Origin of the sequence: Pseudonocardia sp. N23, assembly GCF_002583555.1 — a bacterium.
Taxonomy (GTDB): domain Bacteria; phylum Actinomycetota; class Actinomycetes; order Mycobacteriales; family Pseudonocardiaceae; genus Pseudonocardia.
This window is the reverse complement of the sequence record NZ_BEGX01000047.1, coordinates 1-54,160: the sequence shown is the minus strand read 5'-3', so window position 1 is coordinate 54,160 and position 54,160 is coordinate 1. Positions and strand designations below refer to the sequence as shown.

The following is a 54,160-nucleotide window of genomic DNA, read 5'->3' as shown; positions in this document are numbered from 1 at the left end:
GTTGCCGCCGCCGCCGTTGCCGCCGCCGTTGCCGCCGCCGCCGCCGCCACCGCCGCCGCCGCCGTTGCCGCCGCCGTTGCCGCCGCCGTTGCCGCCGCCACCGTTGCTGCTGCCGCCGCCGTTGCCGCCGCCACCGTTGCCGCTGCCGCCGCCGTTGTCGCCGCCGCCGCCGCCGCTGCCGTTACCCCCGCCACCGTTCGTGCGGCTGGTCGTGGTGGGGGGAGCGCTGGTCGTGGTCGTGGTCGTGGTCGTGGTCGTGGGTGGAGCCGTGGTGGTCGTCGTCGGCGGGCCGGTGGTGGTGGTCGTGGGCGGGCCCGTCGTGGTGGTCGGAGGAACGCTGGTGGTGGTGGTCGTCGGCGGGGTGGTGGTGCTCGTCGCCGGCGGCGTCGCGCACGACGGCCGGTTGATCACGTTGGTGTCCAGGCTGACCTGGCCGTTGCGGGCCAGGACACGCCCGGTGACCCTCGTACCGGTCTGCACCGAGATCGAGGTCAGGGCCATGACGGTGCCGACGAAGGTCGAGTTGGTGCCCAGCGTCGACGAGCTCCCGACCTGCCAGAACACGTTGCACGCGTTGGCCCCGCGGATGAGTCGGACCCGGCTGCTCGACGCGGTGATCAGCGTCGACCCGGCCTGGAACACCCACACCGAGTTCGGGTTGTTCTGGCCGTCGAGGGTGACGGTCCCGGTGAGGCCCAGCGCGCCTGCCGCGTTGTAGACACCCCCGACGAGCGTCTGCCCCCCGAGGTCGGCGGAGACGGCGGCGGGTGGGCCCTGGCCCGCGGCGTTGTTGTACGCCACGGTCAGGTCCGACTGTGCCTGCGCGGCAACGGCATCGGCCGAGTGCTGGACGCCGTTGACGATGCCTGGCGGGAAGCCGGTGATCGCCGTGCCCGGACTGACGCCGAGGTCGCCGGAGATGGTCGAGGGCCCGGTGTTGGTGACGGTCGTCCCGGCCAGTACGGCGAAGGCGTCGGCGGTGCCGAGGCCCACCACGGTGGCGGCGGCCTGCGCGGTGCCTGCCAGCGCCACCATCAGCGCTGCGGTCAGTACGGCGACGGCAGTGGTCAGGCCGATGCCGAGCGCGGTGCGCTTGCCATGTGGCTCGGTGGTGGAGCGTCTCATCGGGCTCGTCCCTGTCTGCGTCGTGGCCGGCCCAGACGTCGTGGCGTGTGGGTCGTGATTGCGTGACGCCGGATTCGGGTCGTCACACGGGTACGCGTCGGTCCGGTCCGGTGTTCGAACCGTCTGATCGCGTGCTCGGCCGACTGCTGATGCGTCGTGTCACGCATCGAGATGCGCCGCCGGGCGTGACCGAACGTCGGCGGTGTGCGCAGGCGACGCGGCCGGTTATGACCTGCGTCGTTCGGGGCGGCCGGCGCGGCCGTCGTGGCACTGCGTGACCGTCACGTCGACGGTTCAGTAATCGTGAGTCGGGGGTGTGGTGTTCCTGTCACACACTGTCGTCGACCGCACACGCTGTCAAGTCGAGCTGGTCAATTTGCAAACTATCGATAGACGTATCGGCATACGTGGACGTCAGGAGCGTGCGCAACCCGCCGGACGGTCCTGCCGCTGTCGTCGGCGGAGCCGCGATACTGGTCCCAACGTCAGGATGAGCCTGTCGAGGGCCGTGAGGAATCGGATCGTTGATCGACGAGAACGGGACCGAGGACGCGGGCCGTCCGCTGCACGAGCTCATCCGGTCGCGGATGGACCAGTACGGCTGGTCCTACACCGACCTGGCCCGGCGATCCGGCAACGACCTGTCGCGCGCACGCTGGCAACAGCTGGGATCGGGGCTGCGGCAACGCAAGTTCCCCGAGCCGGCGTCGCTGACGTCGATCGCCGTGGCCCTCGACGTCGACCTCACGACCGTGGTGCTGTCCGCCGCCCGGAGCGTGGGCCTCGCGGTACGACCGCAGGGCAGCACCTTGGCCGACCTGCTCCCGCCGGGGACCGAGCGGCTGTCCTCGCCGATGCGTGACGCCATCCTCTCGCTGGTCAGGGTGGCGGTGGGCGAGATCGGGGCCGACGTGGTGCGGACGACGGACGCCGAGGGAACGACACTGGAATGGCCCAAGGCCGACGCGCCCTCGCGCCATCGTCAGCGGGTCACCCCGACGGACGACGGCGGCTCCGGCACGGGCTGACGCGGCGAGGCCTCGCTACGCCGATCAGTTGCAGTTGCCCAGGGTAGTGAAACGTGTGCACAGCGTCGGACGATGTCCATGCAGCAGGCCGTCACGGCCTGGGCTCCGGCCGGGACTCCGGCGGAGCCGCTGCTCAGTGCTGACGAGCGCCAGGACCTCGCGAATGCCAGCGCCGCGCTGAGACACGAGAGGAGCTGCGGATGCAGCTCGGTGTGCGCCGCCGCAGACGGGACCGGACGACGCGACCGCAGGGCGAGCCCGACGCCGCCGCCGCGGTCGAGGACCTGATCACCGACCTGCGCGGGCTCATCGACGTGCGCCACCGGCCGTTGCGCTACGTCGTCGCCAGACTGGACGTCTCGGCCAGGGGCTGGGTCCTCGTGCTCGACTCGGAGAGCCCGGCCGAGGACCACTACTGGGCGTTGCGCGACGTGATCCGGGTGCTGGTACTCGGCGTCGGCGCCGCGGCGTCTGCTGTCCCGGCGGTCCCTTTGCGTGTCGTCCGTGACCGGCGCGACGACGAGCTGCCGCGGTCCGCGGGGCCGGTTCCCGCTCAGGCGTCGGAGTGGCTCGACGGATGACGATCACGGTGCCCGCCGCACCGTGCGAGCCCATCGACGACGTCGATGGTGCGGGGAACCTTGTACGGCCCTCCCATCCGATCCGCGACCAGAGGTCAGCGCGGGTCGCGGCCGATGAAGGCGAGCATCCGGGTCTGGACGTCGGCATCATCGGGAACCGGCACCTTCGGCCCGTACTGCCCACTGGAGCGCAGCGCCTCGTCGAGAGGGGTCATCCCCTCCAGCATCATCGCGCAGCGTTCGGGGTCGAGGGTCTCGTCCTGGCCGGTGGCGCGGGCGAGGTCCCAGGTGTGCATGAAGACGTCGGCGGTGAAGAAGCGTGACACCGCCTGCGGGAGCGGGACGTCGCCGATGTGCCGGTTCGACAGCATCGTGTCGGCGGCCGCGGGGTCGTCGAGCAGGGACTGGACGCCCTTGCTCATGGTGTGCCACGCCGCGGACGGGTCGTCGTCGACGCTCGGTCCCTGCGGCAGGGTGACTCCCGCGCCGCCGGCGAGGAAGCTCGGGAACCACTCGACGAGGTGTCGGACGACGTCGCGGGCCGTCCACTCCGGCACGGGGGACGGGCGGTCCCAGGCAGCGGCGGGCACGGCATCGACGAGCTCGCCGAACCGTCCGGCGATCTCGCGGTACTCGTCGGCGGGTGTCTGGTCGGGGATCACGGGGATCGCCTCCTCGGGGGTCGTTCACGTCGGTCGCTCCGTGCAACGACGCCGCGGCACCGAACTCATCGGCGCCCACGCCGCCACCCGGGGCGGAGGTCAGTCCTTGATCGCGTCGCGGCCGCGCTGCACGAGCAGCGGGTCGGGCGGGTACACGAGCGCCGGGTCCTTGCCGAGGTAGTCGAACTGGCTGAGGAAGAAGCGCATCGCGGCGAGCCGTCCGCGCTTCTTGTCGTTGCTCTTGATCGACGTCCAGGGAGCCTGATCGGTGTCGGTGTGCTCGATCATCGCCTCCTTGGCCGCGGTGTAGGCGTCCCAGCGGTCCAAGGACTCGATGTCCATGGGGGACAGTTTCCAGCGGCGGACGGGGTCGATCTGGCGGATCGCGAAGCGGGTCCGCTGCTCGGCGCGGGTGACTGAGAACCACAGCTTGGTGACGGAGAAGCCGCTCTCGATCAGCATCTGCTCGAACTGCGGGGCCTGGCGCAGGAAGACGTCGTACTCGTCGTCGGTGCAGAAGCCCATGACCCGTTCGACGCCGGCGCGGTTGTACCAGGACCGGTCGAACAGCACGATCTCGCCGGCCGTGGGGAGCTGCGTGACGTAGCGGTGGAAGTACCACTGACCGCGCTCGGTCTCGGTGGGCTTGGTGAGCGCGACGACGCGGGCGGCCCGGGGGTTGAGGTGCTCGACGAACCGTTTGATCGTGCCGCCCTTGCCGGCGGCGTCGCGGCCCTCGAAGAGGATGACGTGCTTGGCGCCGGTGTCCTGGGTCCAGTACTGGAACTTCAGCAGCTCCACCTGGAGCTGGTACTTCTCGGCCTCGTAGACGTCACGGTCGAGCCGCTCGGTGTAGGGGTAGTCCTCGAGCCAGGTCTCCACCGGGTCGCCGCCCGGGTCGATCAGGTCGGGGTCGGAGCCGTGGGCGTCGTGACGCACGCTGTAGCCGTTGCGGAGCAGGTGGTCCAGGTACTCGCGGAAGTTGCCGTGGATCATCGTTGCCGTCCCGAGCGGTGTCGTCCCGTGTGCGCGGTCGCGCCGACATTCGAGGGTCAGCCTGGTCCGACCGGGCGTGCGGTGGCAACAGTCGTCCGACTTCTTCGAGCGCAGACAGCGCGGTGACGTGCTGTCCGGCTGACCGGCGGGCGATGGTCCGGGACGCGCCCGTCCTGCTCCTCGGCAGGATGACCGGCTGCCGGGGCACGTTCAGCGAGCGACTCCGATCAGGGGTCCTGGTCGCCGCCCCGGGCGTCCTGGTCGACGTCGTGCTCGCTGCAGTGGTCAGGCCGCATTGCCGTGATCCGGGTCATGTTCTCCCGTCGTCGAGACCTCTGCTCAGACGTCGTCGAGCGCGCTGTCCAGAGTGATCGCCGCGTCGATGAGTGCGAGGTGGGTGAAGGCCTGTGGGAAGTTGCCGATCTGCTCGCCGGTCAGGGCGATCTCCTCGGAGAACAGCCCGACGTGGTTGGCGTAGGTCAGCATCTTCTCGAGCGCCAGCCGCGAGTCGTCCAGCCGTCCGGCGCGGGCCAGCGCGTCGACGTACATGAAGGAGCACAACGAGAACGTGCCCTCGGAGCCGCGCAGGCCGTCGGGGGAGGCGGCCGGGTCGTAGCGGTAGACGAGGCTGTCGGTGACGAGCCCGTCCTCCATCGCGGCGAGGGTGGAGTGCCACATCGGGTCGGTGGGAACGACGAATCCGACGGTCGCCATCCGCAGGAGCGACGAGTCGAGCACCGTGTCGTCGTAGTGCTGGACGAACGCCTGCCGGCCCTCGTCGAAGCCGCGCGTCATGATCTGGTCGTAGATCGCGTCACGGGCGGCGGTCCAACCGGCGACGTCGGCGGGGCGGCCGCGTTCACCGGCCATCCGGATGCCGCGGTCGAACGCCACCCAGCTCATGAGCCGGCCGTAGGTGAAGTCCTTGCGCCCGCCGCGGGTCTCCCAGATGCCCTCCTCGGGCTGGTCCCAGTTGCGGGCCAGCCAGTCGAGCATCCCGCCGATCTGCGTCCAGCCGCGGTGCCCGTAGGCGATGCCGTGCCGGTCTGCGAAGGAGATGCTGTCGAGCGCCTCGCCGTAGATGTCGAGCTGGAGCTGGTCGGCGGCGCCGTTGCCGATCCGGACCGGACGGGAGCCGCGATGGCCCGACCAGTGCGGCAGCTCCTCCTCGACGAGGTCGGACGTACCGTCGACGCGGTACATGATCTTGAGCGGTGAGCCCGCGTCGCCGGCCTCGGCGACGCGGTCGCGCAACCAGCCGACGAACTGCGCCGCCTCGCCGGTGAATCCCATCTTGAGCAGGGCGTACACGCTGAACGACGCGTCGCGCACCCATGTGTATCGGTAGTCCCAGTTGCGTTCGCCGCCGATCTGCTCGGGCAGTGCCGCGGTCGGGGCGGCGACGAGCGCACCCGTCGGCCGGTACGTCATCAGCTTGAGGGTGATCGCGGAGCGGCCCAGCATCTCCCGCCAGCGGCCCTTGTACGTGGATCGCCCGAGCCACATCCGCCAGAAGCCGACGGTGTCGTCGAACAGCTCCCCCAGGTCGGCGACGCGGAGGGTGCGCGGTGGCCCGTCCGCGCCGGCCTCGAGGACGAACCCGCGCAGGTCACCGGCCGTGAGGTCGACGCGCACACGCAGGTCGCCGTCGTCGACCGCGACGTGGGCGAGCGGCGGATCGCCCGGTTCGCGGACGCTGTGCAGGGTCAGGGTGAGGTCGTCGGTGGCGAAGGCGGCGCCGTGGTCGGTGAGGTGCAGTGCGTGCCGGGCCCGTCCGTAGTCGAACCGCGGTGCGATCCCGACGTCGAACGACATCGCGCCGCGTACGCAGCGGATCATCCGGACGATCCGGTGCCGGCCGGTCACCTCCGGCCCCGCGGGCGGCATGAAGTCGACGACCTCGCCGACGCCGGCCCCGGTGATGAACCGTGTGATCAGGACGGCCGTGTCGGGGTGGTACATCTGCTTGGCGTCGTAACCGTCGACGGCGGGCCGGATCCGGAAGTGCCCGCCCTTCTCGTCGTCGAGCAACGCGCCGAACACAGTGGGGGAGTCGAACCGCGGGCAGCAGAACCAGTCGACGGAGCCGTCGGTGCTGACCAGGGCGGCCGTGTGCAGGTCCCCGATCAGACCGTGTTCGGCGATCGCCGCCTCGACCATCTGGCTCCCCCTCGCTCGACGGGAGATCAGACTTTCAGCGACGGGTCGCGGGCGCCAGAGCCATTGTGGTCGGCGGCCACTGTGCTACATCGATCGCCGTTGCGGTCGCGGCTGTGCGGGCAGCGTGCTGCCGGCGTGTCGAGGTGGTTGCCGCCTGCCGCCTGACCGCCGCCGGCCTGCCACACGATCGAGTGAATGACGGTCGTCGTCGACCGCCCGAGTCTAGTCTGCTGCTTCCGGCGCCCCTCGACGTCGATGACCTGAGGTGACGGTGCGGCGGAAAGAGCCCGACATGACGACATCGGACGTCGGCGCACGATCCGGCGAGGCGCGCGTGGGTGTGCTGGCCCGGCACCCGCTGGTGTGGTTCTTCGTGATCGCCGCCGCGGGTGCGTGGGTGGTCGAGCTGCCGGTGATCCTTTCCCGCACGGGGACGGGGCTGTTGCCCTACACACTCCCACCGCTGGTGGTGCTCCTGCTGATCGCGGGGGCGACGTTCACGGGGCCGACCGTGGCGGCGTTCGTCATGGTCCGGGTGACCGAGGGTCCGGAGGGCCCGAAGCGGCTGCTGCGCCGGTACGTGCAGTGGCGCGTGCCGTTCCGGTGGTACCTGTTCGTCCTGCTGGTGATCCCGGTGAGCGAGGTCGTCGGGGCGATCGTCGTCCCCGGGGCCGTCGGGTCGGTCCAGCCGGTGACGTCGGCGCTGGTGGCCGGCTACCCGCTGGCGTTCCTCACGACCTTCCTCCTCGGCGGCCCGCTGGGTGAGGAGCCGGGCTGGCGCGGCTTCGCGCTGCCCCGCCTGCAGGCGCGGTTCGGGCCGCTGGCCGGGGCCACGGTCCTCGGTGTGCTGTGGGCGCTGTGGCACTTCCCGTTGTTCTGGTCCGGGGTGTGGACACCGCTGACCGCGGCCAACATGATCATGTTCCTCGTGATGATCACGCTGCTGACCATCGTCATGGCCTGGGTGTTCAACAACGTCGGCGGCAGCCTGCTGCTCACGATGCTGATGCACGCGTCGTTCAACACCTTCGCGGACAAGGTCGTTGCGCCGCTGTTCCCGGCGCCGCTGCTGAACGACTACGTGCTGCTCCCCGAACTGATCGGGTTCGGGCTGGTCGCGGTCATCGTGATCGTGGCGACGCGCGGCCGGTTGAGCTACGCGGCGCGCACTTAGGGCTTTCCCCGGGGACACGGGCCCCGGCGTCGTCGGGCTGAGCCGCGGTTCAGCTGAGCGTGGTCTGGGCGAGGTGCTCGCGGAAGGTGCTGCCCTCGTAGTCGTGCCGGTAGACCTTGGCCTTCTGCAGGATCGGGACGACGAGGTCGCTGAACTCCGCGTACCCGCCGGGCCGCACGGGGCAGGTGACGAGGAAGCCGTCGCCGTCGCTCTCCTCCCAGAGGGAGATGAGCTCGTCTGCGACCTGCTGCGGGGTGCCGACCAGCTGCGGCATCAGCACGCTCTGCCCGTACGCGCGGGCTCCCTCGCGGATCGTCATGGCGTCGAGGCCGTGGTCGGCGAGGCTGGTGACGGCGCCCCAGATCCCGCGGATGCCCGGCATGTCGGGGATCTCCTCGGCGGGCGCGTCGAGGTCGAGGGTGGAGAAGTCGAACGCGGTGTGCCCCGACAGCAGGGCGAGCGAGCCGTCCGGCGGGACGAGGCCGTTGAGGTAGTCCTGCTTCTCCCGGGCCTCGGCCTCGCTGAGCCCGATGATCGGCTGCACCCCGAAGAAGCTTTTCAGCTGGTCGGCGGTACGTCCGAACTTCTCCGCGCGGGCGTTCATGTCGTCGACGAAGGCCTTCATCTGGACGACGTTCATCTGGAACGACAGGGCGGCGTCGGACCAGCGGGCGCAGAAGTCACGGCCGTTCTCGGAGCCGCCGGCCTGGAAGATCACCGGCTTGCCCTGCGGTGACGGGCTCATCGGCCCGGTTCCCTTGGCGCGGTAGTACGTGCCCGAGTAGTCGATGTCGCGGACCTTGTCGGGGTCGGCCCACACCCCGTTCTCCCGGTCCTCGACGACGGCGTCGGCGTCCCAGCTGTCCCAGAACTCGTGGCAGATCTCCATGTACTCGGCGGCGCGCTCGTACCGCTCGGCGTGCGGGATGGGGTCCATCCCGTGTGCCTCGGCCTCGCGGGGCTGGAACGAGGTGACGACGTTCCAGCCGACGCGGCCCTTCGTCAGGTGGTCGAGCGTCGAGAACTGGCGGACGGCGGCGTACGGGTGGTTGTAGGTCGTCGACAGGGTCGAGACGAGCCCGAGGCGCTCGGTGGCCGCAGCCATCATCGGGAGCAGGAGCATCGCGTCGGGTGAGGGGAACTGGATGCCGTCACGCAGGGTGGGGGCGATGCTGTCCTGGTAGACGCCGTAGGGCGCCAGGCCGACGGCGAAGAAGAAGCCGTCCATCTTGCCGCGCTCGCAGTCCTGCGCGATGCGCTGCCACAGCTCGGGGCTCGCCCAGTCCATCCCGGGCCCGTGGCTCTCCGGGTGCCGCCACGAGCCCACCATGTGCGCCGACGGCGACCACAGCGAGAAACCCACGAGATGCATCAGCCTGTCGCTCAACGGGACTCCTGTCTTCGGCAACGTGACTCGGGGACCGACGCCATCATCTGTGCCGGAGGTCGTTCCTGCGCGGTGCGGCACCCTCGATCATGCTTGGTCCGTCGACGACGACGTCGCATCCCGGAGGTGGGGGAGATCGTGGAACAGGACGAGCCCAGGGCCGCGCCGCTGGCGGGCATCACGGTGGTGGCGCTGGAGCAGGCCATCGCCGCACCGCTGTGCACGCGGCATCTCGCCGATCTCGGGGCCAGGGTGATCAAGGTCGAGAACCCGGGTGTCGGCGACGCGAGCAGGCACTACGACGGCGTCGTGCACGGGATGGCGGCGCATTTCGTGTGGCTCAACCACGGCAAGGAGTCCGCCGAGCTGGACGTGCGCGACGACGCCGACCGCCAGGTGTTCGAGGGCCTGCTGGAGCGGGCCGACGTCCTGGTCAGCAACCTGGCGCCGGGCGCGCTGGGCCGTCTCGGGCTCGGACCCGACGACCTGGTGGAACGCTTTCCGCGGCTGATCGTCGTCGACATCTCCGGTTACGGCACCGGCGGCCCGCTCGACCACAAGAGGGCCTACGACCTGCTGATCCAGTCGGAGGGCGGCGCGTGCGCGATCACCGGGCTCCCCGGGCAGCCGGTGAAGCCCGGCGTGCCGGTCGCCGACATCGGCACCGCGCTCTACGCCTACTCGGCGGTGCTCGCCGCGCTCTACGACCGTGACCGGACCGGCCGGGGGACGGTCGTGCGCGTCGCGATGCTCGACGTCCTCGCCGAGATGATGGGCTTCGCGATCACCACGGTCCTGCACGGCGGCGAGATGGTGCCGGTCGGGCTGGGGTCGCCGACCGTCGCTCCCTACGGCGCCTACCCGACGCGCGACGGTGCCACCGTGGTGCTGGGCACGACGAACGACCGGGAGTGGCGACGGCTGACCGAGGACCTGCTGGGCCGTCCCGACCTGGCTGCCGATCCGCGGTTCGCGCACAACTCCGACCGGGTCGGCGTTCGCGGCGAGCTCGACGAGATCCTGCGCGACTGGTGCTCGGGCCACGACATCGAGGACATCCAGCGTCGCGCGGACGAGGCCGGGATCGGCAACGCCCGGCTCAACGACGTGCGCGACCTCGCCGCGCACCCGCAGCTGGCGGAGCGCGGACGGTGGCGCGAGGTCGGGTCGCCGGTCGGGCCGCTGCCCGCACTGGTCCCGCCCGCGATGGGGGAGGGCTGGCCGCGCCGCGACGGCCGCGTCCCGGCGCTGGGCGAGCACACCGCCGCGATCCGGGCCGAGGTCGAAGCCCTCAGACCGGGACCGGATGGTGGTGCTCGTCCGGCATGACCTCGTGGCTGTGGACCCAGCCGTGCCCGGTGCGGTCGGCTGCGCCGACGTGCCCCTCGGCGGTGTCGTCGTGGGTGTGCAGGACGGGCCGGGTGAGCCGCCGCGGCCACCAGACCACCGCGAGGACGACGGCGACGACCCCGAGCCCGAGCAGCACCGACCAGGTCACGACGAACCCGGCCGCGGTGCCGAGCCGGCCGGTCAACGGGTAGGTGACCAGCCAGCAGGCGTGTGACAGCGAGAAGTGCGCGGCGAAGACGGCCGGCCGGTCGTCGAGACGGCCCGCTCGGCGCAGCACCCGGCCGACCGGCATCAACGTCAGTCCGTTGCCGAGCCCGATGCCGGCCCACACCGCGCAGGCCAGCGGCCAGGACGCCCCGGCGGCGAGCACGACCGCGCCGCCGACGGCGACGAGCGCGACCACGGAGCCGACGAGCATGACGGTGCGTTCGTGCAGGACACGCAGCAGCCGTGGGGTGGCGACGGCGGCGGTCGCGGTGCCGGCACCCGACACGGCGAGGAGCAGCGCGACGTCGGCCTCGGTGCCGGCGAGCAGGTCGCGAACCACGTTGACGGTGCTCACGAGCGTGATCGCGCCGGTGGCGGCGATGACGAGATCGAACGCGACCACGGCGCGCAGCGCGGGGACGGCGCCGAACGCCCGCACGCCCGACGAGAGCCGGTCGCGGAAACGGTCGCGGCTGCTGCGGCGGGCGGCCGGGACCGCGGTGGTCACGACGAGCAGGGCCGACGCGGCGAAGCCGATCGCGGTGCCGACGAACAGGTCGTGGAAGGTGAGCACCGTGAGCGCCGCGGCGGCCAGCAGCGGGCTCAGAATCGTCTCCGCCGCCGACGCGAACTGCGACGCCGACAATGCGCGCGTGTAGTCGGACTCGTCGGGAAGAATGTCGGGGAGTACGGACTGGAATGTCGGTGTGAATGCCGCCGACGCCGACTGCAGGACCGCGATCAGCGCGTAGACCTGCCAGACCTGGCTGACGAACGGGAGCGCGAGGACGACGAGCGCGCGGACGACGTCTGCGCTCACCATGACGACCCGGCGCGGCACGCGGTCCGCCCACGCGCCCACGACCGGCGACACGGTGACGTAGGCGATCATCTTGACCGCCAACGCCGTTCCGAGTACGACGCCGGCGCTCTCCCCGGCAAGGTCGTACGCGAGCAGGCCCAGGGCCACCGTGGCCAGCCCGGTGCCGACGAGTGCCACGAGCTGCGCGCAGAACAGCGTCAGGTAGACCCGGTGGTGCAGTAGTGCGCGCATCTCGTCCTGTCGGCCGATCCATTGTCGTCGGGGCGCACGGTAATCGCGGAAATGGATTGCGTCGACGACGTAGGTGCCAGTGCAGTGCAGCAGTGAATGGTCTGCACACAGCGGGATCAGGCCCTTGCCCGTAGTGACGCTGCGGGTGAGCTCGCGGGCGAGGATCGACGCCGGCCGGGGGCGGGTTCCGCGTCGTGTCCGAATCCCGCCAGCGAACGTCCTCACCGGGGAGCACCGTGGGCGTCGGAGGAGATCACTCCGACCGAGAGAGGGCACCATGACGACCACCCCCACCGGGATCGTCTTCACGACCACCGGCAGCCCGCTGGGCGAGCTGCTGCTGGTCGGCGAGATCGGCACGGCCGGGTTCACGCTCACCTCGCTGTCGATGCCGGGGCAGCGGTCCGCACCCACCGTCCACCTCGACCAGGAGCGCGCGCCCGCGGCGTTCGCCGACGTCGTCGCGCAGCTCGACGCCTACTTCGCCGGCCGCCTCACCAGGTTCGACATCCCGTTCACCCCGGCCGGGACCGAGTTCCAGCGGCGCGTCTGGCAGGAGCTCGACACGATCGCCTACGGCACGTCGACGACCTACGGCGCCGTCGCCACCGCCCTCGACCTGCCGCGCGAGCGCGTCCAGGCCGTCGGGGTGGCGATCGGCGCGAACCCGCTGCTGGTCGTGCGTCCGTGCCACCGCGTCATCGGTGCCGACGGGTCGATGCGCGGGTACGCCGGGGGCGTCGAACGCAAGGTCGCGCTGCTCTCGCTCGAGGGCGTGCTGCAGCCGACGCTGCTGTGACCGCCGCACCCGAGCGGGTCGCGGCGCAGGACTGGGCGGCGCTGGCGGGCGAGCTCGACGAGCACGGCCACGCGCTGACCGGGCCGCTGCTGACGCCCGCGGCCTGCCGGGCGATCACCGCGCTCTACGACGACGCGGACCGGTTCCGCGCCACCGTGGACATGGCGCGGCACCGGTTCGGGTCGGGGGAGTACCGGTACTTCACCCACGATCTTCCCGACGTCGTCCGGGAGCTGCGCGCGGCGTTCTACCCGCGGCTGCTGCCGATCGCACGCGACTGGGCCGAGCGGCTCGGCAGGCCCGCGCCGTGGCCCGACGACCTCGACGAGTGGGTGGCCCGGTGCCACGCGGCGGGCCAGGCCCGGTCGGCGCAGATCCTGCTGCGCTACGGCCCCGGCGACTGGAACGCCCTGCACCGCGACGTCTTCGGCGACATGCTGTTCCCGCTGCAGGTCGTCGTGATGCTCGACGAGCCCGGCGTCGACTTCACCGGCGGTGAGTTCCTTCTGGTGGAGCAGCGGCCACGGGCGCAGTCGCGCGGATCGTCGACGACGCTGCCGCAGGGGCACGGGCTCGTCTTCACGACGCGGGACCGGCCCGTCGCGTCGAGCCGGGGCTGGTCGAACGGCCCGATGAAGCACGGCGTCAGCACCGTGCGGTCGGGCAGCCGGCACACCCTCGGGCTCGTCTTCCACGACGCGGCCTGACGTGACGGCCCATTGGACCCTGCTCGGCGCCGACGGCCGCCCCTTCGTGAGCGACCGGCCCGGGACCCTGGGCGGCGACCGGCGCCGGCGCATCTACGGGCGGCTCGACTGCCCGTCGGCGCGTCGCGCCCTGGCCCGTGGCCACTACGTCGGCCCGCGCGCGGAGCGTCGGTTCCAGCAGCACCGGCTCGCGGTCGATGCCGGTCAGGATGTCGTGCAGGGCCTCCGAGCCGCGGCGGCCCATCTCGTCCATCGGCGAGCTGATCGAGCTCATCGGGACCGGCAGCCAGCTCATCAGCGGGATGTCGTTGTAGCCGATGATCGCGATGTCGGCCCACGATCCGGCCGTGCTCCCGCGCGGCGCCGACGGCCCCGATCGCGGCGAAGTCGTCGATCGCGGTGATCGCGGTGATCGCGGTGATCTCGGGGTGGCGGGTCAGCAGCCCGTCGGCGGCCGCGTGCCCGCCTTCGGCGGCGGGTGCTCCCTGCTGGACGCAGCTGTCGGGCACGTGGATCCCGGCCGACATGAAGCGCTCGACGAACCCGTGCGTGCGCTCCACACACGTGCTCGCGTACTCGGGGCCCGCGATGACCCCGACCGCGCGGTGACCGAGCCCGAACAGGTGCTCACCGGCGAGCCGACCGCCGCGGACGTCGTCGGTCGTCACCGACGGATGCCCGCGCAGCCGCCGGTTGACGGACACGTACGAGATCTCTCGACGTTCGAGCGCCTGCACGAGGTCGTCCCCGTCCAGGCGGGCGTCGCCGATGAGGAAGCCCTCGACGCGGCGCGCCGGCATCGTCTCCAGCCGCTCCATCCGCAGCGTGGGGTCGTCGTTCGAGTTGGCGACGAGCGTGGTTGGCCGCGGGCGTGGGCCGCGCCGTCGGCGCTCTCGTAGATGCGCGCCAGCAGGTGAGTCGGTGATCCGCGGAACGATGATCCCCAGGGCCACCGAGGGGTGCAGGGTCCGGCCGACGTGGACGTTCCCGCCGGGGTCCGAGGCCGGCAGCGCCGTCGGCGCGATCGCGGCGGGACGATCCCCTTGCTGCGCAGCAGCCCGCCGGGTGCGCCCGGCACATCGTGTCCAGCCACAGCGCGTACTCGGCCCAGCTCGCGCCGTCGGCGCGGTCCACCCGGCTCGGAGCCCTACGGAACCAGGCAGATCTTGCCGACGGTCCGCCGTTCCTCCAGCAGCGTGTGCACGTGGGCGGCGTCGGCCAGCGGGAACGTCTGCGTCCGCAGCGTCACCGCGCCCGCGGCGACCCGGTCCAGCACGTGGGCGACAGCCCGCCCCGGCTCGGCGGGATCGGCCTCGAAGACGCGGCGCAGCACGAAACCGGTCACCGTCTGCCCGCGCGGGATCAGCCGGCGGGCGTCGAATGTCGCGGGCTGCTGCGTCGACGATCCGACGACCACGAACCTTCCGTTGTGCCCCAACGCGTCCAGTGCCGCGGCGAACACGGGCCCGCCGACCATGTCGGCGACGACGTCGACGCCGCGCCGGCCCGCCAGCCCGCGGAGCACCCCACGCAGGTCCGGGTCCGCCGGATCGACGGCGTCGCTGCACCCGAGGGCGATCGCCTGGTCGCGCTTCTCCGGTGTCGACGCCGTCCCGACCACCCGGGCGCCGAGGTCCGCGGCCAGCTGCACCGCCATCCCGCCCACCCCACCTGTCGCCCCGGTGACGAGCACCGTCTCGCCCGCGCGGGTGCGCCCGAACCGGTCGACCGCGTACCAGGCCGTGATGCCCTGCAGGAACGCGCCGACGACCGTCACGGGGTCGACGTCCGGCGGCACCGGGTAGGCCCGGCGGCCGTCGACGACCGCATGGTCGGTGTAGCCGCCGCCGTCGGGCAGGAACGCCGCCACCGGCGTCCCGACGACGTGTCCCGACCCCGGACCCGCCCGGACGACGGTCCCGACGACCTCGACCCCCGGGACGTCGGGGAGCACCTGGTCGCGCCGGTACTCCCCGCGCCGGGTCATCGTGTCGGCGAAGTTGACCCCTGCCGCGGCGACGGCCACCACGACGTCGGCCGGCCCCGGCTCGGGCAGCGGCTCGGTGACCAGTTCCAGTACGTCCGGCGGGCCGAAGCGGGAGAAGCGGACGGCGCGCCGCGTCGCCGGGGGAGTGGTCATGTCTCCTTCGTACCGGCTGCGCCTCGCTCGTGGCGGGTTTCGACCCGGACGCACCGATCCGGGTCCGGGTGAGCTCCTCCGCCGTGTTCGACCTCGGGCTGCCTCCGACCAGGATCGACGCCGTCCGATCCGGAGTCCGGTGTCGGGTGTCGGCCCGGCGGGTGGGCCGGCTCGCCTGCGGTCGGCTGGGTACCGTTGCGGGCGTGGCGTTCTGGAGGAGGTCGGGTCGCGGACCGGATCTCCATGAATGGGAGCGCGAGGGGATCCTCCATCAGGAGACCGTCGGGGGCACCATCACATACCGCCGCTTCCGCGCGCCCGGGCGCTACTCGTCGTGGGCGAAGGAGGCGCAGCGCTGGACCGTCGTCGTGACCCGCTGGCGGTTCTCGGTCCTCACCGGCCGCGGCGTCCCGATGGTCGACGTCCCCTGGAACGACCGGCGGTTCGACGCGCTCGACATCTCCCTCGACGGCGAGAAGCTGCTGGTCGTGGCGGATGTGGCGCGGTTCCGCACCGACAGCACCGGCACCATCGAGGTGCGGGCCAAGTGTGCCGACGCCGCCGGGCTGCTGCAGCTCATCGGGCGCCAGCGCCGGTCGGGCTGAGCTCGACCGGGAGCGACGTCAGCCGCCACGTCCCCGGATCGGGACGGCGGGTGGCCTCGTCGGGGTCGGGCAGTCGCGGGTCGCGACGCAGGATCGCGCGCAGCGTCACCTCCGTCTGCATCCGGGCGAGGCTCGCGCCCAGGCAGAAGTGCGCGCCGTGGGCGAACCCCAGGTGGGCGCCGGCGTCGGGCCGGTCCAGGCGCAGGGTGTCCGGGTCGTCGAACACCCGGGGATCGCGGTTGGCCCCGACGATCGATGCGGACACCATGTCGCCCTTGGTGATCGTGACGCCGCCGATCTCGACGTCGCACTGCGCGACCCGGGGCAGCGACAGCAGCTGCGGCCCGCACCAGCGGATCAGCTCGTCGACGGCGGCCGCGGGATCGGGGTGCTGAACCGGGTGGGTCAGCAGTGCGTGCACCGCGTTGGGGACGAGCAGTGCCGGGACCTGGCCCGCCAGCAGCAGCTGCCAGACGAGCGTGACCAGCTCGGCCTCCGACGGCCCGCCGGGGGTGTGGACGAGCGTGGACAGGAGGTCGTCGCCGCCGCGGGTGCGGGCGGCCTCGACGGCAGCACGCGCGGCGTCGATGATCCCCGGGACCGCGGCCACGAACGCCTCGCCGTGCCCGACGGCGACCACCGCGCCGAACTCGTGCCACGGCCCGCGCTCGTCCTCGGGAACCCCGACGAGCGCGCAGATCATCTCGATCGGCAACGGCCGCGCGACCTCCACGAGATCGGCCCGGCCCGCCGGGACGCGGTCGAGCGCGGCGTCGACGATCGCCTCGGCCCGCGGCCGGAAGGCGGCCGCGCGAGCCGGGGTGAACGCCGGCGACACGACCCGCCGCAGCCGCGCGTGCTCGGGCCCCTCCATCTGCTGCATCGTCCGCAGGTAGGGCCGGTACTCCGGCGCGATCTTCGCGGGCAACAAGGCGAACGTCGCGTCGCTCAGGGCGAACCGGCCGTCGGTGAACAGGGCACGCGCCTCGTCGTACCTGGTCACCGCCCACATCGATGGCATCCCGGGCGCGACGAGGCGGGCGACCGCCGACCGTTCGCGCGCAGCGCCGTACGTCGCCACCGGATCGCGCGACGACTCCGGGTCGGCCAGGTCGATCTCGACGACGTCCATGCGCCCCACCTTCCGAATGTTCATTTCAGATGCTCACATCATCTGAATGACGACGGTATCGTCGGCGAACATCGGGAAGCAAGTGAGTGGAGGACGATGACACGGCCGTCCCGTGCCGAGATGCAGCGACGCAACCGCGCCCGGGTGCTCGACGCCGCGCGCGCGGAGTTCGGGGACAAGGGATTCCGCGACGCGAAGATCGACGCCATCGCCGCGGCCGCCGACCTCACCCGCGGCGCGGTCTACTCGAACTTCCCGAGCAAACGCGCGCTCTACCTCGCCGTCCTCGCGGCCGACGCCGCCGCTGTCCCCGAGCCGGACACCGCCGCCGCGACCCCGGCCACCGCGGCGCAGGCACTCGGTGCCCTCGCCCGCGGATGGCTCGGGCGGCTCCCGCTGACCGTCGACGAGCACCGCGGCGCCGTCCGCCTCGCCGCCGGCCTCGAACAGGAGATCGCCGCCGACGCGACGCTGCGCACCCCGTTCGCGCAGCTCCAGGCCCTGAGCGCGGTCGTCGTCGGCTTCGCGCTCGAACAGACCCTGCGTCGCCGCGAGGACCGTCGCATGGTCCGCGTCGCCGAGACCGCGCTGACCCTGCTGCAGGGGGCCGCCCGGCTCGCGACCGCCGCACCCGGGTTCGGTGAGCCCTTCACCCTCGTCCGTGCCTGCGAGCACCTCGCCGACGCCGACCTCGGCGACGTCTGGGCCGAACCCCCCTACGTCGCCTACGCCCCGACGCCCCGCCCCGTCGACGAGGTCTGGCAGCCACCGCCGGCCGTCGACGCGCTGCGCGGCACCGACGTCACCTTCTCCGGCGACGGGCTGGTCCTCGTCCTCGGGCTGCACCGGCTGGAGGCGTTCGAGCACGTCGTCCGGGCGGCGCCGGCCGGCACCGAGATCACCGCGGCCCTCGTCACCGCCGATCCCCACGAGGCCGGGATGCTCGCGCGGCTCGTCGTCACCGAACTGGCCACGGCCCTGCGCCCGACCTTCCCCACCCTGCTGCCGCCAGGTCTGCGGCTCGTCCTCGACGACGGCACGCTCGCGGCGGCGGCCGGCGTGGCGTCGGTGTCGGACACGACCGAGGCGGGCGTCCGGCTCGCCGGCGGCCGCGTCGTCGCGCGGGTCGACGGCTGGGGCGCGGCCCACTCGCTCGGCGCGGCGCGCTGACTCCGCTCGGCGCGGCGCGCTGACTCCGCTCGGCGAATCCGACCCCGGCGACCTCCGGTTCGCCGCGACCACCGGCACGATCACCGGCACGATCACCGGCACGATCACGACAGGCCAGCGGCCGCATCGCGCTCGTCACCAGCTCATCCTCCTGGGAGATGCAGAACGGGCCAGTCGGCCGGCTCGGCGAGCAGGCTGCGGTCATGGGTGGCGACGACACCGCGGCGGCGGTGGTGCACAGAGCCGCGGTGACCGCGTCGACGAAGGGCGGTGAGAGGTGGTTTGTCGGCGCCGCCGAGGCCACCGGCGAGGTGGACCTCGCCACGGTCGGTGCGAGCGTGCCGGCGAGGACGTGCAGGAGCGTGGACCTGCCGCGGGCGACATGGACGTCGACGACACGGACGTGTGCGGTGCGCAGGGGTGAGCGATGGCGGAGCACGGATGCCTCCGGGTGCAGGCAGGGCCCGCGATGGTGCCGGCAGGGACGACGAGGTCGGCGCTCGCGCAGGAGCGCGGCGCCGGGAGTCACCGTTCCTCCGAACCACCGCGGCTGCGCGACGGAGGGGCGAACGGTAGCGGGACCGGGGCCCGCGGTCACCGGTGTGCGGGTACCCGCGCCCCGCTCGGCGGCGGCCACGGCACGCCGAAGTGCCTCTGCAGCGCTGCGCGGCCCTCGCCGGTGGGGCGCAACGCCCGCGAGCGTTCGGTGCGACGCACCCAGCCGCGGTCGACGAGCGTGTCCAGCACTGCCCGGCCCAGCGGCCCGGCGAGGTGGTGGCGCTGCTCGGTCCAGTCGACGCAGCAGCGCACCCCGTCGGCCGCGGGGACCTCGACGCCGATCCCGGTCAGCGAGATCCGGCCGTCCGGGGTGAGGCGGTAGGTCACGTCGTCGGGGAAGCGGCCGCGCGGGCGCGGCACGTCGAGGCCCGGTTCCTCGACGAGGTGGCCCCGGTCGCGCAGGGCGTCGGTCAGCGCGACGCCGAGCCGGCCCGCGACGTGGTCGTAGCAGCAGCGGGCCAGCCGCATCGCGTGCGCCTTCGTGCCCTCGCGCAACGACCGGACCGGTTGCGGCGGCGAGAGCCGCGCGACCTGCTCCAGCAGCCGGGCGACCTCGTCGCCCGCGAGCCGGTAGTAGCGGTAGCGGCCCGACGGGACGACCTCCAACAGCCCCGCCGCGCACAGGTGCCTGAGGTGCGCGCTCGCCGTCGAGGCGCTGACGCCGGCCTCGGAGGCGAGCATGCTCGCGGGCAGGGCACGGCCGTCGTCCAGCGCCATCAGCATGCGGGCCCGGCCGCGGTCGGCGAGTGCCGTGCCGATGACGGAGAGATCGGCGTCGCTCATGCCCCGACGGTAGGCCGCGGATACTTCGCCGGCGGCCGAAATGTCGATGCCGAGCTCGAACTTGACGTCGAGGTCATATATCAATAGCGTCGATCCGCGCCCAGCCGAGTGGAGGACGACGCCGATGTCGATCTCGGGCAAGTCGATCCCACAACCTGCCGCGGCCTCCTACTGGGCCGCCACCTCGGACGTCGATCTCGACGTCACGACGGTCGGCGCGCTGTTGCGCCGGGTCGCCGCCGAGGTCCCCGACCGGACAGGCCTCGTCGACGGATTGGTCGACCCGGCGCAGCGCCGCCGCTGGACCTACGCCGAGATGCTCGACGCCGCCGAGTCGGTCGCGGCCGCGCTGCTGGCCCGGTTCCGGCCGGGGGAGCGGCTCGCGGTGTGGGAGTCCAATCGTGCTGAGTGGGTGCTGCTGCAGATGGGTGCGGCACTCGCGGGGATCGTCGTCGTCACGGTCAACCCGCAGTACCGCGCCGAGGAGCTGCGCTACGCCCTCGGCCAGTCGGGCAGCGTCGGTGTCGTCCACGGCGCCGAGCACCGTGGCATCTCGATGACCGGGACCGTCGAGAGCGTCCGCGACGACCTGCCCGACCTGCGCGAGACCATCTGCTTCGACGACTGGGACGCGTTCGTCGCGAGCGGCGACCGGTCGACACCGCTGCCCGAGGTCGCACCCGAGGATCCCAACCTGATCATCTACACGTCCGGCACGACGGGGTTCGCCAAGGGCGCATTGCTGCACAACCTCGGCGTCGTCAATGCCTCCAGGCTCTCGGCCGAGCGCGCCGGCTTCCGCGACGGCGACGCCTGGATCAATCCGATCCCCTTGTTCCACACCGGTGGCGGGGTGCTCGCGAGCGTCGGGACGCTGGCCCGGCGCGGGGTGCACGTCGTCGTCCCGCAGTTCGACCCGGCGCTCGTCCTGGAGCTGATGGAGACCGAGCGAGGCGCGATGATCCTCACCGTGCCGACGATCCTGCTCGGCCTCCTCGACCACCCGGACCGCCCGACGCGCGACGTCTCCGCGCTGCGGACCGTGATGTGCGGCGGGGCCAAGGTTCCGGCCGACCTGGTGCGGCGCACCAAGGACACCTGGAACTGCGACTTCTCGATCCTGTTCGGACAGGCCGAGATGCACGGCGTGCTCACCCAGACCTTCCCCACCGACTCCGACGACGACCAGGCCGAGACGCTCGGGCAGCCGATGCCGCACGTCGAGGTCAAGGTCGCCGACGTCGAGACGGGGGAGCCCGTCCCGGTCGGCGGAGAGGGCGAGATCTGCGCCCGCGGCTACCAGAACATGATGGGCTACTTCAACATGCCCGACGCGACGGACCGAACCATCGACGCCGACGGCTGGCTGCACAGCGGCGACGTCGGGACCATGGACGAGCGCGGCTATCTCTGGATCTCCGGCCGGCTCAAGGACCTCGTGATCCGTGGCGGGGAGAACATCCACCCGCTGGAGGTCGAGGAGCTGCTCCTCGCGCACGACAAGGTCGCCGAGGTCGCCGTCATCGCCATCCCCGACCCGAAGTGGGGCGAGCAGGTCGGCGCCGTCGTGCAGGCGGCCGACCCGGGTGACCCGCCGACGCCCGACGAGCTGTTCGCGTTCTGCCGCAGCCGGTTGGCTCCGTTCAAGACCCCGAAGCTGTGGTACTTCGTCGACACCTTCCCGCGCACGCCGTCGGGGAAGATCCAGAAGTTCGTCCTGCGCGACCAGGTGGCATCGGGAGACCTCCCACGGACCCTGTGAGTGGCGATGGTCGCCACGGCGACCTCGACGCCCAATGCAGGGAGCGCGGCGCGCGGTCCGATGCCCGAGCCCCGGAGGACCCCGCGCACACGATGACGTCGTCGCAACTGGCGGCCATGTCGTCTCCATGGTCGTTGTGGCGACCATCGCCACTCACGGGGTCTTCGGGCGCTCGCCCCACATGTCGGCGTTCGGGGCGGCCCGCGCGACCAGGTCGGGGACGACCTCGCCCAGCTCGGCGGCGTCCCAGCGCGCGCCCTTGTCGGCCGACGGCCCCGCACTCCACCCCTCGGCCACGCTGATCCGGCCACCCCAGACGTTGAAGACCCGGCCGGTGATACCCGCCGACCGGGTCGACCCCAGCCAGACGACGAGCGGCGCGACGTTGTCCGGGGCCATCTCGTCGAAGCCGGATTCCGGGCCGGCGACGCCGTCGAGCACCGAGAGGTTCTCGGTCATCCGGGTGCGGGCGCCCGGCGCGATCGCGTTGACGGTGACGCCGTAGCGCTGCAGCTCGGTCGCCGCGATGACGGTCAGCGCGGCGATCCCGGCCTTGGCTGCGCCGTAGCCGCTCTGCCCGACGTTGCCGTAGAGCCCCGACGGCGACGATGTGCTGATGACCCGCGCGTCGACGGGTTCACCGGCCTTCGATCGCTCCCGCCACAGCCGCGACGCCGCCCGGGTGCAGGCGAAGACGCTGCGCAGGTGCACGCGCAGGACCTCGTCCCACTCCTCGTCGACGGTGTTCACGAGCATCCGGTCCCGCAGGATTCCGGCGTTGTTGACCAGGACGTCGAGGCTGCCGAACGCGTCCAGCGCGAGTGCGACGGCGGCGTCGGCGCCCTCGGAGGACGCGACGTCGGAGTACGACGCGACGGCCGCGCCGCCGGCCTCGCGGACCTCGGCGACGACCGCGTCGGCGACCTCGGGCGTGCCGCCGGTGCCGTCCACCTCGACCCCGGCATCGTTGACGACGACCTGAGCGCCCTGGCGGGCGAACTCGAGCGCGTGCGCCCGCCCGATGCCGCGTCCCGCACCCGTGACCAGGACGGTACGGCCCGAACAGAGATCTCCCACAGGTGCCTCCGAGAAAAGTTGTCAGCCCGGCGAGCCGTCGAGGTACTCGTCGAGCCGGGTGATCAGGCCGGCCTCGTCGACCCGGGCGACGACGCAGACCGCGTACTCGGCGGTGGTCGTGCCGGTGTCGTCGTGGAACCGAACGGTGTGCTGCTCGCAGAAGCCGTCGGGGGCGACGAGCCGCCGCACGTCGCGGTAGGTGAACCCACCGGTGAGCAGCAGTCTGCCGGTGTAGCGGATGACCTGGTCGACGGTGCGTTCGGTGCCGTCGACGTTCTGCCAGAACACGGCGCCGTCGGCGACGGCGGCGCGCATGCCGTCCCAGTCGCCCGCAGTGGCGGCCGTGAAGAAGAGGTCGGCGGCGCTCGCAGACGTCGTGGTCACGAATCGGACGGTAACCGAACTTGACGTCGAAATCAATTACTGCGTAGCGTGCCCCCCCGTGGAGCCCCGTGAGGAGATCCGGGCCGAGCTCGTCGCGTCGGTCCTCGAGATCAATGCGGGCGCCGGCGTGCGCGTTGCGGGCGGTCAGGCCATCGTGCTCCTCGAGTCGATGAAGATGGAGATTCCCGTGGTGAGTGAGACCGGGGGGACCGTCGTGTCGGTCGCCGTCGCGGTGGGGGACGTCGTCCAGAGCGGCGACCTGATCGCGATCGTCGACGCGGGCGAGGAGCGGCTTTCATGAGCTACCGCACGATTCGCTACGAGACGACCGACCACGTCGGGTGGCTCACGCTGAACCGGCCCGCGGCACTCAACGCGTACACGACGGTCATGTGCGACGAGATCGTCGACGTCCTCACCCGCTACCAGGCCGACGATCACACCCGTGTCCTCGTGCTCACCGGAGAGGGACGGGCGTTCTGTGCCGGTGGCGACGTCCGCAACACCGACGAGGTCGACGAGGCGCACCGCCGCCAGCTCGGCCACGCCATGGTGATGCGCGAGGGCATGCACCGCGTCGGCCGGCTGCTGCACGGCCTCGACAAGCCGACGATCGCGATGGTCAACGGCGTCGCCGTCGCGGGTGGGCTCACCCTCGCGCTGCTGTGCGACCTGCGGGTGGCCGGCGCGAGCGCGCGGCTCGGCGACACCAGCGGTCGCGTCGGCCTGCTGCCGGACGAGGGCGGCGCCTGGCTCTTCCCGCGCGCGATGGGCATGGAGGCCGCACTGCGGATGACGCTGCTCGGCGAGGTCTACGACGCCGAACGGGCCCGTGAGCTGGGGCTCGTCGGTGAGGTCGTGCCCGACGACAAGCTCCGCGAGCACACCGCGTCGCTGGCCGCCACGCTCGCCGCGAAGGCGCCGCTGGCGGTGAGGGTCGCGAAGAAGCTGATGCTCCGTGCGGCAGGCACGTCGTTCGACCAGGCACTGGGCGACGCCGAGTTCGCCGTCGACGTCGTCAACGACAGCGCCGACGTCGCCGAAGGGGTGGCGGCGTTCGTCGAGAAGCGACCGCCGCGGTTCGAGGGCCGGTGACCGCCTCCTTCGCGACCGCCGCCGAGCTCGTCGCCGCGTCGGGTCGGGACCTGGGCGCGACCGGCTGGGTCGAGGTCGATGCCGCCCGGTCCGCGGAGTTCGCCCGCGCGACAGGTGACGTGGACTGGGCCGGGGGACTGCCGAGCACGCTCGTGCTCTCCTTCGCGGCTGCGTCGCTGGCCGAGGTGTTCGCCGTCCCGGGCGCATCGATGGGCGTCAACTACGGCCTCGACGACGTCCGCTTCGGGGAGCCGGTCCCCGTCGGGACGCGAGTGCGGCTGCGGGGGCGGATCGAGGATGCCGCGCCCGGCCGCGGCGGTGCGGTCCAGGTCGCGCTGGCCGTCGCCGTCGAGCGGGCCGACAGCGCCGCGCTCGCCTGCACCGCACGGCTGCTGGCGCGCTTCCATTTCGAGGGGGGATGACCGGGTGAACGAGGATCCCGACGAGGTCGCCGCCGTCCGGCCGGGCGAGGAGCTCGACTGGGTCGCGCTCGAGCGCTACCTGCGCGAACACGTCGAGGGGCTGGACGGGCCGTTCGTGGTCGAGCAGTTCCCCAACGGCTCGGCCAACCTGACCTACCGGGTGTCCTTCGGCGACCGCAGGCTCGTCGTGCGCAGGCCGCCGTTCGGCGAGATCGCACCCGGCGCGCACGACATGCGCCGCGAGTACACGACGCTCGCATCGCTGTGGCAGCAGTACCCGCGTGCGCCGCGTGCGCTGGCGTTCTGCGACGACCACGAGGTCGTCGGGTCGGACTTCCTCGTCGTCGAGTACCGGCCGGGTGTCGTCGTGTGGGGTGCGGTGCCGTCGACGATGGCGGACTCGCCCGACGCGGCGCACCGAATCGGGTTCGCGGTCGTCGACGCCCTCGCCGACCTGCACCGGGTCGATCCGGTGGCGTGCGGCCTGGATGGCCTGGGGAAGCCGGACGGTTTCCTGGAACGCCAGGTCCGCGGCTGGCGGCGGCGCTGGGAGCGCGTGGGCGGCGACGCCGGCGCACTCGCCGGGCGCATCGACGGCATCGGTGAGCACCTGGCGTCGACGATGCCGGTGTCGCCGCGCGCGGCGGTGCTGCACAACGACTACAAGGTCGACAACTGCCAGTTCGCGCCGGACGACCCGGACGTCGTCGTGTCGGTGTTCGACTGGGACATGGCCACGCTCGGCGACCCGATGGTCGACCTGGGCATCCTGCTCAACTACTGGCCCGACCCCGGCGACGCCCCCGACGCCCGCGCGATCACCCCACCCGGGCTGGAGACGATCGGGTTGCCGAGCCGTGCTGAGGTCGTGGAGCGTTACGCACACCGTTCGGGCCATCACGTCGGCGACAGCGCCTGGTACGAGGCGTTCGCGGCGTGGAAGACGATCGTCGTGCTGCAGCAGCTGCACAGCCGCTGGCTGCGCGGGGAGAGCACGGACCGACGGATGGCCACCCGCGGCGAGCTGATCCCGCAGCTGGTGCGGCGGGCGACGGCGATCCTGGCACACGCGTGAACCAGGAAGCCGCAGGTCGGGCCTCGTGAGTGGGGTCAGGGTGCGGGGATGCCCAACGCGTTGGCCCACAACAGGCTCAACTGCTCGGCAGCCTTGTCGAGCTCGAAGTCCTCGTCGCGCAGGCACCAGCGGTAGGCGAAGTTGCTGACCATGCCGGTGAGCGCGGTGGCGGCGTAGCGGGCGTCGATCGCGGTCTGGACCTCGCCGTCGGCCTGCATGTGCTCGATCGCGCGGATGATCCGCGAGACGGCCCGCTCGCTGGCCTGGCTGCGCAGCTCCGCGACCTCGGGGTTGAGCGTGGCGGCCTGCTCCCAGACGACCATGATCCCGCGGTTGTGGTGGTAGGCGGTCAGGTAGTCGGTGTTGGCGCGCAGGATGCGGGAATAGGCATCGCCGCCACCCGCACGAGCCGCGGCGCGCTCGCCGTCGCCGCTGACCCGCAGGTCCTCCTCGAGTTCCTCGATGAGCGCCAGGAAGATCTCGTCCTTCGACTTGAAGTACGTGTAGAAGGAGCCGTGCGCGACGCCGGCCTCGTCGGAGATGTCGGTGATGCGCGCGGCGGTGAAGCCGTCGCGGGCGAACACGACGCGGGCCGCGTCGAGCAGCGCCTGGCGGCTGCGTCGGCCGCGGGCGGTGGCGGGCACGGCTCTGCGGGACGGGATTGCGGCGGCGTCCGTCGCCGCGCCCTCCGCGGTCTCGGTCATCGGGTCGCACCTCTCCCACGCGTTGCGGCCGTTGCGGAGCGTGTGGGCCCGCACGGGGCCGGGTGATCGTATCCCCGGCGCCGCCGGGGACCGATGCGCGACCTCCACAAATATTGACTTCGACGTCGAGTTCATGCAAGGTCGGATTGTCGGAAACTGCGAAGTCGCGTCGGCGGAGGGTCTGCATGGAGCGCGTCGCCATCACCGGGATCGGGATCGTCTCGCCGTTGGGGCAGAGCGCGGGTGAGTTCACCTCAGCCCTGCAGGACGGCCGGATCCGGATCGTCGAGGCCCCCTGGGCCGACCCTGCCGCAGGCCGTCACGCCTGGGTGTCGACGATCGAGGGCTTCGACCCGCTCGCCTGGATGGACGCGCGCGTCGTCGACGGCACGGACGTCTTCGCGCAGTACGCCATCGCGGCGGCGGCGCAGGCCGTCGCCGACCACGGCGAGGAGCTCGATCCCGAGCGCACCGGCGTCGTCGTCGGGACCACGATGTCGGGCGTGCAGTCGCTCGCCGAGGCCCAGCGTGCGCTGGACCTCGAAGGACCGCAGGCCATCCACCGCAAGCTCAACATCAAGGCCTGGCCGAACATGGCCGCGGGCCAGCTCGCGCTGCGGTGGAAGCTTCACGGCCCGCTGCTGACGGTGTCGTCGGCCTGCGCGTCGGCGAACGATGCGATCGGCACGGCGGCGCAGATGATCGAGGCCGGCCGGGCCGACGTGATGATCGCGGGCGGCACCGAGCACGGCCTGACCGAGATCCTCTACTGGGCCCAGACCTCCTACGGGATGTCGCAGGGCACCGCCGACCCGGCGATGGCCATGCTGCCCTTCGACGTCCGCCGGACCGGGATAGTCGAGGGCGAGGGCGCCGCCGTCCTCGTGCTGGAACGCTACGAACGCGCGGTCGCCCGGGGGGCCCGGATCCTCGGGGTGGTCCGCGGCTACGCGTCGCTCTCCGACGGGTACCACCCCTCTTCTCCCGACCCGAGCGCGCAATGGGAGGCCGAGGCCATCCGCCGTGCGCACGCCGACGCCGGTATCGCGGCGTCGGACGTCGACGCGATCGTCGCCCACGCCACGAGCACGCCCAAGGGCGACACGGTGGAGATCAAGGCGGTCAACGACGTCTTCGGCGACCGCGGCGACTCGCTGCTGGTGACGTCGATCAAGGGCAGTGTCGGGCACACCGGGGCCGCGTCAGCGGCGATGGGGGTGATCGCCGGGCTGCAGGCGATGCAGATCGGGGCGCTGCCACCGGTGGGCGGCACGTCGGAGGTCGAGGACGGCGCGAGGTTCCGGATCGTCGTCGGGGAGCCGGCGAAGGCCGACATCGACGTCGTGCAGGTCAACGCCTTCGGGTTCGGCGGTCAGAACAGCTCGCTGGTCATCAGCCGCGACTGAACGGAGCAGTGCTGCTACCCCGGGCGACGTCGTCGCAGGTCGGGGCGGTCCGGTGTGGACGCGATCGGTGTGACCCGGTCCACAACTCGGACTTGACGTCGACTTCAACATCTGCTCGAATCCCTCCAGCGCGACCGCATGGACGCCCGAGTCGTGACAGCCCGCCGACCGGAATCGCATGCGGGGCCCCCTCGGACGAAGGAGTCTGCAATGCGTTCCACCCGCCTCGCCGCGGTCGGCGCCACCCTGGCCGGAGCACTGGTCCTCACCGCCTGTGGCGGTGGCAGCAGTGGCTCCGCAGCCGGTGGCGACTGCCGCGTGAAGATCGGTTCGGTCTTCTCCACCACCGGTGCCGCCGCGGCATTCGGGATCGACGGTCAGAACTCGATCGACATGGCCGTCAAGGACATCAACGCCAAGGGCTTCACGGTGGCGGGCAAGCAGTGCACGTTCGAGCTGAAGTCGGCCGACATGGCCAGCAACCCCGACAACATGGCCCGCAACGCCCAGGACCTCATCACCGGTTTCGGCGCGCACTACCTGATCGGCGGCGACATGTCGCCCGCGATCCCGCCGATGGTCACTGCGGCCGAGCGCACCGGGAACGTGATGGCCCTGTCGGTCACCACCTCGATGCAGAACTACGTCAAGCCCGACAAGCCGTTCTTCAAGCTCTCGGCATCGGACGACAAGATGGTCAACAACGGCTACATCCCCGCCGTCACCAAGGCGCTGCCCGGTATCAAGCGCATCGCGATGCTGATGAACAACGACGACACCGGACGCGCGCTCGCCGACTCCTACGTGCCGGCGTTCGCGCAGAACGGCGTCGAGGTCACGCAGAAGATCTTCTTCGACCCGGCGTCGACCGACTTCGCCGCCGTCGTCAACCAGATCCCCCGCGGCAGCGTCGACGGCATCTTCATCGGCTACAACGGCGACGGCCGCGCCGCCGCGATCATGGACGCCGCGCTCGACGCGGGCCTGACCAAGAACTTCATCACCCGCGGCATCTCGGCCCTGCCGGGCCAGCAGCGCGCGGACAAGATCGACAACTATGCGTGGCTCGTCCTGGGCGCCGACCCGGCGTTCCCGGGTACGGACAAGGTGAAGGACTTCATCGCCCGCTACGCCGCCGAGTACAAGTTGGACCCGGCCAAGGTGACGTGGTTCCCGTTCACGCACTACGACTACATCACGATGCTCGCCCAGGCGATGGAGAAGGCCGGCACCACCGACGACGTCGACAAGGTCGCGGCCGCTCTGCGCGGAGCCTCCTACGACGGTGTCGTCCAGGTGTCCTTCGACCCGTCGGGTGCCAACACCAGCCCCATGGGCGCCGGGATCCTCTCGCCGACCGGCGGCAAGGTCGTCACGTTCGGCATCAGCTGACCGAAGCACCAGCCGCAACGCAGCCCGGAGGAGCAGCACATGCAGTACTCGGTGGCCGACATGCTGGGCATGAGCGCCCGGTCCCGCCCCGACGCCCTCGCCGCGACGGTCCTCGCGACGCCGACGTCCCCTGAGCGGTCGTGGACGTTCGCGCAGGTGTGGCAGCGGGTGGCGGGGCTCGCCGCGGCGGTGTCGGACACGCCGCCGGGCCGCAACGGCCGGATGGTCGCGACGCTGCTGCCCAACGGGCTCGACGCGCTGCTGATCTACCCCGCGGCGATGGTGGCGGGGGTGGCGTCGGTACCGGTCAACACGCGGCTGGCGCTGCCGGAGATCGCGCACATCCTGTCCGACTCCGGCGCGACCGTCGTGGTCGCCGCCGGGGCGCTGGTGGACACCGCCCGCGAGGTCGCCGCGCTCGTCGACCACGACGTCACGGTGCTCGACCTCGACACCGTCTCCGACGAGGCGCCGCTGCCCGACCCCACCGGGGACCCGGCGGTCGGGCAGCAGGTCGCGGCGGTGTTCTACACCTCCGGCACCACGGGGCTGCCCAAGGGCGCCACGATGACCAATGACACCTGGCTGGTCAACTGCTTCCGGTGGGGCTGGCAGCTGCGGCTCGGTCCCGACGACGACATGCTCGTGCCGGGCCCGCTGTTCCACATGTCGTACTGCAGCTTCGCGCTGTGCTGCTGGATGATCGGCGGCCGGGTGCGGATCATGCCCACCTTCGACGCCGCCGTCGCCTGCGACGAGTTCGCCGAACGCTCCACAGCGGCGTTCCTCGTCCCGTCGATGACGACGATGATCTCCGACGAGTGGGAGCGCCGCGGCCGCACGCCGCTGCCCGCCATGAAGCGGATGATGACGGCCGGCGCCGCTGTCTCGCCCGTCCTGCTGGAGCAGGCGTACGACATCTTTCCCAACGTCGAGATCTCCGAGACCTACGGCTGGACCGAGGGCGGGTTCGCGACGTTCGAGCTCAAGTCGCGCGACACCGTGCTCGACGGCACCGTCGGCCACCCCACGGTGGGTTGCGAGATCCTGGTCGTCGACGACCAGGACCAGCTGTGCGCGCCCGGCGAACGCGGCGAGATCCTGCTGCGGACCCTCGCCTGCTCGTCGGGCTACCTCAACCTGCCCGAGGCGACAGCCGCGTCGTGGACCGGAGACCTCATCCGCTCCGGCGACATCGGCGTCATGGAGCCCGACGGGCGGCTGCGGATCGTCGACCGCAAGAACGGCATGATCATCACCGGCGGCGAGAACGTCTACGCCGCCGAGGTCGAGCAGGTCGTCGCGCAGCACCCCGGCGTGCTGGAGACCGTCGTGCTGGGCAGGCCGCACGAGAAGTGGGGCGAGCAGATCGTCGCGGTCGTCGTCGCGAAGCCCGGGGCGACCGTCGGGCAGGACGACCTGCGCTCCTTCTGCCGCGAGCATCTCGCCGACTACAAGATCCCACGCGCCGTCGTCGTCTGGCCCGACGCGCTGCCCCGCAACTCGATGGGCAAGCTGCAGCGCTTCGTCGTCGAGAAGTCGGTGCGCGACGACGCCGTACCGGCGGGCTGACCCGTGGACGCACTCGTCACGACGCTCCTGCTCGGCATCATGCAGGGCGGGCTCTACACGCTCGTCGGGCTCGGCGTCACGCTCACCTTCGGCGTCACCCACATCCTGAACTTCGCCCATGGCGAGTTCATCACCATCGGCGCCTACGCGTTCGTGCTGTTCGCGGGCGCTCTCGGTGCGGGGCTCGCACTGCCGCTGGCGCTGGTCGTCGCCGGTGGGGTCTCGGCGGTCCTCTACGTCGTCGGGTTCCGCCGGACGATCGGCAACCACCTGCAGGGCCTCGCGTTCTCACTGGGTCTGCTGCTGTTCGCCGAGGCGTTCTTCGTGCGGACGTTCACCGCGACCCCGCGCAGCGGCCCGCGCATCGAGGGCACCGTCTCCCTGATCGGCCAGGAACAGATGCCGGTCGGACGGCTCGTCGTCATCGGCGTGACGATCGTGGTCGTCGTCGTGACGGCGCTCGCCATGCGCCGCACCTGGATCGGGCTCGCTCTGCGGGCCTGTGGCGACGACCAGTTCGCGGCCTCGACGGTCGGGCTGCCCGCCAAGCGGGTCGGGCTCTACGCGTTCGTCGTGGCCGGCGCACTCGCCGCCGTCGCCGGCGTCTGCATCGCGCTCGTAGTGCCCATCACGCCGGCGACCGGGCTGAGCTTCCTGCTCAAGGGCTTCGTCGTCGCGATCATCGGCGGTCTCGGCTCGATCGAGGGCACGTTCGTCGCCGCGATGATGCTCGGCCTTCTCGAGGCGTTGGGCACCCGCTACGTCGAGGCCGGGCTGACCAACGCCTACGGCTTCATCCTCATGATCGTCATCCTGCTGGTCGCCCCGGCAGGTCTGTTCAACCGCAGGCAGGTGAGAGCCGGATGAACGTGCGGGGGACCTCCATGCGGTCGAAGCGGACGCGGCAGTGGGGCGGCGTGCTCGTCGTCGGCGTCGTGCTGTTCGTGCTCGCGGCCTTCGTGCCCGAGAACCGGGTGCTGCTGCTCAACGCGTTCCTCGCCTACGGCGCGCTCGTCGTCGGCCTCGACCTGCTGGTCGGCGACCTGCGGATGATGCCTGCCGGGCACGCCGCGTTCTTCGGCGCCGGCGGGTACGCGACTGTCCTGCTCTACCAGAAGGCCGGGCTGCCGCTGCCCGTCGCGGGCGCGCTCGCGGTGCTCATCGTCGCGGCCCTGGCGGCCCTGATCGGGCTGCCCGCGGTCGGGCGGTCATCGGGGTTCTCGTTCGCGATCATCACCTTCGCGTTCGGCGAGCTGCTCATCCAGCTCATCGCCAACGTCCCGGGCTTCTTCGGCGGCTCGTCGGGCCTCACGATCGACTGGGGTGTCGGCTCGGACATGCCGTTCGACTTCTCGGTGTACCGGTACTTCAGCCTGTGGCTGGTCGGTGTGCTGGTCGTGGTGATGCTCGTCGTCGTCGCCGTCCGCAACTCCCACCTCGGGCTGCGGATGAAGGCCGTGCGCGCCGACGAGAACGGCACCCGCGGCCTCGGCTTCAACCCGACCACCTACAAGGCGATCGCGTTCGTGCTGGCGTCGATGCTCGCCGGGCTCGTCGGCGTCTTCTGGGCGCCGATGAACGGGTTCATCAGCCCCGACACGCTCGGGGTCAACCAGTCGATCCTGCTGCTCGGCATGCTGATCATCGGTGGCGTCGGCCGGATCACGGGCGCGCTCGTCGGAGTCGTCCTGCTCGTGACGTTGCCCGCGATGTTCGACGTGGACCCGGTGCTGCGGACCGTGCTCGTCGGCTTGCTGCTCGCGATCGTCGCGCTGCTGCAGCCCGCGGGGATCGTCGGCGGGCTGGCGAAGCTGTGGACGCGGCTGCGCCGGCCGAAGACGCCCCCGCCCGCCGACGGACCCGTCGACGCCGCGCTGGAACCGGCGGGAGCCGGGCGGTGAAGGAACGTCAGCGGGTGAGCAGCCGACACGGCGCCCCGGGGCAGTGCCGCCCGAGCTCCACCGAGGACGAGCGATGACTCAGGCGCAGAACGGAGCGGTGGTGTCGAGTCCCGCGGTGCCCGTCGACCCTGAACCGCTGCTCGACGTCGACGACGTCTCCTGCGTCCTCGGCGGCGTCCGGGCCCTGTCCGAGGTGACGATGCACATTGCGCCGGGTGAGCTCGTCGGCATCATCGGGCCCAACGGCGCGGGCAAGACCACGCTGTTCAACGTCGTCACCGGGTTCGTCCCGGCCACGACGGGCGAGGTGCGCTGGAACGGCGTCCCGCTGCGCGGCGGCAAGGCGCACCGCGTCGCGCGCAGCGGTCTGGTCCGCACCTTCCAGAACGTCGGCGGGTTCGCCGGGCTCACCGTCGGGGAGAACCTCGAGCTGGCGACGCGCGGGCGCGATCCCGAGGCGATCGACCGCGTCGAGACGATGCTGCACCTCGCCGACATGCGCGCCCGGCCCGTCGAGGACTGCAGCCTGGCGACGCGCAAGCTCGTCGGCATCGCGATGGCACTGGTCCGGACGCCGCGGCTGCTGTTGCTCGACGAACCCCTCGCCGGTCTCGACGACACCGATCGCGACCGGGTGACGTCGCTGATCGAGCAGGTCCACGACTCAGGAGTGACCGTGTGCATGGTGGAGCACGACATCGGCCGGACGCTGCGGCTCGCCGACCGGATGGTCGTCCTGGACGCCGGGCGGCTCGTCGCCGCGGGGACACCGGCGGAGCTCGCACGTGACGACGTGCTCGCCCGGAACTACCTGAGCTCGTGACCAGGTACCTGGAGGTCCGCGACCTCGCCGTCCGCTACGGGCAGGCGCTCGCCGTCCGTGGGGTCTCGTTCACGATCGATCAGGGCGAGACGCTGGCCGTCGTCGGGGCGAACGGCGGCGGCAAGAGCTCGTTGGGCAAGGCCGTCGCCCGGCTCGTCGGCTCGACGGGTGAGGTGCTGCTCGACGGCACTCCCGTGCCGCGGACGACCGTCGCCGCGGTGGGCGCGGGGGTGGTCTACGTGCCCGAGGGCCGGATGGTGTTCACCCAGCTCTCCGTGGCCGACAACCTGAGGGCGGGCGCGTTCGCGGTGCGCCGCAAGCGCGACTGGGAGGCCCGCCGGGCCACGCTGTACGAGCGGCTGCCCCGGCTCGCGGAGCGCGCATCGGTGCGGGGTGGGCTGCTCTCCGGCGGCGAGCAGCAGCTGCTCGCGATCGGCCGCGCGCTGATGGCGTTCCCCTCGCTGCTCGTGCTCGACGAGCCGTCGTTGGGGCTGTCGCCGTCGGCGGTCGTGACGGTCACGGACTTCCTGCGCGAGATCCAGGCCGAGTACGACACGACGATCCTGTTGCTGGAGCAGAACGCGGCGTTCGCCGCCAAGCTCGCCCAGCGGGCCCTGGTGCTGGAGCTGGGGGTCGTGCGCGACGAGGTGGACGCCGCCACTCTGGCGACGCCCATCCCGGTCGAGGGCTCGTGAGGAGCCGCTCAGCCCACCACTCCCGCCGCCCGCAGGACGGCCATCTCGTCCGCGTCGATCCCCAGCTCGGCCAGCAGCGCGTCACCGTGCTCGCCGGGCCGGGGCCGCGGTGGCGGCAGCGTCGCGGGGGTGCCGTCGAACCGGGGCGCGGGCGCGGGCTGGACCAGGCCCTCACGGGTGACGATCGTGGCCCGCGCGACGAGGTGCGGGTCGGCGGCCGCCTCGGCGCGGTTCAGGACCGGGGCGAAGCAGGTCTCGGCACCGGCGAACACGTCGCACCACTCGTCGCGGGTGCGGGCGCGGAAGATCACCCCGATCCGGTCCCGCAGCGCCGGCCACGACGCCTGGTCCATCTGGTCGGGCAGGTCCGCGCCGGCGAGGCCGATCCGGTCCAGGAACACCGCGTAGAACTGCGGCTCCAGTGCGCCGACGGCGACGTGGCGGTCGTCGGCGGTGGCGTAGACGCCGTAGAAGTGGGCGCCGCCGTCGACCATGTTGGTGCCGCGCGGGCCCCACTCGTCCCGCGCGAGGTAGGGCGCCATCAGCAGGGCGGCGCCGTCGACCATCGCGGCGTCGACGACCTGGCCACGCCCGGTCGCGCGCGCCGAGACGATGCCGCACACCAGGCCGAAGGCGAGGAGCATCCCGCCACCGCCGAAGTCACCGACGAGGTTGAGCGGCAACACCGGGTCACCACCGGCGGGGCCGATCGAGTCGAGGACGCCGGTCCGCGCGATGTAGGTGACGTCGTGGCCGACGGTCGGGGCGAGCGGGCCGGTCTGGCCCCAGCCCGTCATCCGGCCGTAGACGAGAGCGGGGTTGCGGGCGAGGCACGGCGCGGGGCCGACGCCGAGCCGTTCCGCGACGCCGGGCCGGAACCCCTCCATGAGTGCGTCGGCACCGGCGACGAGGTCGAGCACGATGCCGACACCGCGCGGGTCCTTGAGGTTCACCGCGATGCTGCGCCTGCCGCGTTCGATGACCTCGCTGAGCTCGGTGGACGCGGCGACCTCGTGGTCGCGGGTCACCCGGTCGACACGGATCACGTCCGCGCCCATGTCGGCGAGCATCATGCCTGCGAACGGCGCCGGTCCGAGCCCCGCGAGCTCGACGACGCGTACTCCGGAGAGAGGTCCCGTCACGTCCGGAAGTCAAACCGGACTCGACGTCGACGTCAAGTTTGTTCGAAGTTGACGTCAGAATCAGTTAATCGTACGGTGGAGACCGAGGGGGGAGGCCGGCGATGACCGACACCGTGCTGGTCGAGACACGCGACCGGGTCCGGCTCGTGACCCTGAACCGCCCGGACCGCTACAACGCGATGACCGACGAGCTGCTCGGAGACCTGCTCACCGCACTCGAGGACGCCGCGGCCGACGACGCGATCGGTGCCGTCGTCGTCACCGGGGCCGGCAAGGCCTTCTGCGCCGGCGGCGACCTCGGCGCGATCGGCGACTTCCGCCCCGACCTGAGCCTCGACGAACGTACCGCCGCCCTGAGCGCCCTGCAGCGCGCGAGCCTGCTGCTCCACGACATGCCCAAGGCCACGATCGCCGCCGTCAACGGCCCCTGCGCCGGTGCCGGACTCGCGCTCGCGTGTGCTGCGGACCTGCGCTTCGCCACCCGCACCGCCGTGTTCAAGACGTCGTTCCTCGGCGTGCAGCTCACCGGCGACTTCGGCGGCACCTGGTCGCTGCCGCGCATCGTCGGCTGGGGCCGCGCGCGGGAGCTGTACCTGCTCGACGAACGCATCGACGCCTCACGTGCCTCCGCCATGGGCCTCGTGTCGGATGAGATCCACGACGGCGACGGGTTCCTCGACGCCGTCCTCACCCGCGCCCGTGCACTGGCTGCCGCACCCGCCGGCACCGTCGCCGGCATCAAGGCCAACTTCACCGACGGCGAGACCGCCGACTTCGCCACCGCCCTCGACGGCGAGGCTGCCCGCCAGGTGCGGGCCGTCCAGGCGGCGATCGACCGGGCCGGTGGTACGACGTGAGCGCCGCCGTCGACCACACATCCACCACCGCCCGGCCCGACCCGCTCGCCCGGCTCGCCGACCTCTGCGACCCCGGGACCCTGCACGACGTCGCGTCCGTCGACGGGCTGGTCGCCGGCCGCGGGCGCCTCGACGGCGTCCCGGCCCGGGTCTTCGCCACCGACCCGCGCGTGCAGGGCGGCGCGCTCGGCCGCGACGGCTGCGCGCTCGTCGTCGCTACCTACGACGCCGCGCTCGCCGCCGGCGACCCCGTCGTCGGCATCTGGCAGTCCGGTGGCGCCCGGCTCCGCGAAGGCGCAGGCAGCCTCGACGCCATCGGCCGCATCTTCCGAGTCATGACGCTCGCCAGCGGGAGGATCGCGCAGGTCAGCGTCGTCCTCGGGCCGTCGGCGGGCGGTGCGGCCTACGGGCCCGCGCTCACCGACGTCGTCGTCACCGGGCCAGACGCTCGGGTGTTCGTCACCGGACCCGACGTCGTCCGCAGCGTCACCGGCGAAGACGTCGACTCGCTCTCCCTCGGCGGGCCACAGGTGCACGCCCGCCACTCCGGGGTCGCCCACGTCGCCGCCCCCGACGACGACGCCGCCTGCGCCATCGCGCGCGAGGTCGTCGGGCTCCTCGCCGACCGGCACCGGCTCGCGCCGACCCTCCGCCGAGCGGTCGACCCGGCGTCGCTCATGCCGTCCTCGTCACGGAGGGCGTACGACGTGCGGCCCGTCGTCGACGCCTTGCTCGACGGACCCGCCCGCGAGCTCGCCCCGCGCTGGGCACCCAACATCGTCACAGCGCTCGGCCGCATCGCCGGCCGGTCGGTCGGCGTGCTGGCCAACAACCCGCTGCGCCTCGGCGGATGCCTCACCGCACCGTCGTCGGACAAGGCGGCGCGGTTCGTCCGCACCTGCGACAGCCTCGGCGTTCCGCTGGTCGTGCTCGTCGACGTCCCCGGATACCTGCCCGGCGCCGCCCAGGAGCTCGACGGGGTGGTCCGCCGCGGCGCGAAGCTGTTGCACGCCTTCGCCGCCGCTCGGGTTCCGCGGGTCACGGTCGTCACCCGCAAGGCCTACGGTGGCGCCTACATCGCGATGAACAGCACGTCGCTCGGCGCCACCCGGGTGTTCGCGTGGCCCGACGCGATCGTCGACGTCATGAACCCGGTCGCGGCTGTTCGTATCCTGAACCGCCGCGACCTCGCCGGGCTCACCGGCACCGACCGCGAGGATGCCGAGGCGACGCTGGCCGACGCGCACACCCGGCAGACCGGTGGGCTCGCCGAGGCGGTCGCCGCCGGGTACGTCGACGAGATCGTGTCGCCGACCGCCACACGCGACGCGATCGCCGCGACCCTCGCCGCCACCGACCCCGAGGTCCGTGGCCGACCCGGGAACATCCCGCTGTGACCGCGCCGGGCCTCCCGACCGCCTCCACCGACGACGGTCTGACCCCCCGCGGCAGGCGCACCCGCGACACCCTCGTCGACGCGGCCAAGGACATCTTCGAACGCGACGGCTTCGGCGCCCGGATCACCGACATCGCCGAGCACGCGGGCGTCGCGCACGGCACCTTCTACACCTACTTCGACTCCAAGGAGGAGATCTTCCTGGCCGTGAGCCAGGAGCTCCTCGAGGAGTTCTTCCCCGCCGGGCACACCCGGCCGCCGCAGGCACGCGACGCCTGGACCGCGATCGAGAACGCCAACCGGCAGTACCTCGAGGCCTACCTGCGCCACGGCCGGCTCATGGTGCTGTGGGAGGAGATGCCCGGTGTCAGCCCCGGCCTCTCCGACCTGATCGACGACGCCCGCGCCACCGTCATCGACCGCACCCGGCGCGCCATCCTGCGCCTGCAGGACGACGGCCGCGCCGACACGGGCGTCGACGCCCGCTATGCCGCGCACGCCCTCGGCGGCATGGTCAACCGTTTCGCCTACAGCTGGGTCGCCACGGCCGCAGGCTTCGACCTCGACACCGCCGTCACCCAGCTCAGCCTGTTGTGGGCCAACGCCTTGCGCGTGCCCGCCCCTCGACCGGAACGGAGGCCACGATGACGCCGTCGCCGGAGGCGACTCTCGTGGAGTTCACCGATGCTGCCCGCGCGTGGCTCGCCGGGCACGCCGCACCGCGGCGCCCCGGCGACGACCGCGGGGCCGACGTCGCGGTCTTCCACGACCTGGCCCCCGACCGTGAACGTGCGTTGATCGACGGCATCCGTGACTGGCAGCGCACCAAGTTCGACGCCGGCTACGGCGCCCTGACCTGGCCTGTCGAGGCCGGGGGCGCAGGGTTGAGCGACCGGCACGCCGAGGCGTTCGGCGAGCTGGAGGCGGGGTTCGACGTCCCCGGCCAGCACGAGCTGACCTCGGTGAGCGTGTCGCTGATCGCGCCGACCGTGCAGATGTTCGGCACCCTCGAGCAGAAGGAGCGGCTCGTCCGCGGGCTGCTGCGTCTCGACGAGCTGGCCTGCCAGCTGTTCTCCGAGCCCTCGGCCGGATCGGACCTCGCCGGCCTCGCCACCCGCGCGGTCCGTGACGGTGACGACTGGGTCGTGACGGGGCAGAAGGTGTGGAGCTCCGGCGCCCAGTTCGCGGGCTGGGGTGAGCTGATCGCCCGCACCGACCCTGATGTCGCGAAACACAAGGGGCTCACCGCGTTCCTGCTGCCGATGGACACCCCGGGTGTCGACGTGCGGCCGCTGCGGCAGATGTCGGGCGGGTCGTCGTTCTGCGAGGTGTTCCTCGACGAGGTCCGGATCCCCGACTCACTGCGGCTCGGTGAGGTCGGTGAGGGCTGGACGGTCGCGCTCGCGACGCTCGGCTTCGAGCGCGGCCACTCCGGGTCCGAGGCCCGCGTCGGCGGCGGGTTCACGCAGCTCCTGGCCGCCGCGGAACGGCTGGACCGTACCGGCGACCCGGACGTCCGACGGCTGCTCGCCGACGTCTGGGTCCACGAGAAGCTCGCCTCGGTCGCCGCACAGCGCGACCGGGAGGCCCGGCTCGCCGGCGCCGCTCCCGGCCCGATCGGGTCACTGCGCAAGCTCTCGTGGGCCCAGGGGCTGACGCTGGTCTCCGAGGCGGCGTCGACGATCCTCGGCAACGAGCTCGTCGCCGACAGCGGCTCCGGTCTCTTCGGCTGGACCGAGCACGTCCTCGGTGCCCCCGGCTATCGCATCGCCGGCGGCTCCGACGAGGTCCAGCGCACGATCATCGGCGAGCGCCTGCTCGGCCTGCCGCCCGAGCCGCGCGGCGATCGCGGCGTCCCGTGGAAGGAGATCCCGCGATGACCCGTCCTCGCGATCGACCGCAGCCCCGATCCGTCGCCGAGGCCGTCGCCGCCGCGCGGGCCGTGGACAGGCCGATGGCCGGGCGGATCGCCCTGGTCACCGGTGGCTCCCGCGGTCTCGGCCGGGAGATCGCCATCGCCTTCGCCGCCGCGGGTGCCGACGTCGCCGTCGTCAGCCGCAAGAAGGACGCGTGCGAGGCCCTCGCGGAGGAGCTCGCCGACGCCACCGGGCAGAAGGTCACCGCCCACGGCGCGCACGTCGCCGACTGGGACCGTGTCGACACCCTGCTCGACGAGGTCGAGGCCGAGCTCGGCGTCGTCGACGTGCTCGTCAACAACGCCGGGGTGGCGCCCGTCTACCCCAGCCTCGACGACGTCACCGAGCTGCTGTGGGACAAGGTCATCGGGGTGAACCTGAAGGGACCCTTCCGGTTCATGGCCGCCGCCGGCAAGCGCATGCTCGCAGCGGGTGGGGGCGCGATGCTCAACATCAGCTCGATCGCCTCGATCCGGCCCACCCGGAGCGACCTGCCGTACGCCGCCGCGAAGGCCGGGCTCAACGTCCTCACCAAGGGGTTCGCCCAGGAGTACGGCCCCACCGTGCGCGTCAACACGATCCTCGCGGGGCCGTTCTTCACCGACATCGCCGCGGGCTGGGACATGGACTTCTTCGAACGCCTCACCGCCGACTGGCCACAGAGCCGCGGCGGTGCCCCCGCCGAGATCGTCGGCGCCGCGCTGTACCTCTGCGGCCCGACTGCCGGCTTCACCACCGGCACGCTGCTCGCCGTCGACGGCGGCGGGACGGCCGCCCCATGACCCTTTCCGGAGGTCCCTTGTCCCGCACGGTCGACGACTCGCTGTTCACCTCCGATGGGACGGCCCTGCTCGGCAGCCGCTGCGACGACTGTGGCGCCCACACCTTCCCGCGGCAGGGCGGGTGTCCGCGCTGCACCGGGGCGTCGATGACCGACGTCGCGCTCGCCCGGGAGGGCACCCTCTGGTCGTTCACCGTCCAGGGTTTCCGGCCCAAGACGCCGTACCAGGGCCCCGACGAGTTCGAGCCCTACGGCGTCGGCTACGTCGAGCTGCCCGGACAGCTGATCGTCGAGGCCAGGCTCACCGAGAACGACCCCGACCGGCTGGAGATCGGCATGCCCGTCCGCATGGAGATGGTGCCGTTCCGGACCGACGACGCGGGTGAGCCCGTCCTCACGTTCGCGTTCACGCCGGTGGGCCGGTCGTGAGCGCCCCCGCCGTCGCGATCATCGGGATCGGCATCCACCCCTTCGGCCGGACCGACGGGGTCTCCGGCCGGGCGCAGGCCGTGCACGCCGTGCGCTTAGCCCTCGCCGACTCCGGCCTCGGCTTCGGCGACATGCAGTTCGGCTTCGGCGGCAGCTGGTCGGCCGGCGACCCGGACACGCTCGTCTCCGAGCTGGGCCTGACCAGCCTGCCGTTCATCAACGTCGCCAACGGCTGCGCCACCGGCGGCAGCTCCTTGATCAGCGCTGACGCCATGATTCGGGCGGGCCTGCACGACATCGGGCTCGTCGTCGGCTTCGACAAGCACCCCCGCGGCGCCTTCAACACCGATCCCGCCTCACACGGCATCGGCGCCTGGTACGGGGAGACCGGCCTGATGCTGACGACCCAGTTCTTCGGCCTCAAGATCCAGCGCTACCTGCACACCCACGGCATGGGCACCGACGTGCTCGCCGCGATCGCGGAGAAGGCGTTCCGCAACGGCGCACTCAACCCCAATGCGTGGCGGCGCAAGGAGATCAGCGCGTCAGAGATCGCCGCCGCCCCGATGATCAGCCACCCGCTGACGCAGTACATGTACTGCTCGCCGGGGGAGGGCGCCGTCGCGTTCGTCGTGTGCCGGGCCGACCGGGCTCGTGACCACTGCGAGAACCCCGTCTATCTGAGTGGTGCCGCCCTGCGGTCGCGGCGCTACGGCTCGTTCGAGGTGTTCAGCCCCTGGCTGGCCGTCGACGCCGCGCAGAGCCCCACCGTCGACGCCGCGGCCGCCGCGTTCGCGCAGGCCGGGCTCACCCCCGCCGACGTCGACGTCGCCCAGCTCCAGGACACCGAGTCCGGCGCCGAGCTGATGCACATGGCCGAGACGGGGCTGTGCGAGCACGGTGCCCAGGAGGAGCTGATCTCCTCGGGCGCCACCGGCATCACGGGGAGCCTGCCGATCAACACCGACGGCGGCTGCATCGCCAATGGCGAACCCATCGGCGCCTCCGGGCTGCGGCAGGTCTACGAGACGGCCCTGCAGCTGCGCGGCGAGGCGGGCGACCACCAGGTTCCCGGCGATCCCCGCGTCGGTTTCACCCACGTCTACGGTGCACCCGGCATCTCCGCGTGCACCGTGCTGACCCGCTGAGAGGCACGCACATGGGCTGGGACTTCGAGACCGACCCGGACGTCCAGCGGGAGCTGGACTGGGTCGACGAGTTCGTCCGCACCGAGGTCGAACCCGTCGACCAGGTGATCGAGCACGCCTGGAACGTCAAGGACCCGGCGCGCAACGCGTTGGTCGAGCCGCTGCAGAAGGTCGTCCGCGAGCGGGGTCTGTGGGCCTGCCACCTCGGCCCGGAGCTGGGTGGCAAGGGATACGGCCAGCTCCGGCTGGCGCTGCTCAACGAGCAGCTCGGCCGGTCGCACTCCGCGCCGGTCGTGTTCGGCTGCCAGGCGCCCGACTCGGGCAATGCGGAGATCCTCGCCCATTACGGCACGGACCACCTGAAGAAGACCTATCTCGAACCGCTGGTCGCGAACGAGATCGTGTCGTGCTTCTCGATGACCGAGCCGCACGGCGGATCCGACCCCACCGGGTTCCGCACCACCGCGGTCCTCGACGGCGACGACTGGGTCATCAACGGCGAGAAGTGGTTCTCCAGCCACGCCCTGTTCGCCGACTTCCTGATCGTCATGGCCGTCACCGAGCCCGACGCGGCGCGGCACAGGTCGATGTCGATGTTCGTCGTGCCCGCCGACACCCCCGGCGTCGAACGCGTCCGCGACGTCTCCGTGTGGGGGCACGAGGAGTCGGTCGGCACCCACCAGTACCTGCGCTACACCGACGTCCGCGTCCCCGCCGAGAACCTCCTCGGCGAACGCGGCGCCGGGTTCGCCGTCGCCCAGACCCGCCTCGGCGGCGGCCGCATCCACCACGCCATGCGCACGGTCGGGCTCGTCACCTCCGCCTTCGAGCTGATGAAGCGCCGCGCCGTGTCCCGCGCCACCAAGGGCGAACGGCTCGCCGACAAGCAGCTCGTCCAGCAGATGATCGCCGACACCTGGATCCAGATCGAGCAGTTCCGGCTGCTCGTCCTGCGCACGGCGTGGCGCATCGACCGCTACAACGACTACCGCAAGGTCCGCGCCGACATCTCCGCCGTCAAGGCCGCCATGCCTCAGGTGCTGCTCGACGCCTCCTCGCGCGCCATCCAGATCCACGGCTCACTGGGCATCTCCACCGAGCTGCCCTTCGGCAAGTGGGTCATGGAGTCCTTCCACATGGGGCTCGCCGACGGCGCCACCGAGGTCCACAAGGTCAACCTCGCCCAAGCCCTGCTGCGCGGCACCGAACCCGACGACGGCCTGTTCCCGCCCTACATCCGCCCCACCTTGCGCGCCGCGGCCCACGACCGGTTCGCCGACGTCCTGGCCGCCGCGGACGACGACTGACGGGAGAGATCGCATGCGATTCACGCCCGACTCCGACGCCGAGGACCTCCGCGCCACCGTCCGCGCCTTCCTCGACAAGCACCTGCCCGTCGACGTCGTGTTCGCCGAGCTGCGCGGCGACCGCGGCTGGGACCCCGCCGTGTGGCGGCGGTTCGCCGGCGAGCTCGGCGTCGTCGCCCTCGATGTACCGGAGGAGCTCGGCGGTGCGGGCGCCGGCATCCGCGAGCTCGCCGTCGTCGCCGAGGAGCTCGGGCGGGTCCCGTCGCGGCTGCCGTGGTTCTCCACCGCCGTCCTCGGCGTCGGCGTGCTGACGGCCTGCGACGACGCCGGCGACCTGCTGCCCGGCCTGCTCACCGGCGACACCACCGCCACCCTCGCGTACCTCGAGGACCCCGCGGGCTGGGACCCCGCCGCCGTCGCGACCGTCGCCGAGCCCGGTGCCGACAGCTGGCGGCTCACCGGCACGAAGACCCTCGTCGTCGAGGGGGCGACGGCGGACCTGCTGCTCGTCGTCGCCCGTGCCGGGGACGAGCTCGGCCTGTTCGCCGTGCACAGCATCGCCGGCGGCCTGACCCGCACGCCGCTCGACGCGCTCGACCTCAACCGCCAGCTCGCCCGCATCGACATGGCCCGGGTCGCGGCCCGTCGCATCGCCGTCGGCCGCGACCTCGCCGCGCTGGTCGCCGGGGTGCTCGACCGTGCCGTTGTCGCGCTCGCGGCCGAACAGCTCGGAGGCGCCGCCGCCGCGCTCGACGCGTCCGTCGCCTATGCCGCGGAGCGTCTGCAGTTCGGCCGGCCCATCGGCACGTTCCAGGCGATCAAGCACCGCTGCGCCGACATGGCCCTCCAGGTCGAGGCCGCGCGATCCGCCGTCGCCTGGGCGACCGCGTGCGCTGACGAGGCGCCCGAGGACCTGCCCGCGGCCGTCGCGGTCGCGGGCATGACCTGCGGCGCGGCCTACCGCTGGGTCGCGGGGGAGAACGTCCAGGTGCACGGGGGGATCGGATTCACCTGGGAGCACCCGGCGCACCTGCACCTCAGGCGCGCCGCCACCGATGCCGTGCTGTTCGGCGACGAGGCCGCGCACCGGGAACGGCTGCTCGCCGCGACAGGCGTCACCAAGCGGGGGGCTTGCTGAAGGCAGAAAGAGAGCGGACGACGGGATTCGAACCCGCGACCCTCACCTTGGCAAGGTGATGCGCTACCAGCTGCGCTACGTCCGCGTACCGGCCGTCACTGCCGGAGGCACAACGGTAGCCGACGCGATGATCACGCCGGCCACCGGTGCCCGACTCAGACGACGGCGCCGTCCGCGCGCCGCGCCGGCGGAGTCGGCCTGCTCTTCGGTCGCGGTCTGCGAGCTCCACGTCCGCGCTCGCCGAAGCGACGCTGCAGGACGATCGTCAACGGCACCGCGACCGTCACCGTCGACACCGTGCCCGCGAGGATGCCCAGGATCAGCGCCAGCGCGAAGTCCGCGAGGGTCTCCCCACCCAGTAGCAACAACGCGGCCAGGATCACGAGCGTCGACAGGCCCGTGTTCACGGTGCGTGGCAACGTCGACAGCACCGCCGACCCCGCCACGCGATGGAACGGCTCCGTGCGTCGTGTGGTCCGCTCCGCCCGCACCCGGTCGAACACCACCACCGAGTCGTTCACCGTGTATCCGATGACGGTCAGCAGCGCAGCGACGAACACCCCGTCGATCGTGCGGCCCGTCCACGAGAACCAGCCGACGACGACCGCCACGTTCGCCATCAACGCCGCCACCGCGCCCGCGCCGTACGTCCAGCGGAAGCGCACCGCCAGGTAGATCAGCTGCGCCGCCAACGCCACACCCAGCGCGATCAACGCACCCCGCGCCAGCTCCGCCCCCAGGCTCGGCCCGATCAGCTCGTCCTGCTCCACCTCGGCGCCGCCGCCCGCCACGGCCAGAGCCTCCCGCAGCGCGGACACGTCAGCATCCAAGATGTCGTTGCCGCGCACCGCGATCCCCCCGTCGCCCGTCGTCTGGACGGGGAGCCCGGCGAGCCCCGCGTCGGCCACGGCGGCGCGGGCAGCGTCGGCATCGACCGGGTTCGTCGTCAGGAACTCGACCGACCGGCCGCCCGTGAACTCCACACCCAGGTCGAGCCCACGCACCGCGAGACCCGCCAGCGCCGCCAGCACGACCACCGCCGACGCGGCCAGCAATCGTCCCGCCTTCTGCAGCAGGTCGGGGTTCACCTTCTCCAGCCGGGCGCGGACCGGCCCGATCGACGCCAGCCCCGTCCAACCCGGGTGCGCGCGGACCACCTTGCGACGCAACAGCCAGACCGTCAGCAGCCGCGACAGCACGAGCGCCGAGAACAGCGACACCACCACACCGAGCGTCAGCGTCACCCCGAACCCGCGCACCGGACCCGACGCCAGCCAGAACAGCAGCGCGCCCGCGAGCAGCGTCGTCACCGCCGAGTCGACCACCGCCGTGAACGCGCCCTTGTACCCACGTTCCGACGCCCGCTCCAGCCGTGGCCGTTTCGCGTACTCCTCGCGCGCACGCTCCGCGACGAGCACGTTCGCGTCGACGGCCATCCCGATCGCCAGCACGAACCCCGCCAGGCCCGGCAACGTCAACGTCGCCCCCAGCGCGATCAACCCGGCGTAGGCCACCAACGCGTAACCCGCCAGCGCCGCGACCGCCACCAGCCCCGCGAGCCGGTACGCCACCAGCAGGAAGACGCCGGTCAGTGCCGTCCCGACCAACGCGGCCAGCACGCTCGCCTCGATCGCCGACGCACCCAGCGTGGGGCCGACGGTCCGCTGCTCGATGATCTCCACCGGCACCGGCAGGGCGCCGCCCTGGATCAGGATCGCCAGCTCGGAGGCCTGCTCCTGACTGAACGACCCGCTGATCTGCGTGCTCCCGCCCAGCATGCCGACGCCACAGCCGATCGACGGATCCAGCTGCGGCGACGAGATCACCTGCGAGTCCAGCACGATCGCGATCCGCCGCGCCGGGTCCCCGGCCGGTGCGCACGCCGTCTGCGCGGTCAGCTGCCGCCAGCGGTCGCCGCCGGCCCCCGAGAACGAGACGTCGACGACCGAGCCGATCACCCCCTGCGTCCCCGCCGCCGACCGCGCCGACTCGACGTCCTCGCCCACCAGGGCAGGCGGCCCGACGAGGATCGGCGAACCCGAGTCGTCGAGGATCTCCTGGCTGTCCGCCGTCGGCGCGTTCAGCACCGGGCGGATCGTCAGCTGCGCGGTGCGGCCCAGCACCTCCGCGGCCTCCGCCGGGTCCTGCAGACCCGGCAGCTCCACGACGATCCGCTTCTCGCCCGACCGGTTCAGCGACGGCTCCGCGACCCCGAGACCGTCGACCCGGCCACGCAACACCTCCAGCACCCGGTCGGTGGCCTCGGAGCCGGCCGTGATGCCCGGCGCGTCCCGGGTCTCCAGGACGATCTGCGTGCCGCCGCGCAGGTCGAGGCCGAGTGTGGGGGAGCCTGTCGAGGCGATGGCGGCCGAGCCACCGACGACGGCGAGCGCTGCGAGAGCGCGCGCGACCAAGGGACGTTTCACCAGGGACCTTCAGGGGAGCCCGCACGACGGCGGGGTGACGGGACGGGGACGGCTCAGACCGTCGACACCGGAGGCCCACGCTCACATCGCGGCGACCACGTCGCGACCGGCTCCGCCGTCGCGACCTCGGAACCGCAGCCCCACATCACCGAGGGACGTGGGACCGGCGCCGACCGCGTCGCGACGGCCGGGACCGCCGACCACCCCGTCGTCGTCGCAGCAGCAGTCGAGCGCAGGAAGGACGCCTCGGCGGCTCCCGTCCGGCGCGTTCCCGAGTCCGCCCGCGCCGGCACCGCGCTCCCGGCTGCCCGCGGCGCACCGTCGCCCACCTGATGTGCGCGTGCCGACACCGGACCCACCGGCACCAGCAACGCCACCAGCAGCGCCAGCAGCACGGGCCACCGCTGCGGGACACGCGCGGCGACGCGGGGCACGGCACTCCTCGGATCGGGGGACCACGCCACGGTACCGGCGTTCCGTCACCGACTGTCCGGTTCGTCCACCCGCCCGTGGATGTGCAGCCGATGTGGAAGGGTCCGCACGTCTTGCGGTGACGACGGCGGCGACGCACGGTGGGGGAGCGGTCGAGGAGCGTCGGTGAGCCGCCCGCGTCCCAGGGACGCGCGGGAACGGCCGAGGTTGCGTCGACTTCAGACCAACCTGCTGCGCCGCACAGCCCAACTTCCGAAAAGGCCGTAACGGCCCATCTGTGTTCAACGCTGGGGAGATCAAGGAGATACGGCTCCCCGCTGTGTATCTCCAGCTTATGCAGATGTTGCGACGTCCGGCACCCCGACCGGTCGTCTTCGTGCTGGAAGGACTGGACTTGAACAAGAACCTGCTCCGGGGCGCCTACGTCGCCGCCATGTCGGGCGGTTTGCTGCTGCTGGCGAACACCGCCGCCAACGCCGCTGAGAACCACGACGGTGGAAACGCCGCTGAAGCCGGGCAAACGTCCACCGACGACAGCAAGAAGGACAGCCAGCGCGGCAAGAAGGACGACCGAGCTCCCAAGGGCGGCACAACCACCCCCGGAACCGGGCTCCCCGGCTTCCCCGGAGTGCCGAGCATTCCCAGCACCCCGAGCACCCCGAGCGCTCCGACGATCCCGACGTTGCCGAACGTCCCGACGCTGCTGACCCTTCCGGGCCTCCCGAACAACCAGCACCAGGGCACCCCGTCGGGCACCAGCGGTCACAACAACCACAGCGATGGTCCGCGTACTGGTGGCAACCACAGCGATGGTCCGCGTACTGGTGGCAACCACAGCGATGGTCCGCGTACTGGTGGCAACCACAATGACGGCCCTCGCGCCGGTAGCGGCCAGCACGGCAGCAACGGCCAGCAGGGCCCGCGCGGAGGCCACCAGCACGGCGATCCCCGTGGTGGCAACCAGGGCGGCGTGAACAACGGCCACGGCCCGCAGCGGGGCCACGGCCAGCAGTGCGGCTGCGGCGGCAACCACCGCGGCAACGACCACCGCGGCAACGACCACCGCGGCAACGACCACCGCGGCAACGACCACCGCGACAACGACCACCGCGACAACGACCACCGCGACAACGACCACCGCGGCAACGACCACCGCGGCAACGACCACCGCGACGGCCGCGGGAACGAGCGGGATCGTGACCGGGGCGAGCACCGCCACGGCGACCGTGATCGCGGCGACCACCGCCACGGCGATCGCGACCGCGTGCAGCACCGCGGCCACCACCACGGCAACGACAGCCGCGTCCATGACGCGCGCTGGGACCGCGGCGGTGACCCGCGTGGCGGCCATGACCGCGACCGCGACCGCGATGACTGGCAGTACGCCGGCTGGAATCGCGGCGGTGACTGCGACGACGACGTGGCTCCGGTCCGCGGCAGTGACCGCAACGACCGTGACCGCGGCGACCGCGGCGGTTGGATCGGTGACCGTGGAGACCGTGGAGACCGCGGAGACCGCGACAACAACGGCAACGACCGCGGCAGCCGGGGCGACAACCGGCCGAGTGGCAACAACAATCCCACCCGGCCCTCGTTCGACGTCGACGGTTTCGTCAACAACGTCCTGAACACCAGCCTGAACCTCGCTGGTCTGCGCCGCTGACCCTCGCACCATCCGACCGACAACGGGCCCCCGCCTCCTTTCGAGGCGGGGGCCGTGTCGTGTCCCCGGTCAGCGCACGATGCGGTAGCGGAGGTGCGTTGCCCAGGGAGAGACGATGACATCGGTGCGCTCGAGGTCGATGTCCCGGACGAAGCCCTCGAAGAGCCGGGTGCCCCCGCCGAGCACGAGCGGCGCGAGGGACACGACCAGCTCGTCGGCGTACCCGACCGCCAGCGCCTGCCGGATGGTCTCGGCGCCACCCATGACGCACACGTCGCGGTCGCCGGCCGTGTCCTGCGCGCGCTCGAAGGCGGCCCGGAAGCCGTCGACGAAGGTGAAGCCTTGCTCGGCGGCGGGCTGCTCGTGCGGTCGGCGGGTCACGACGAAAAGTGGCCGGTCCCACGGGTTGCGGCCGCCCCACGTTCCGGCGGCGTCGTAGGTGTTGCGCCCGCAGACGACGGCGCCGAGGCCTGCCATGGCGTCGTCGAGGAAGGCGCGGTCGACGGGGTCGGGTTCGCCCGTGGGTTCGGCGTCGTAGGTCCAGGGCCCGCCGAAGACCCAGTGGTGCAGGCGTTCCCCGCCGGTGCCGAGACCGTTGCCGGGCCCGTCGTCGGGTCCGGTGACGTACCCGTCGACGGACGTGCTGATCGTGGCGACGACCTTGCCCATGATGTTCCCCTTCGCTCGTAGTCAGAGGTCAGACGGCACGGCGCGCCGGAACTCATCGGTCGGGCGCGGGCCTGACATCCGTCACGGGAGCCTGGTGACGGGCGGCATCGGGTTCCGACGCGGCTGCGCCGCAGGATCGGTGTCATGAACGACGAGGCGAACGCGCCCGCCCAGCTGCGGCACGTGATCACGTTGCTGTTGGTGAATGGCGCGGAACACCGCAACGGCGTCGTGACAAGGGGGTTGGCCCCCGCCGCGCAGTGGGGTCGGGCCCGCGGCTTCGTAGGGCCTGCTCGGTCGAGCCGGCGGGCCGCCGGAGGCATCCTGTTCATGCACGGCAGAGCAACCGGGAACACCACGAACTCGCCGTCACCGTGGGTCATGGGGGCATTCACGGTGGCGGCGTCACGACGAGGCGCCCGCCGGACGACGACCGGCGGGCGGCTCGTCTACGTCGCGGGTCCGCAGCAGGCGCAGCCGTCGCCACATCCGCTGTGCGGGGTCGACGCGGGTGCGCAGCAGAGGTCGCCGCGCCAGGCGTTGCGCGCCTCGCGCAGCGCGAGCGCGGCGAGGACGAGGCCTGCGGCAGGATCGGCCCACCACCAGCCGAGCGTCGAGTTGAGCAGCAGTCCGACGAGTACCGCTGCGGACAGATAGGTGCACAGCAGGGTCTGGCGGGAGTCGGCGACGGCGCTGGACGAGCCGAGCTCGCGGCCCGCGCGGCGTTGCGCCCACGACAGGAACGGCATGATCACAACGCTCAGCGCGACGAGCGCGATCCCGACCGACGAATGTTCGGCGGCCGAGGCCCCGAGGAGCCCGCGAATCGACTCGGCGGTCACGTAGCAGGCGAGCGCCACGAACGAGCCGGCGACGACGCGGAGGGCGACGCGTTCGCGCCGTGCCGGGTCCGGAGCGGAGAACTGCCAGGCGACGGCGGCGGCGGAGCTGACCTCGATGACCGAGTCGAGCCCGAACCCGATGAGCGCGATGGAGCCGGCCACGGTGCCCGCGGTGATCGCGACGACGGCCTCGACGACGTTGTAGGAGATCGTCGCGGCGACCAGCAGCCGGATGCGGCGGACGAGGACGGCGCGGCGCGCGTCGGGCAGGACGGTCACGTCCCGACCACCGGGGTCTGTCCGCCGTAGACGGGACAGAGGGCGACGGCCTCGCCGGTTCCGGCGAGCAGCCTCTCGGCGGTGCGCAGCAGGTCGACGAGCTCGGGCCGGGTCAGGGAGTAGAACGACTGCCTGCCCTGGGTGCGGTAGTCGACGAGTCGGCAGTCGCGCAGGCAGGCCAGGTGCGAGGAGACCGTGGACTGGGGGAGGCCGAGCAGGCGGGTGAGGTCGACGACCCGCGCCTCGCCCTCCGCGAGACGCGTCAGGACCGCCAGCCGGGTGGGGTCGCCGAGGGACCGGAAGAGCGCCACGGCGGGGGTCAGGTCCGTCGGGCAGCAGGCGGTCGGAGGTTTCATCGACACACGCCGATGATACCGGCTGCATCCGATGATCGGAACCCGTCCGTCGACGCGCACGATGGCCGTATGACCGACGCCCTGGCGACGCCGTACCTCGCCGTCGACCTCGACGTGCTGTCCCGCAACATCGAACGCACCGCGGGATGGGCCCGGGAGCACGGGCTGCGGCTGCGCCCGCATGCGAAGACGCACAAGAGCCCGGAGATCGCGCGTCGCCAGATCGAGTCCGGGGCGGTCGGCCTCACCGTGGCGACGGTCGCCGAGGGCGAGATCTTCTGCCGCGCGGGCGCCACCGACCTGTTCGTCGCCTATCCGGTGTGGGCCGCCGGCGAGCGCGGAGCCAGGCTGCGAGCCCTGGCCCAACGGGTCGCGCTCCGCGTCGGGGTGGACTCGGTCGAAGGGGCGCAACATCTCGGGATCGCGTTGGCGGGGACGTCGGCGACGGTGATGGTGGAGGTCGACTGCGGGATGCGACGCACCGGCGTCCCGGCCGGGGAGGCCTTCGAGGTGGCACGCGCGGCGGACCGGGCCGGTGTGCGCGTCGCCGGGGTGTTCACGTTCCCCGGGCACGGCTACGCCCCGGGCGCGGCGGCCCGGGCCGCCGTGGAGGAGGCAGCGGCATTGGCCGAGGCGGCGGAACTGCTGCGCACCAACGGATTCGCTGACATCGAGGTCAGTGGTGGGTCCACGCCGACGCTCGCTCATTCCGACGCCACCGTGCTCACCGAGGTCCGCCCCGGGGTGTCGGTGTTCAACGACGCCCAGCAGGTCGAGCTCGGCACGTGCGGCTGGGAGGACGTGGCGCTGACGGCGGTGGGGACGGTGGTGTCGCGCGGTGGCGGCCGGTTCGTCCTGGATGCCGGGGCCAAGGTGCTGGGCGCCGACCGTCCCGGGTGGGCGACGGGCGCCGGGAGGGTCCCGTCGATGCCCGACGCCCGGGTCGTCCTGCTGTCGGAGCACCACGCCGTCGTCGAGGTCCCCGCCGGGGCGGTGTTGCCCGAGCTGGGTGAACGCGTCGCGGTCGCACCCAACCACGTGTGCGCGGCGGCGAATCTGGCCCGCGAGTACGTCGTGACCGTGGCGGGTCGGGTCACCCGTTGGCCGGTCACCGCGGCGGGCGCGAACACGTGAGCCTCGTCCGAACGCGCGGTGAAGCCGGACCTCAGGCGGAGTCGCCGACGACGACCCGCACGACGTTGGCGACCTCCGCGAGGTCGCGCGTCCCCGCCCCCACCCCGATCGCGTGCGGCACCATGCGCGGCATCGGCCCCCACGAGGTCACGGCGGCGGCGAGCAGCGCCGCGCCGGTCGGCGTGCACATCTCCCGCGGCGACGGACCCGCGAAGCACGGTGCACCCGCCGCACGCAGGACCTCCAGCGTCGCCGGCGCCGGGATCGGTACCAGGCCATGGCTGCCGCGGCTCGTCCCGCTGCCCAGCGCGACGGCGCTCGCGTGCACGGTGTCGAGCCCGAGCAGGTGCAGGGCCGTCGCCACCCCGACGACGTCGGCGATCGCGTCCAGGGCGCCGACCTCGTGGAAGTGCACGTCTTCAGGGGTGGTGCGGTGCACCCGGGCCTCGGCCTCGGCGAGCCGGGCGAAGGCGTCGTGGGCGAGCGAGGCGACGGGCTCCGGAAGCCCCGCCGCGTCGAGGACGAGCCGCACCGCCTTCCACGTCCGGTGCTCCGGGTCCGGTGCGGTCTCGACGTCGACCTTCACCGCGCCGATCCCGTGCCGCTCGACATCGTTGCGACGCAACGTGATCGGCTCGACGCCCAGCCTCGCGACGTGCTCGGCGACGACGGCGAGATCGGCCCCCGCGTCGACCAGGGCGGCCAGCAGCATGTCGCCGGCGGCGCCCGCCGCGCAGTCGAACCACCCGATCCGCGTGGGGTTCGTCGGCACGTTCAGCTCACGACCCGGACCGTCAACGGGTACCGGAACTCCTCGCCGTTGGCGGCCTTGATCGTCCCCAGGACGACGAACACCAGATAGAAGATGCCGTAGAGCGGGAGCAGCACGAACCCGATCAGGACGAACAGCAGCAGCGCGAAGACGATCGTCAGGACGAAGGCGTTGAGCTGGAAGTTCAACGACTCCACGGCGTGCCTGCGCACGAACGGCGACACGTTGCCGCGCGCGAGCAGGACGACCAGCGGTGCGACGAGGCCCAGCGCGAACCAGGCCGTCACGATGCTGCCCACATGCGCCGCCATCGCCCAGTTCCGGTCCTCGGCCGTGACGGGAACGGGTCGGCTGCGCGGGTCCCAGGAGTCGGCCGGTGGTGGAACGGTCATGTCCCCATTGAAACAGTTTCCGCCGGTCCGGACGGGTGGATCCGGTCCACCGCAGGGGCTGGCGCGCGGACCCGACGGGAGAGAGGGTGAACGCAGGGATCACGACGACCGATCGTGACCGGCGGCGCGGACGGGAGCTCGATGACCGAGGACCAGGGGCCCACGAGCCCTGTTGCAGTGGTGACGGGTGCGGGATCGGGCATCGGGCGCGTCGTCGCCCGGGCGTTCCTCGGAGCGGGCTACCGCGTCGCGGTGACGGGGCGCAGGCGCGACCGCCTCGAGGAGGCGGTCGACGGTGCCGACGCCCTGGTCGTCCCGGCCGACGTCGGTGACCCGGACTCCGTCGACGAGCTCTTCGCCGCGGTCCGGGAGCGTTGGGGACGGGTGGACGTCCTGTTCAACAACGCGGGCACGTTCGGTCCGGCCGCCTCCCCCGACGAGGTCCCGGTCGACGCCTGGCTCGACGCCGTGCGCACCAACCTCACGGGGACCTTCCTCTGTGCACGTGCTGCGTTCGCGACGATGCGCGCCCAGGATCCGCAGGGTGGGCGGATCATCAACAACGGGTCGATCTCTGCGCACGTGCCCCGGCCGTGGAGTGCGGCGTACACGGCGACGAAGCACGGTGTCACCGGGCTGACGAAGTCGCTGTCCCTGGACGGACGGCCCTACGGCATCGCCTGCGGGCAGATCGACATCGGGAACGCGGCCACCGACATGACCGCCGGCTTCTCCGCCGGGGCCAGGCAGGCCGACGGCACCACCGCACCGGAGGCGACCTTCGACGTCCGGCACGTCGCCGACGCCGTCCTCTACATGGCAGGCCTACCGCTCGAGGCCAACGTCCAGTTCCTGACGATCGCGGCCCGCACGATGCCCTTCATCGGACGCGGCTGAACGAATTTTTCGCGTCCTCCGGGCCTCTGACCTGCGGTGACATGATCATGGCCGGCCCGAAGGTGGCGGAGATCGATGATCTTGGACGTGACCTGGGTCATGAAGTGCCGCGAAACGGGGCCGAAATGGGCTCGTCCTCGCAGGTCAGAGGATGTTTAGGGGGGCGATTTGCACCCGCTGTAGGGGCCCGTGTAACTTTCTCTTTGTCAGCGAGACGCCGGACAGAACGGGCCCCACGGGGAACGGTCACCAGGCCCG

The 54,160-nt window shown here is 72.2% G+C and carries 53 protein-coding genes, 1 tRNA gene and 1 pseudogene; 32 read left to right on the top strand and 23 right to left on the bottom strand.

The genetic code is table 11. The features are described from left to right. The coding region (locus TOK_RS12890) for an ice-binding family protein (RefSeq protein WP_216361960.1) at positions 1-1,125 on the bottom strand (1,125 nt) is incomplete at its 3' end. Between the two features lie 524 nt (positions 1,126-1,649). Between TOK_RS12890 and TOK_RS12885 the strand changes: the two genes are divergently transcribed. Continuing rightward, complete coding sequence (locus TOK_RS12885) at positions 1,650-2,153, top strand: helix-turn-helix transcriptional regulator (protein ID WP_098958088.1); 504 nt, start codon at positions 1,650-1,652, stop codon at positions 2,151-2,153. A 200-nt stretch (positions 2,154-2,353) separates the two neighbouring features. Then, positions 2,354-2,734, top strand: a complete 381-nt coding sequence (locus TOK_RS12880; RefSeq protein WP_098958087.1) for a hypothetical protein — start codon at positions 2,354-2,356, stop codon at positions 2,732-2,734. 95 nt (positions 2,735-2,829) lie between these two features. On the opposite strand, the gene TOK_RS12875 is transcribed toward TOK_RS12880, so the two are convergent. From TOK_RS12875 to TOK_RS12865, 3 genes are all read right to left on the bottom strand, one after another. After that, positions 2,830-3,396: a TIGR03086 family metal-binding protein gene (locus tag TOK_RS12875; RefSeq protein WP_253258357.1), complete on the bottom strand. Its 567-nt coding sequence runs from the start codon at positions 3,394-3,396 to the stop codon at positions 2,830-2,832. 99 nt (positions 3,397-3,495) lie between these two features. Beyond that, on the bottom strand, positions 3,496-4,392 hold the full coding sequence (ppk2, locus tag TOK_RS12870; protein WP_098958085.1) for a polyphosphate kinase 2: 897 nt from the start codon (positions 4,390-4,392) through the stop codon (positions 3,496-3,498). Between the two features lie 339 nt (positions 4,393-4,731). After that, positions 4,732-6,552 carry a glycoside hydrolase family 15 protein gene (locus tag TOK_RS12865; RefSeq protein ID WP_098958084.1) on the bottom strand — a complete coding sequence of 607 codons (1,821 nt, stop codon included), beginning with the start codon at positions 6,550-6,552 and terminating at the stop codon, positions 4,732-4,734. Positions 6,553-6,844: 292 nt separating this feature from the next. Between TOK_RS12865 and TOK_RS12860 the strand changes: the two genes are divergently transcribed. Beyond that, entirely contained in the window at positions 6,845-7,726 is an 882-nt protein-coding gene (locus TOK_RS12860; protein WP_098958083.1) for a CPBP family intramembrane glutamic endopeptidase, read from the top strand. Between the two features lie 49 nt (positions 7,727-7,775). On the opposite strand, the gene TOK_RS12855 is transcribed toward TOK_RS12860, so the two are convergent. Beyond that, on the bottom strand, positions 7,776-9,113 hold the full coding sequence (locus TOK_RS12855; protein WP_141566372.1) for an NtaA/DmoA family FMN-dependent monooxygenase: 1,338 nt from the start codon (positions 9,111-9,113) through the stop codon (positions 7,776-7,778). A 138-nt stretch (positions 9,114-9,251) separates the two neighbouring features. Here TOK_RS12855 and TOK_RS12850 point away from each other — a divergent pair, with 138 nt between their 5' ends. Continuing rightward, positions 9,252-10,442: a CaiB/BaiF CoA-transferase family protein gene (locus TOK_RS12850; protein WP_098958095.1), complete on the top strand. Its 1,191-nt coding sequence runs from the start codon at positions 9,252-9,254 to the stop codon at positions 10,440-10,442. Here TOK_RS12850 and TOK_RS12845 read toward each other — a convergent pair. Then, a complete protein-coding gene (locus tag TOK_RS12845; RefSeq protein WP_098958081.1) occupies positions 10,405-11,724 on the bottom strand; it encodes an MFS transporter in 1,320 nt (439 codons plus the stop codon). The genes TOK_RS12850 and TOK_RS12845 overlap by 38 nt on opposite strands. A gap of 277 nt (positions 11,725-12,001) precedes the next feature. On the opposite strand from TOK_RS12845, the gene TOK_RS12840 reads away from it, so the two are divergent. Then, positions 12,002-12,523: a methylated-DNA--[protein]-cysteine S-methyltransferase gene (locus TOK_RS12840; protein WP_098958080.1), complete on the top strand. Its 522-nt coding sequence runs from the start codon at positions 12,002-12,004 to the stop codon at positions 12,521-12,523. Further along, a complete protein-coding gene (locus TOK_RS12835; protein WP_098958079.1) occupies positions 12,520-13,230 on the top strand; it encodes a 2OG-Fe(II) oxygenase in 711 nt (236 codons plus the stop codon). The genes TOK_RS12840 and TOK_RS12835 overlap by 4 nt, the downstream gene beginning before the upstream one ends. On the opposite strand, the gene TOK_RS35335 is transcribed toward TOK_RS12835, so the two are convergent. From TOK_RS35335 to TOK_RS12820, 3 genes and pseudogenes are all read right to left on the bottom strand, one after another. After that, the gene (locus tag TOK_RS35335; RefSeq protein WP_374754893.1) at positions 13,169-13,504 is read right to left on the bottom strand and encodes a hypothetical protein; all 336 of its coding nucleotides are present in this window, start codon (positions 13,502-13,504) and stop codon (positions 13,169-13,171) included. The two genes, TOK_RS12835 and TOK_RS35335, sit on opposite strands and share 62 nt — an antisense overlap. A gap of 73 nt (positions 13,505-13,577) precedes the next feature. Next, positions 13,578-14,183 (bottom strand): annotated as a pseudogene (locus TOK_RS35330) (LacI family transcriptional regulator); the annotation flags it as partial. Between the two features lie 194 nt (positions 14,184-14,377). After that, entirely contained in the window at positions 14,378-15,370 is a 993-nt protein-coding gene (locus TOK_RS12820) for a zinc-binding dehydrogenase (RefSeq protein ID WP_098958077.1), read from the bottom strand. Between the two features lie 203 nt (positions 15,371-15,573). Between TOK_RS12820 and TOK_RS12815 the strand changes: the two genes are divergently transcribed. After that, positions 15,574-15,975 (top strand): hypothetical protein, encoded by a 402-nt coding sequence (locus tag TOK_RS12815; protein WP_141566371.1) that lies wholly within the window; start codon positions 15,574-15,576, stop codon positions 15,973-15,975. Here TOK_RS12815 and TOK_RS12810 read toward each other — a convergent pair. Beyond that, positions 15,947-17,107: a cytochrome P450 gene (locus tag TOK_RS12810; RefSeq protein ID WP_098958075.1), complete on the bottom strand. Its 1,161-nt coding sequence runs from the start codon at positions 17,105-17,107 to the stop codon at positions 15,947-15,949. The genes TOK_RS12815 and TOK_RS12810 overlap by 29 nt on opposite strands. Positions 17,108-17,203: 96 nt before the next feature. On the opposite strand from TOK_RS12810, the gene TOK_RS12805 reads away from it, so the two are divergent. Beyond that, positions 17,204-18,277 carry a TetR family transcriptional regulator gene (locus tag TOK_RS12805; protein WP_098958074.1) on the top strand — a complete coding sequence of 358 codons (1,074 nt, stop codon included), beginning with the start codon at positions 17,204-17,206 and terminating at the stop codon, positions 18,275-18,277. A gap of 594 nt (positions 18,278-18,871) precedes the next feature. Here TOK_RS12805 and TOK_RS12800 read toward each other — a convergent pair. Then, positions 18,872-19,618: an ArsR family transcriptional regulator gene (locus TOK_RS12800; protein WP_098958073.1), complete on the bottom strand. Its 747-nt coding sequence runs from the start codon at positions 19,616-19,618 to the stop codon at positions 18,872-18,874. A gap of 124 nt (positions 19,619-19,742) precedes the next feature. On the opposite strand from TOK_RS12800, the gene TOK_RS12795 reads away from it, so the two are divergent. Beyond that, the gene (locus tag TOK_RS12795; RefSeq protein WP_098958072.1) at positions 19,743-21,380 is read left to right on the top strand and encodes an AMP-binding protein; all 1,638 of its coding nucleotides are present in this window, start codon (positions 19,743-19,745) and stop codon (positions 21,378-21,380) included. 153 nt (positions 21,381-21,533) lie between these two features. On the opposite strand, the gene TOK_RS12790 is transcribed toward TOK_RS12795, so the two are convergent. Together TOK_RS12790 and TOK_RS12785 are read right to left on the bottom strand one after the other, a co-directional pair. Further along, positions 21,534-22,457 carry an SDR family oxidoreductase gene (locus tag TOK_RS12790; RefSeq protein WP_098958071.1) on the bottom strand — a complete coding sequence of 308 codons (924 nt, stop codon included), beginning with the start codon at positions 22,455-22,457 and terminating at the stop codon, positions 21,534-21,536. 21 nt (positions 22,458-22,478) lie between these two features. Then, a complete protein-coding gene (locus TOK_RS12785; RefSeq protein ID WP_098958070.1) occupies positions 22,479-22,841 on the bottom strand; it encodes a nuclear transport factor 2 family protein in 363 nt (120 codons plus the stop codon). Positions 22,842-22,899: 58 nt separating this feature from the next. Here TOK_RS12785 and TOK_RS12780 point away from each other — a divergent pair, with 58 nt between their 5' ends. The 4 genes from TOK_RS12780 to TOK_RS12765 are packed head-to-tail and all read left to right on the top strand — an operon-like array spanning position 22,900 to position 25,433. Continuing rightward, on the top strand, positions 22,900-23,142 hold the full coding sequence (locus TOK_RS12780; RefSeq protein WP_098958069.1) for a biotin/lipoyl-binding carrier protein: 243 nt from the start codon (positions 22,900-22,902) through the stop codon (positions 23,140-23,142). Further along, positions 23,139-23,936: an enoyl-CoA hydratase/isomerase family protein gene (locus TOK_RS12775; protein WP_098958068.1), complete on the top strand. Its 798-nt coding sequence runs from the start codon at positions 23,139-23,141 to the stop codon at positions 23,934-23,936. Before TOK_RS12780 ends, TOK_RS12775 begins: the two co-directional genes overlap by 4 nt. Beyond that, positions 23,933-24,358, top strand: coding sequence for a MaoC/PaaZ C-terminal domain-containing protein (locus tag TOK_RS12770; protein WP_098958067.1), 426 nt, complete (start codon positions 23,933-23,935; stop codon positions 24,356-24,358). Before TOK_RS12775 ends, TOK_RS12770 begins: the two co-directional genes overlap by 4 nt. 4 nt (positions 24,359-24,362) lie before the next feature. Beyond that, positions 24,363-25,433 (top strand): phosphotransferase family protein, encoded by a 1,071-nt coding sequence (locus TOK_RS12765; protein ID WP_098958066.1) that lies wholly within the window; start codon positions 24,363-24,365, stop codon positions 25,431-25,433. Positions 25,434-25,468: 35 nt separating this feature from the next. On the opposite strand, the gene TOK_RS12760 is transcribed toward TOK_RS12765, so the two are convergent. Continuing rightward, positions 25,469-26,137 carry a TetR/AcrR family transcriptional regulator gene (locus TOK_RS12760; protein WP_098958094.1) on the bottom strand — a complete coding sequence of 223 codons (669 nt, stop codon included), beginning with the start codon at positions 26,135-26,137 and terminating at the stop codon, positions 25,469-25,471. 185 nt (positions 26,138-26,322) lie between these two features. Here TOK_RS12760 and TOK_RS12755 point away from each other — a divergent pair, with 185 nt between their 5' ends. From TOK_RS12755 to TOK_RS12725, 7 genes are all read left to right on the top strand, one after another. Then, positions 26,323-27,543, top strand: a complete 1,221-nt coding sequence (locus TOK_RS12755) for a beta-ketoacyl synthase (protein ID WP_098958065.1) — start codon at positions 26,323-26,325, stop codon at positions 27,541-27,543. Positions 27,544-27,753: 210 nt separating this feature from the next. Next, positions 27,754-28,935, top strand: a complete 1,182-nt coding sequence (locus TOK_RS12750) for an ABC transporter substrate-binding protein (RefSeq protein ID WP_098958064.1) — start codon at positions 27,754-27,756, stop codon at positions 28,933-28,935. Positions 28,936-28,974: 39 nt separating this feature from the next. Then, positions 28,975-30,507, top strand: coding sequence for a class I adenylate-forming enzyme family protein (locus TOK_RS12745; RefSeq protein WP_098958063.1), 1,533 nt, complete (start codon positions 28,975-28,977; stop codon positions 30,505-30,507). Positions 30,508-30,510: 3 nt separating this feature from the next. Then, positions 30,511-31,374: a branched-chain amino acid ABC transporter permease gene (locus TOK_RS12740; RefSeq protein WP_098958062.1), complete on the top strand. Its 864-nt coding sequence runs from the start codon at positions 30,511-30,513 to the stop codon at positions 31,372-31,374. Then, a complete protein-coding gene (locus TOK_RS12735; RefSeq protein ID WP_253258356.1) occupies positions 31,371-32,408 on the top strand; it encodes a branched-chain amino acid ABC transporter permease in 1,038 nt (345 codons plus the stop codon). Before TOK_RS12740 ends, TOK_RS12735 begins: the two co-directional genes overlap by 4 nt. A 73-nt stretch (positions 32,409-32,481) precedes the next feature. After that, positions 32,482-33,231 carry an ABC transporter ATP-binding protein gene (locus TOK_RS12730; protein WP_098958061.1) on the top strand — a complete coding sequence of 250 codons (750 nt, stop codon included), beginning with the start codon at positions 32,482-32,484 and terminating at the stop codon, positions 33,229-33,231. Further along, positions 33,228-33,926: an ABC transporter ATP-binding protein gene (locus TOK_RS12725; protein WP_098958060.1), complete on the top strand. Its 699-nt coding sequence runs from the start codon at positions 33,228-33,230 to the stop codon at positions 33,924-33,926. The genes TOK_RS12730 and TOK_RS12725 overlap by 4 nt, the downstream gene beginning before the upstream one ends. Positions 33,927-33,934: 8 nt before the next feature. On the opposite strand, the gene TOK_RS12720 is transcribed toward TOK_RS12725, so the two are convergent. After that, positions 33,935-35,068 carry a CaiB/BaiF CoA-transferase family protein gene (locus TOK_RS12720; protein WP_098958059.1) on the bottom strand — a complete coding sequence of 378 codons (1,134 nt, stop codon included), beginning with the start codon at positions 35,066-35,068 and terminating at the stop codon, positions 33,935-33,937. Between the two features lie 101 nt (positions 35,069-35,169). On the opposite strand from TOK_RS12720, the gene TOK_RS12715 reads away from it, so the two are divergent. Genes TOK_RS12715 through TOK_RS12675 form a run of 9 tightly spaced genes read left to right on the top strand, consistent with a single transcriptional unit; the run spans position 35,170 to position 44,040 of the window. Continuing rightward, the gene (locus tag TOK_RS12715) at positions 35,170-35,925 is read left to right on the top strand and encodes an enoyl-CoA hydratase/isomerase family protein (protein ID WP_098958058.1); all 756 of its coding nucleotides are present in this window, start codon (positions 35,170-35,172) and stop codon (positions 35,923-35,925) included. Then, the gene (locus TOK_RS12710; RefSeq protein WP_098958057.1) at positions 35,922-37,322 is read left to right on the top strand and encodes an acyl-CoA carboxylase subunit beta; all 1,401 of its coding nucleotides are present in this window, start codon (positions 35,922-35,924) and stop codon (positions 37,320-37,322) included. Before TOK_RS12715 ends, TOK_RS12710 begins: the two co-directional genes overlap by 4 nt. Next, positions 37,319-37,969 carry a TetR/AcrR family transcriptional regulator gene (locus TOK_RS12705; RefSeq protein WP_253258355.1) on the top strand — a complete coding sequence of 217 codons (651 nt, stop codon included), beginning with the start codon at positions 37,319-37,321 and terminating at the stop codon, positions 37,967-37,969. The genes TOK_RS12710 and TOK_RS12705 overlap by 4 nt, the downstream gene beginning before the upstream one ends. Further along, entirely contained in the window at positions 37,966-39,201 is a 1,236-nt protein-coding gene (locus TOK_RS12700; RefSeq protein WP_098958056.1) for an acyl-CoA dehydrogenase family protein, read from the top strand. Before TOK_RS12705 ends, TOK_RS12700 begins: the two co-directional genes overlap by 4 nt. Beyond that, on the top strand, positions 39,198-40,019 hold the full coding sequence (locus TOK_RS12695; protein WP_098958055.1) for an SDR family NAD(P)-dependent oxidoreductase: 822 nt from the start codon (positions 39,198-39,200) through the stop codon (positions 40,017-40,019). The genes TOK_RS12700 and TOK_RS12695 overlap by 4 nt, the downstream gene beginning before the upstream one ends. A gap of 17 nt (positions 40,020-40,036) precedes the next feature. Then, a complete protein-coding gene (locus tag TOK_RS12690; protein WP_253258354.1) occupies positions 40,037-40,447 on the top strand; it encodes a Zn-ribbon domain-containing OB-fold protein in 411 nt (136 codons plus the stop codon). Beyond that, a complete protein-coding gene (locus TOK_RS12685; protein ID WP_098958053.1) occupies positions 40,444-41,595 on the top strand; it encodes a thiolase family protein in 1,152 nt (383 codons plus the stop codon). Before TOK_RS12690 ends, TOK_RS12685 begins: the two co-directional genes overlap by 4 nt. An 11-nt stretch (positions 41,596-41,606) precedes the next feature. After that, positions 41,607-42,902 carry an acyl-CoA dehydrogenase family protein gene (locus TOK_RS12680; protein WP_098958052.1) on the top strand — a complete coding sequence of 432 codons (1,296 nt, stop codon included), beginning with the start codon at positions 41,607-41,609 and terminating at the stop codon, positions 42,900-42,902. Between the two features lie 13 nt (positions 42,903-42,915). Then, entirely contained in the window at positions 42,916-44,040 is a 1,125-nt protein-coding gene (locus TOK_RS12675) for an acyl-CoA dehydrogenase family protein (RefSeq protein ID WP_098958051.1), read from the top strand. 12 nt (positions 44,041-44,052) lie between these two features. Here the strand turns inward: TOK_RS12675 and TOK_RS12670 are convergent. The 3 genes from TOK_RS12670 to TOK_RS12660 all read right to left on the bottom strand — a co-directional run bounded on the left by TOK_RS12670 (position 44,053) and on the right by TOK_RS12660 (position 46,900). Further along, a tRNA-Gly gene (locus TOK_RS12670) sits at positions 44,053-44,125 on the bottom strand. A 70-nt stretch (positions 44,126-44,195) separates the two neighbouring features. Then, positions 44,196-46,466, bottom strand: a complete 2,271-nt coding sequence (secD, locus tag TOK_RS12665; RefSeq protein WP_253258352.1) for a protein translocase subunit SecD — start codon at positions 46,464-46,466, stop codon at positions 44,196-44,198. 53 nt (positions 46,467-46,519) lie between these two features. Continuing rightward, a complete protein-coding gene (locus TOK_RS12660; protein ID WP_098958049.1) occupies positions 46,520-46,900 on the bottom strand; it encodes a hypothetical protein in 381 nt (126 codons plus the stop codon). A gap of 392 nt (positions 46,901-47,292) precedes the next feature. On the opposite strand from TOK_RS12660, the gene TOK_RS12655 reads away from it, so the two are divergent. Next, a complete protein-coding gene (locus TOK_RS12655; protein ID WP_141566370.1) occupies positions 47,293-48,561 on the top strand; it encodes a hypothetical protein in 1,269 nt (422 codons plus the stop codon). 69 nt (positions 48,562-48,630) lie between these two features. On the opposite strand, the gene TOK_RS12650 is transcribed toward TOK_RS12655, so the two are convergent. From TOK_RS12650 to TOK_RS12640, 3 genes are all read right to left on the bottom strand, one after another. After that, on the bottom strand, positions 48,631-49,230 hold the full coding sequence (locus TOK_RS12650) for a dihydrofolate reductase family protein (RefSeq protein ID WP_098958047.1): 600 nt from the start codon (positions 49,228-49,230) through the stop codon (positions 48,631-48,633). Positions 49,231-49,679: 449 nt separating this feature from the next. After that, positions 49,680-50,351, bottom strand: coding sequence for a cation transporter (locus TOK_RS12645; RefSeq protein ID WP_098958046.1), 672 nt, complete (start codon positions 50,349-50,351; stop codon positions 49,680-49,682). Beyond that, entirely contained in the window at positions 50,348-50,707 is a 360-nt protein-coding gene (locus TOK_RS12640) for a helix-turn-helix transcriptional regulator (RefSeq protein ID WP_098958091.1), read from the bottom strand. Before TOK_RS12640 ends, TOK_RS12645 begins: the two co-directional genes overlap by 4 nt. 69 nt (positions 50,708-50,776) lie before the next feature. Here TOK_RS12640 and TOK_RS12635 point away from each other — a divergent pair, with 69 nt between their 5' ends. Continuing rightward, positions 50,777-51,841: an alanine racemase gene (locus TOK_RS12635; protein ID WP_172457550.1), complete on the top strand. Its 1,065-nt coding sequence runs from the start codon at positions 50,777-50,779 to the stop codon at positions 51,839-51,841. 31 nt (positions 51,842-51,872) lie between these two features. On the opposite strand, the gene TOK_RS12630 is transcribed toward TOK_RS12635, so the two are convergent. Further along, positions 51,873-52,613 (bottom strand): LarC family nickel insertion protein, encoded by a 741-nt coding sequence (locus TOK_RS12630; RefSeq protein WP_098958044.1) that lies wholly within the window; start codon positions 52,611-52,613, stop codon positions 51,873-51,875. A 2-nt stretch (positions 52,614-52,615) separates the two neighbouring features. Then, positions 52,616-53,005, bottom strand: a complete 390-nt coding sequence (locus TOK_RS12625) for a DUF4870 domain-containing protein (RefSeq protein ID WP_253258351.1) — start codon at positions 53,003-53,005, stop codon at positions 52,616-52,618. A 141-nt stretch (positions 53,006-53,146) separates the two neighbouring features. Here TOK_RS12625 and TOK_RS12620 point away from each other — a divergent pair, with 141 nt between their 5' ends. Beyond that, a complete protein-coding gene (locus TOK_RS12620) occupies positions 53,147-53,902 on the top strand; it encodes an SDR family oxidoreductase (RefSeq protein WP_098958089.1) in 756 nt (251 codons plus the stop codon). The last annotated feature ends 258 nt before the right edge of the window (positions 53,903-54,160 follow it).

Excerpts from the sequence above, each read along its gene's own strand:
- TOK_RS12625 (WP_253258351.1), bottom strand. The coding sequence starts at position 53,005 with ATGACCGTTCCACCACCGGCCGACTCCTGGGACCCGCGCAGCCGACCC.
- TOK_RS12640 (WP_098958091.1), bottom strand. The coding sequence starts at position 50,707 with ATGAAACCTCCGACCGCCTGCTGCCCGACGGACCTGACCCCCGCCGTG.
- TOK_RS12810 (WP_098958075.1), bottom strand. The coding sequence starts at position 17,107 with ATGGACGTCGTCGAGATCGACCTGGCCGACCCGGAGTCGTCGCGCGAT.
- TOK_RS35335 (WP_374754893.1), bottom strand. The coding sequence starts at position 13,504 with ATGAGCTCGATCAGCTCGCCGATGGACGAGATGGGCCGCCGCGGCTCG.
- TOK_RS12800 (WP_098958073.1), bottom strand. The coding sequence starts at position 19,618 with ATGAGCGACGCCGATCTCTCCGTCATCGGCACGGCACTCGCCGACCGC.
- TOK_RS12775 (WP_098958068.1), top strand. The coding sequence starts at position 23,139 with ATGAGCTACCGCACGATTCGCTACGAGACGACCGACCACGTCGGGTGG.
- TOK_RS12760 (WP_098958094.1), bottom strand. The coding sequence starts at position 26,137 with ATGACCGAGACCGCGGAGGGCGCGGCGACGGACGCCGCCGCAATCCCG.
- TOK_RS12735 (WP_253258356.1), top strand. The coding sequence starts at position 31,371 with ATGAACGTGCGGGGGACCTCCATGCGGTCGAAGCGGACGCGGCAGTGG.
- TOK_RS12650 (WP_098958047.1), bottom strand. The coding sequence starts at position 49,230 with ATGGGCAAGGTCGTCGCCACGATCAGCACGTCCGTCGACGGGTACGTC.
- TOK_RS12695 (WP_098958055.1), top strand. The coding sequence starts at position 39,198 with ATGACCCGTCCTCGCGATCGACCGCAGCCCCGATCCGTCGCCGAGGCC.
- TOK_RS12700 (WP_098958056.1), top strand. The coding sequence starts at position 37,966 with ATGACGCCGTCGCCGGAGGCGACTCTCGTGGAGTTCACCGATGCTGCC.
- TOK_RS12620 (WP_098958089.1), top strand. The coding sequence starts at position 53,147 with ATGACCGAGGACCAGGGGCCCACGAGCCCTGTTGCAGTGGTGACGGGT.
- TOK_RS12820 (WP_098958077.1), bottom strand. The coding sequence starts at position 15,370 with ATGACCACTCCCCCGGCGACGCGGCGCGCCGTCCGCTTCTCCCGCTTC.
- TOK_RS12730 (WP_098958061.1), top strand. The coding sequence starts at position 32,482 with ATGACTCAGGCGCAGAACGGAGCGGTGGTGTCGAGTCCCGCGGTGCCC.
- TOK_RS12840 (WP_098958080.1), top strand. The coding sequence starts at position 12,002 with ATGACGACCACCCCCACCGGGATCGTCTTCACGACCACCGGCAGCCCG.
- ppk2 (WP_098958085.1), bottom strand. The coding sequence starts at position 4,392 with ATGATCCACGGCAACTTCCGCGAGTACCTGGACCACCTGCTCCGCAAC.
- TOK_RS12755 (WP_098958065.1), top strand. The coding sequence starts at position 26,323 with ATGGAGCGCGTCGCCATCACCGGGATCGGGATCGTCTCGCCGTTGGGG.
- TOK_RS12795 (WP_098958072.1), top strand. The coding sequence starts at position 19,743 with ATGTCGATCTCGGGCAAGTCGATCCCACAACCTGCCGCGGCCTCCTAC.
- TOK_RS12715 (WP_098958058.1), top strand. The coding sequence starts at position 35,170 with ATGACCGACACCGTGCTGGTCGAGACACGCGACCGGGTCCGGCTCGTG.
- TOK_RS12675 (WP_098958051.1), top strand. The coding sequence starts at position 42,916 with ATGCGATTCACGCCCGACTCCGACGCCGAGGACCTCCGCGCCACCGTC.
- TOK_RS12635 (WP_172457550.1), top strand. The coding sequence starts at position 50,777 with ATGACCGACGCCCTGGCGACGCCGTACCTCGCCGTCGACCTCGACGTG.
- TOK_RS12865 (WP_098958084.1), bottom strand. The coding sequence starts at position 6,552 with ATGGTCGAGGCGGCGATCGCCGAACACGGTCTGATCGGGGACCTGCAC.
- TOK_RS12880 (WP_098958087.1), top strand. The coding sequence starts at position 2,354 with ATGCAGCTCGGTGTGCGCCGCCGCAGACGGGACCGGACGACGCGACCG.
- TOK_RS12860 (WP_098958083.1), top strand. The coding sequence starts at position 6,845 with ATGACGACATCGGACGTCGGCGCACGATCCGGCGAGGCGCGCGTGGGT.
- TOK_RS12845 (WP_098958081.1), bottom strand. The coding sequence starts at position 11,724 with ATGCGCGCACTACTGCACCACCGGGTCTACCTGACGCTGTTCTGCGCG.
- TOK_RS12750 (WP_098958064.1), top strand. The coding sequence starts at position 27,754 with ATGCGTTCCACCCGCCTCGCCGCGGTCGGCGCCACCCTGGCCGGAGCA.
- TOK_RS12680 (WP_098958052.1), top strand. The coding sequence starts at position 41,607 with ATGGGCTGGGACTTCGAGACCGACCCGGACGTCCAGCGGGAGCTGGAC.
- TOK_RS12805 (WP_098958074.1), top strand. The coding sequence starts at position 17,204 with ATGACACGGCCGTCCCGTGCCGAGATGCAGCGACGCAACCGCGCCCGG.
- TOK_RS12745 (WP_098958063.1), top strand. The coding sequence starts at position 28,975 with ATGCAGTACTCGGTGGCCGACATGCTGGGCATGAGCGCCCGGTCCCGC.